The 51,951-nt window shown below is 62.0% G+C and carries 51 protein-coding genes (1 of these 51 cut by a window edge); 13 read left to right on the top strand and 38 right to left on the bottom strand.

Annotation, left to right across the window (positions count from 1 at the left end; genetic code table 11):
- The 9 genes from U1A24_RS10305 to U1A24_RS10265 all read right to left on the bottom strand — a co-directional run.
- A partial coding sequence (locus U1A24_RS10305; RefSeq protein ID WP_322321888.1) for an HdeA/HdeB family chaperone occupies positions 1-232 on the bottom strand: 232 nt, incomplete at its 3' end.
- A 323-nt stretch (positions 233-555) separates the two neighbouring features.
- The gene (gene dxs / locus U1A24_RS10300) at positions 556-2,469 is read right to left on the bottom strand and encodes a 1-deoxy-D-xylulose-5-phosphate synthase (RefSeq protein ID WP_322321887.1); all 1,914 of its coding nucleotides are present in this window, start codon (positions 2,467-2,469) and stop codon (positions 556-558) included.
- A gap of 7 nt (positions 2,470-2,476) precedes the next feature.
- On the bottom strand, positions 2,477-3,346 hold the full coding sequence (locus U1A24_RS10295; RefSeq protein WP_322321886.1) for a farnesyl diphosphate synthase: 870 nt from the start codon (positions 3,344-3,346) through the stop codon (positions 2,477-2,479).
- Positions 3,343-3,582: an exodeoxyribonuclease VII small subunit gene (locus U1A24_RS10290; protein WP_322321885.1), complete on the bottom strand. Its 240-nt coding sequence runs from the start codon at positions 3,580-3,582 to the stop codon at positions 3,343-3,345. The genes U1A24_RS10295 and U1A24_RS10290 overlap by 4 nt, the downstream gene beginning before the upstream one ends.
- Entirely contained in the window at positions 3,579-4,505 is a 927-nt protein-coding gene (locus U1A24_RS10285; RefSeq protein ID WP_416173483.1) for a histone deacetylase family protein, read from the bottom strand. Before U1A24_RS10285 ends, U1A24_RS10290 begins: the two co-directional genes overlap by 4 nt.
- A gap of 164 nt (positions 4,506-4,669) precedes the next feature.
- On the bottom strand, positions 4,670-4,966 hold the full coding sequence (locus U1A24_RS10280) for a PRC-barrel domain-containing protein (RefSeq protein ID WP_322321884.1): 297 nt from the start codon (positions 4,964-4,966) through the stop codon (positions 4,670-4,672).
- Positions 4,967-5,268: 302 nt separating this feature from the next.
- Entirely contained in the window at positions 5,269-5,760 is a 492-nt protein-coding gene (locus tag U1A24_RS10275) for a hypothetical protein (RefSeq protein WP_322321883.1), read from the bottom strand.
- 68 nt (positions 5,761-5,828) lie between these two features.
- Positions 5,829-6,530, bottom strand: coding sequence for a response regulator (locus tag U1A24_RS10270; protein WP_322321882.1), 702 nt, complete (start codon positions 6,528-6,530; stop codon positions 5,829-5,831).
- On the bottom strand, positions 6,527-7,027 hold the full coding sequence (locus tag U1A24_RS10265) for a MarR family winged helix-turn-helix transcriptional regulator (protein ID WP_322321881.1): 501 nt from the start codon (positions 7,025-7,027) through the stop codon (positions 6,527-6,529). The genes U1A24_RS10270 and U1A24_RS10265 overlap by 4 nt, the downstream gene beginning before the upstream one ends.
- Before the next feature lie 138 nt (positions 7,028-7,165).
- Here U1A24_RS10265 and U1A24_RS10260 point away from each other — a divergent pair, with 138 nt between their 5' ends.
- Positions 7,166-8,032 (top strand): branched-chain amino acid aminotransferase, encoded by an 867-nt coding sequence (locus tag U1A24_RS10260; RefSeq protein ID WP_322321880.1) that lies wholly within the window; start codon positions 7,166-7,168, stop codon positions 8,030-8,032.
- A gap of 383 nt (positions 8,033-8,415) precedes the next feature.
- Here the strand turns inward: U1A24_RS10260 and U1A24_RS10255 are convergent, their stop codons facing one another.
- Together U1A24_RS10255 and U1A24_RS10250 are read right to left on the bottom strand one after the other, a co-directional pair.
- Positions 8,416-9,093 carry a hypothetical protein gene (locus tag U1A24_RS10255; RefSeq protein ID WP_322321879.1) on the bottom strand — a complete coding sequence of 226 codons (678 nt, stop codon included), beginning with the start codon at positions 9,091-9,093 and terminating at the stop codon, positions 8,416-8,418.
- A gap of 329 nt (positions 9,094-9,422) precedes the next feature.
- The gene (locus U1A24_RS10250) at positions 9,423-9,608 is read right to left on the bottom strand and encodes a hypothetical protein (RefSeq protein WP_322321878.1); all 186 of its coding nucleotides are present in this window, start codon (positions 9,606-9,608) and stop codon (positions 9,423-9,425) included.
- 362 nt (positions 9,609-9,970) lie between these two features.
- On the opposite strand from U1A24_RS10250, the gene U1A24_RS10245 reads away from it, so the two are divergent.
- Entirely contained in the window at positions 9,971-10,675 is a 705-nt protein-coding gene (locus U1A24_RS10245) for a peptidoglycan-binding domain-containing protein (protein ID WP_322321877.1), read from the top strand.
- Here U1A24_RS10245 and U1A24_RS10240 read toward each other — a convergent pair.
- From U1A24_RS10240 to U1A24_RS10230, 3 genes are read right to left on the bottom strand one after another with little or no spacing between them, the layout of a single operon-like run.
- Complete coding sequence (locus U1A24_RS10240) at positions 10,672-11,106, bottom strand: DUF1294 domain-containing protein (protein WP_322321876.1); 435 nt, start codon at positions 11,104-11,106, stop codon at positions 10,672-10,674. The two genes, U1A24_RS10245 and U1A24_RS10240, sit on opposite strands and share 4 nt — an antisense overlap.
- Before the next feature lie 39 nt (positions 11,107-11,145).
- Positions 11,146-11,910, bottom strand: coding sequence for an SDR family oxidoreductase (locus tag U1A24_RS10235; RefSeq protein WP_322321875.1), 765 nt, complete (start codon positions 11,908-11,910; stop codon positions 11,146-11,148).
- Between the two features lie 57 nt (positions 11,911-11,967).
- Positions 11,968-12,396, bottom strand: a complete 429-nt coding sequence (locus tag U1A24_RS10230; protein ID WP_322321874.1) for an organic hydroperoxide resistance protein — start codon at positions 12,394-12,396, stop codon at positions 11,968-11,970.
- Between the two features lie 169 nt (positions 12,397-12,565).
- On the opposite strand from U1A24_RS10230, the gene U1A24_RS10225 reads away from it, so the two are divergent.
- Positions 12,566-13,003, top strand: coding sequence for a MarR family winged helix-turn-helix transcriptional regulator (locus U1A24_RS10225; protein ID WP_322321873.1), 438 nt, complete (start codon positions 12,566-12,568; stop codon positions 13,001-13,003).
- Between the two features lie 58 nt (positions 13,004-13,061).
- Here U1A24_RS10225 and U1A24_RS10220 read toward each other — a convergent pair whose 3' ends face one another.
- The 4 genes from U1A24_RS10220 to hutI all read right to left on the bottom strand — a co-directional run bounded on the left by U1A24_RS10220 (position 13,062) and on the right by hutI (position 17,972).
- A complete protein-coding gene (locus tag U1A24_RS10220) occupies positions 13,062-13,343 on the bottom strand; it encodes a hypothetical protein (RefSeq protein WP_322321872.1) in 282 nt (93 codons plus the stop codon).
- 210 nt (positions 13,344-13,553) lie between these two features.
- A complete protein-coding gene (gene hutU, locus U1A24_RS10215) occupies positions 13,554-15,251 on the bottom strand; it encodes a urocanate hydratase (RefSeq protein WP_322321871.1) in 1,698 nt (565 codons plus the stop codon).
- Between the two features lie 13 nt (positions 15,252-15,264).
- Positions 15,265-16,797, bottom strand: a complete 1,533-nt coding sequence (hutH, locus tag U1A24_RS10210) for a histidine ammonia-lyase (protein ID WP_322321870.1) — start codon at positions 16,795-16,797, stop codon at positions 15,265-15,267.
- Positions 16,794-17,972, bottom strand: coding sequence for an imidazolonepropionase (gene hutI / locus U1A24_RS10205; RefSeq protein ID WP_322321892.1), 1,179 nt, complete (start codon positions 17,970-17,972; stop codon positions 16,794-16,796). Before hutI ends, hutH begins: the two co-directional genes overlap by 4 nt.
- Positions 17,973-18,098: 126 nt before the next feature.
- Here hutI and U1A24_RS10200 point away from each other — a divergent pair, with 126 nt between their 5' ends.
- Both U1A24_RS10200 and U1A24_RS10195 read left to right on the top strand, forming a co-directional pair.
- Positions 18,099-19,457 carry a formimidoylglutamate deiminase gene (locus tag U1A24_RS10200; protein ID WP_322321869.1) on the top strand — a complete coding sequence of 453 codons (1,359 nt, stop codon included), beginning with the start codon at positions 18,099-18,101 and terminating at the stop codon, positions 19,455-19,457.
- Positions 19,458-19,476: 19 nt separating this feature from the next.
- Complete coding sequence (locus tag U1A24_RS10195; protein WP_322321868.1) at positions 19,477-20,172, top strand: GntR family transcriptional regulator; 696 nt, start codon at positions 19,477-19,479, stop codon at positions 20,170-20,172.
- A gap of 5 nt (positions 20,173-20,177) precedes the next feature.
- Here U1A24_RS10195 and U1A24_RS10190 read toward each other — a convergent pair whose 3' ends face one another.
- Positions 20,178-20,891 carry a GntR family transcriptional regulator gene (locus U1A24_RS10190; protein ID WP_322321867.1) on the bottom strand — a complete coding sequence of 238 codons (714 nt, stop codon included), beginning with the start codon at positions 20,889-20,891 and terminating at the stop codon, positions 20,178-20,180.
- 159 nt (positions 20,892-21,050) lie between these two features.
- Here U1A24_RS10190 and U1A24_RS10185 point away from each other — a divergent pair, with 159 nt between their 5' ends.
- Genes U1A24_RS10185 through U1A24_RS10160 form a run of 6 tightly spaced genes read left to right on the top strand, consistent with a single transcriptional unit; the run spans position 21,051 to position 26,507 of the window.
- Positions 21,051-21,935: a dihydrodipicolinate synthase family protein gene (locus U1A24_RS10185; RefSeq protein WP_322321866.1), complete on the top strand. Its 885-nt coding sequence runs from the start codon at positions 21,051-21,053 to the stop codon at positions 21,933-21,935.
- A 3-nt stretch (positions 21,936-21,938) separates the two neighbouring features.
- Positions 21,939-23,171: an FAD-dependent oxidoreductase gene (locus U1A24_RS10180; RefSeq protein ID WP_322321865.1), complete on the top strand. Its 1,233-nt coding sequence runs from the start codon at positions 21,939-21,941 to the stop codon at positions 23,169-23,171.
- Between the two features lie 10 nt (positions 23,172-23,181).
- Positions 23,182-24,213 carry a proline racemase family protein gene (locus tag U1A24_RS10175; RefSeq protein ID WP_322321864.1) on the top strand — a complete coding sequence of 344 codons (1,032 nt, stop codon included), beginning with the start codon at positions 23,182-23,184 and terminating at the stop codon, positions 24,211-24,213.
- Positions 24,210-24,977, top strand: coding sequence for an SDR family NAD(P)-dependent oxidoreductase (locus U1A24_RS10170; protein WP_322321863.1), 768 nt, complete (start codon positions 24,210-24,212; stop codon positions 24,975-24,977). Before U1A24_RS10175 ends, U1A24_RS10170 begins: the two co-directional genes overlap by 4 nt.
- 9 nt (positions 24,978-24,986) lie before the next feature.
- Positions 24,987-25,739, top strand: a complete 753-nt coding sequence (locus tag U1A24_RS10165; protein ID WP_322321862.1) for an SDR family NAD(P)-dependent oxidoreductase — start codon at positions 24,987-24,989, stop codon at positions 25,737-25,739.
- 9 nt (positions 25,740-25,748) lie between these two features.
- Positions 25,749-26,507, top strand: coding sequence for a pyrroline-5-carboxylate reductase (locus tag U1A24_RS10160; RefSeq protein WP_322321861.1), 759 nt, complete (start codon positions 25,749-25,751; stop codon positions 26,505-26,507).
- A 228-nt stretch (positions 26,508-26,735) separates the two neighbouring features.
- On the opposite strand, the gene U1A24_RS10155 is transcribed toward U1A24_RS10160, so the two are convergent.
- From U1A24_RS10155 to U1A24_RS10095, 13 genes are all read right to left on the bottom strand, one after another.
- On the bottom strand, positions 26,736-27,485 hold the full coding sequence (locus U1A24_RS10155) for an SDR family oxidoreductase (RefSeq protein WP_322321860.1): 750 nt from the start codon (positions 27,483-27,485) through the stop codon (positions 26,736-26,738).
- A gap of 1 nt (position 27,486) precedes the next feature.
- The gene (locus tag U1A24_RS10150) at positions 27,487-28,203 is read right to left on the bottom strand and encodes an SDR family oxidoreductase (protein ID WP_322321859.1); all 717 of its coding nucleotides are present in this window, start codon (positions 28,201-28,203) and stop codon (positions 27,487-27,489) included.
- A 9-nt stretch (positions 28,204-28,212) separates the two neighbouring features.
- Entirely contained in the window at positions 28,213-29,124 is a 912-nt protein-coding gene (locus tag U1A24_RS10145; protein WP_322321858.1) for a LysR substrate-binding domain-containing protein, read from the bottom strand.
- Between the two features lie 99 nt (positions 29,125-29,223).
- Complete coding sequence (locus U1A24_RS10140; RefSeq protein WP_322321857.1) at positions 29,224-30,429, bottom strand: FAD-binding oxidoreductase; 1,206 nt, start codon at positions 30,427-30,429, stop codon at positions 29,224-29,226.
- Positions 30,426-31,244: an NAD(P)-dependent oxidoreductase gene (locus U1A24_RS10135; protein WP_322321856.1), complete on the bottom strand. Its 819-nt coding sequence runs from the start codon at positions 31,242-31,244 to the stop codon at positions 30,426-30,428. The genes U1A24_RS10140 and U1A24_RS10135 overlap by 4 nt, the downstream gene beginning before the upstream one ends.
- Positions 31,241-32,449 (bottom strand): pyridoxal phosphate-dependent aminotransferase, encoded by a 1,209-nt coding sequence (locus U1A24_RS10130; protein ID WP_322321855.1) that lies wholly within the window; start codon positions 32,447-32,449, stop codon positions 31,241-31,243. The genes U1A24_RS10135 and U1A24_RS10130 overlap by 4 nt, the downstream gene beginning before the upstream one ends.
- Positions 32,446-34,080: a hydantoinase B/oxoprolinase family protein gene (locus U1A24_RS10125; protein ID WP_322321854.1), complete on the bottom strand. Its 1,635-nt coding sequence runs from the start codon at positions 34,078-34,080 to the stop codon at positions 32,446-32,448. The genes U1A24_RS10130 and U1A24_RS10125 overlap by 4 nt, the downstream gene beginning before the upstream one ends.
- Positions 34,073-36,175, bottom strand: a complete 2,103-nt coding sequence (locus U1A24_RS10120; RefSeq protein ID WP_322321853.1) for a hydantoinase/oxoprolinase family protein — start codon at positions 36,173-36,175, stop codon at positions 34,073-34,075. Before U1A24_RS10120 ends, U1A24_RS10125 begins: the two co-directional genes overlap by 8 nt.
- Positions 36,172-37,830 (bottom strand): thiamine pyrophosphate-dependent enzyme, encoded by a 1,659-nt coding sequence (locus tag U1A24_RS10115; RefSeq protein WP_322321852.1) that lies wholly within the window; start codon positions 37,828-37,830, stop codon positions 36,172-36,174. The genes U1A24_RS10120 and U1A24_RS10115 overlap by 4 nt, the downstream gene beginning before the upstream one ends.
- A gap of 239 nt (positions 37,831-38,069) precedes the next feature.
- Positions 38,070-38,411 (bottom strand): DUF779 domain-containing protein, encoded by a 342-nt coding sequence (locus U1A24_RS10110; protein ID WP_322321851.1) that lies wholly within the window; start codon positions 38,409-38,411, stop codon positions 38,070-38,072.
- 66 nt (positions 38,412-38,477) lie between these two features.
- Positions 38,478-39,995 (bottom strand): aldehyde dehydrogenase, encoded by a 1,518-nt coding sequence (gene adh, locus U1A24_RS10105; RefSeq protein ID WP_322321850.1) that lies wholly within the window; start codon positions 39,993-39,995, stop codon positions 38,478-38,480.
- A gap of 151 nt (positions 39,996-40,146) precedes the next feature.
- Complete coding sequence (locus U1A24_RS10100) at positions 40,147-41,094, bottom strand: GAF domain-containing protein (RefSeq protein ID WP_322321849.1); 948 nt, start codon at positions 41,092-41,094, stop codon at positions 40,147-40,149.
- Between the two features lie 281 nt (positions 41,095-41,375).
- Entirely contained in the window at positions 41,376-42,803 is a 1,428-nt protein-coding gene (locus U1A24_RS10095) for an RtcB family protein (RefSeq protein WP_322321848.1), read from the bottom strand.
- Between the two features lie 268 nt (positions 42,804-43,071).
- Here U1A24_RS10095 and U1A24_RS10090 point away from each other — a divergent pair, with 268 nt between their 5' ends.
- Positions 43,072-44,643 (top strand): RNA repair transcriptional activator RtcR family protein, encoded by a 1,572-nt coding sequence (locus U1A24_RS10090; protein WP_322321847.1) that lies wholly within the window; start codon positions 43,072-43,074, stop codon positions 44,641-44,643.
- Here the strand turns inward: U1A24_RS10090 and U1A24_RS10085 are convergent.
- The 6 genes from U1A24_RS10085 to U1A24_RS10060 form a co-directional block, all read right to left on the bottom strand.
- Entirely contained in the window at positions 44,640-45,776 is a 1,137-nt protein-coding gene (locus tag U1A24_RS10085) for an OpgC domain-containing protein (RefSeq protein WP_322321846.1), read from the bottom strand. The genes U1A24_RS10090 and U1A24_RS10085 overlap by 4 nt on opposite strands.
- Complete coding sequence (gene mdoH / locus U1A24_RS10080) at positions 45,769-47,559, bottom strand: glucans biosynthesis glucosyltransferase MdoH (protein WP_322321845.1); 1,791 nt, start codon at positions 47,557-47,559, stop codon at positions 45,769-45,771. Before mdoH ends, U1A24_RS10085 begins: the two co-directional genes overlap by 8 nt.
- Before the next feature lie 4 nt (positions 47,560-47,563).
- Entirely contained in the window at positions 47,564-47,752 is a 189-nt protein-coding gene (locus U1A24_RS10075) for a hypothetical protein (RefSeq protein ID WP_322321844.1), read from the bottom strand.
- Complete coding sequence (locus U1A24_RS10070; protein WP_322321843.1) at positions 47,749-49,365, bottom strand: glucan biosynthesis protein G; 1,617 nt, start codon at positions 49,363-49,365, stop codon at positions 47,749-47,751. The genes U1A24_RS10075 and U1A24_RS10070 overlap by 4 nt, the downstream gene beginning before the upstream one ends.
- A 350-nt stretch (positions 49,366-49,715) precedes the next feature.
- Positions 49,716-50,678: a hypothetical protein gene (locus tag U1A24_RS10065; protein WP_322321842.1), complete on the bottom strand. Its 963-nt coding sequence runs from the start codon at positions 50,676-50,678 to the stop codon at positions 49,716-49,718.
- Positions 50,660-51,304, bottom strand: a complete 645-nt coding sequence (locus U1A24_RS10060) for a DUF1007 family protein (protein ID WP_322321841.1) — start codon at positions 51,302-51,304, stop codon at positions 50,660-50,662. Before U1A24_RS10060 ends, U1A24_RS10065 begins: the two co-directional genes overlap by 19 nt.
- Positions 51,305-51,479: 175 nt before the next feature.
- Between U1A24_RS10060 and U1A24_RS10055 the strand changes: the two genes are divergently transcribed.
- Positions 51,480-51,951 carry the 5' portion of a GNAT family protein gene (locus U1A24_RS10055; RefSeq protein WP_322321840.1) on the top strand. The gene runs 212 nt beyond the window's last position, so 472 of the gene's 684 nt are visible here — the first part of the coding sequence; the start codon lies at positions 51,480-51,482; its stop codon lies off the right edge, out of view.

Below are 51,951 nucleotides of genomic sequence, written 5' to 3'. Positions count from 1 at the left end.
AGGCTTTGCAGGCCTCGGCCGCGACCGTGGTCATTTCTTCGTCCGTCAGGGCCGAATATCTCGCATCGTCCTTCAGCGACTCTTTCACGGCGATGCCAACGGTTGTCATGTTCTGCGCATCCAGCAGCGAGAAATCGTTGCAAGTGACGGTCGACGGATCGACCTTAACGTCCTCGGCGAAAGCCGGAGCGGCAAGCAGAGCAACGGCTGCAAAAGCAATGGAAAGTTTCATGGTGTGGTCCTCCTCTAGCGCCCGGCATTGATGCGGGCTTGTTAGAGGTAGGCGCTATGGATGGGCAAAGGAGTCCAACAGGCTGGGTTCACGCAGCCGTGTAGGGGGTGCAGGCGAAGTTGCGCTGGCGGAATCCAGCCTCTGCGCAGAAACGCGCCCACCCCATTCAAAGGCAATGAATCCACGGCTTTTCCGCGTTTCGGATCGCAACTTAACGGGAACAGGCGCGTTAACACTTCCGGTTTGGAAAACGTTTTCTCGTTTGCCAATGGGAAGGTTGCTTTCGCCGCAATAGCTGCGCAGCGATTTCAGCGGATCACCCGCTACGCGCGCTTGCCCACCACAGCCACGCCCAAGACTTCCAGCACTTTCGCCTCGATATGGGCGGCATCCATGCCGGCGCTGCGATACATCGCTTCGGGGGAGGCGTGGTCGATGAAAGTGTCGGGCAGCACCATCGAGCGGAATTTCAGGCCGTGATCGAAGATCGCCTCATCGGCCAGCAGTTGGGCGACATGGCTGCCGAAGCCGCCGATGGCACCTTCTTCGATGGTGATCAGGGCTTCGTGAGTGCGGGCCAGATTGAGGATCAGATCGCGGTCCAAAGGTTTGGCGAAGCGGGCGTCGGCTATGGTGGGGGTCAGGCCCTTGGCTGCAAGGCTTTCGGCGGCTTTTTGCACTTCGCTTAGGCGGGTACCGAAGGACAAAAGGGCGACGCGGCTGCCTTGCTGGATCAAGCGGCCTTTGCCGATTTCAAGGGGGATGCCTTTGGCGGGCATTTCCACCCCGGTGCCTTCGCCGCGCGGGTAGCGGAAGGCGATGGGGCCGGAATTATGGGCGGCAGCGGTGGCAACCATGTGGACGAGTTCGGCCTCATCTGCGGCGGCCATCACCACGAAACCGGGGAGGTTGGCGAGGAAAGCGATGTCAAAACTGCCTGCATGGGTGGCACCGTCTGCGCCGACAAGGCCCGCGCGGTCGATGGCGAAGCGGACGGGCAGGCGTTGGATGGCGACGTCATGCACCACCTGATCGTAGCCGCGTTGCAGGAAGGTGGAATAGATCGTGCAGAACGGCTTCATCCCACCCGCAGCGAGGCCTGCCGAGAAGGTGACGGCGTGTTGTTCGGCAATGCCGACGTCAAACGTGCGTTTGGGGAAACGGGCGGCGAACAGATCAAGCCCAGTGCCATCGGGCATCGCGGCGGTGATGGCGACGATTTTGTCATCGGATTCGGCTTCGCGGATCAGAGCCTGAGCGAAGGTTTTGGTGTAGCTGGGGGCGTTGGAGGCGGCTTTTTGCTGCACGCCGGTCAGCACGTCGAATTTGCCGGTGGCGTGGCCTTTGTCGCGGGCAGCCTCGGCGGGGGCGTAGCCTTTGCCTTTTTTGGTCAAAACGTGGATCAGCATCGGGCCGGTGGCGCGGGCTTGGGCAGTTCTGAGCACGGGCAGCAGTTGGTCAAGGTCGTGACCGTCAATGGGGCCGACGTAGGAAAAGCCGAGTTCTTCGAACAAGGTGCCGCCCACGGCCATGCCTTTCAGCATTTCCTTGGCCCGGCGCGCACCTTCCTGAAACGGCTCGGGCAGCAGCGACACCATGCCTTTGGCGGCAGATTTCAGATCCTGAAACGGCTCGCCCGCATACATCCGGGAAAGGTAGGCTGACAGCGCGCCAACTGGCGGGGCGATGGACATTTCGTTGTCGTTCAGGATGACGAACAGGCGTTTTTTCAGATGGCCCGCGTTGTTCATCGCCTCAAACGCCATGCCTGCGGACATGGAGCCATCACCGATCACCGCAACAGCGTCGCCGGGATCGCCGCCGAGGTTTGCAGCCATCGCAAAGCCAAGCGCGGCGGAAATCGAGGTGGACGAATGCGCAGCACCAAACGGATCATAGGGGGATTCGCTGCGTTTGGTGAAACCCGACAGGCCATTTTCGGTGCGCAGGGTGCGGATGCGGTCGCGCCGCCCAGTGAGGATTTTATGCGGATAGCATTGGTGGCCGACATCCCAGATGATCTTGTCGCGCGGGGCGTGGAAGATGGCGTGCAGCGCAACGGTCAACTCGACCACGCCAAGGCCCGCGCCAAGGTGGCCGCCAGTGACCGAAACCGCCGAGATGGTTTCGGCGCGCAACTCGTCAGCGAGTTGTTTGAGCTCGCGGTCTGACAGCGATTTCATATCCGAGGGCAGCTTGACCCGATCAAGCAGCGGGGTGTTGGGTTTGTCAGCCATAGGTGCCTCAGCTTTCCCGCGTGATGGTGAAACGGGCGCAGTCGATCAGGTTTTGCGCGGATGCGCCGTAGGGAGCAAGGTGGTCACAGGCCTCTGATACCAAAGATTTGGCGCGGGCGCGTGCGGCATCAAGCCCCAGCAGGGAAACGAAGGTGGCTTTGCCAGCGGCTGCGTCTTTTTGCAGGCGTTTTCCGGCAATGGCGGCATCGCCTGTAACGTCGAGAATGTCATCGGCGATCTGGAAGGCAAGGCCAAGGGCGGTGGCATAGGCGCGCAGGGGGCGAGGGTTCTGTTCGGCCAGAATCGCGCCTGCCTCGGTCGCAAAGCGGATCAGCGCGCCGGTTTTGCCCGCTTGCAGCGCGGTGATTTCGTCAAGGGTCAGCGGGGTCGTGGCGGATTCTGCGGCGATGTCGAGCGCTTGGCCCAACACCATGCCCTGCGCGCCGGAGGCTTTGGCGAGGCCCGCGATCAGTTTCAGGCGGATCTCGGGCGTGCCAAGTGCCGGGTCTGTCAGCAGATCAAAGGCGAGGGTTTGCAGGGCATCGCCGGCAAGGATGGCGGTGGCATCATCCCATTTGACATGCACGGTGGGCTGGCCGCGACGCAGGCTGTCATTATCCATCGCGGGCAGGTCGTCATGCACCAGCGAATAGGCGTGCAGGCATTCCACAGCGGTGGCGGCCGCAATCGAGGTTGCGGGGGCAATGCCCAGCATGCGGGCGGATTCCAGTGTCAGAAACCCGCGCAGGCGTTTGCCCCCGGCGCAGGCATAGCGCATGGCGTGGATCACCGGTTGATCGGGAAGGTCAGCAAACGCTTGGTCGATGCGGGTCTGGATCAGCCCGGCATCGGCGGCGAGATATGCGGGAAAGCTCACATCCCCTCCACCGGGGTGGTGCCGACGGCGCGGCCTTCGGCGGCGCGGATCAGCTCGACTTTTTCCTCGGCGGATTTCAGTTTGGCGGCACAATGGGCCTTCAGGGCGGCCCCGCGTTCATACAGCGCAATGGATTGTTCCAGCGCGACTTCGCCACGCTCCAACTGGGTGACCACGGATTCGAGGGCGGCCATCGCCTCTTCAAATGACATATCTGCCACGGCTTTGTCGGTCATCGCCCGCGCTCCTGCAAAACACCCACATGTGCGGCAACCGAAGCGGTCAGCGCGGGCAGATCATAACCGCCCTCAAGGCAGGATACCACCCGGCCCGCGCAAAGGCTTTCCGCCAAATCACAAATCCGCCGGGTGAGCCAGGCGTAGTCTTCGGTCTGCCACTCAAGACCTGCAAGCGGGTCGTCTGCATGGGCGTCAAAGCCTGCCGAAATCAGGATCAGATCGGGCTTCCACGCGGCGATGCGGGGGAAGATCAGGCGTTCATAAGCTTCACGCATCGGGCCGGAGCCAGTGGCTTCGGACAGCGGGACGTTGAGGATTTGGCCATGCGCGCCCTTCTCGGACGGACTGCCCGTGCCGGGATACAGCGGCATCTGGTGGCTGGAGCAGAACAGCGCGCGGGGCTCGTGCCACAGCAGATCTTGCGTGCCGTTGCCGTGATGCACGTCGAAATCGACGATCGCGACGCGGGCAAGGTTGTGCTGATGCAGCGCGCGCAGGGCCGCGATGGCCACCGTTCCAAAGATGCAAAACCCCATCGCAGTCTCGGATTCCGCATGGTGACCGGGGGGACGTGCGGCGAGGAAGGCGTTGCGCGCCTCACCCGCAAGGACGGCATCAACGGCAGCACAGGCACCACCAACCGCATGCAAAGCCGCGGTGACAGAGCCGGGCGAAAGATAAGTGTCAGCGTCAAGCTGCGCCCAACCAGCGGCAGGCACGGCGGCGCGCACCCGGGCCAGATAGCGGGCAGGATGCGCGCGCAGAATATCGGCATCATCGGCCAGCGGCGCGTTGCGGTGGATCAGATCAAGACCCTTCAGCCCCGCCTGCACGGCAGCATAGCGGGCGACCTGCTCGGGATGGCCGGGGGGCATCAGGTGGTTTTCGGACTGTGGTGAGTGAAGGATCAGCGTTGTCACAAGATCGGCCTTTTGCACTTTGGCCGGAATGGTAATGCAGCTGGATCGAAACCGGAACCACGGATTGCGGCTGATTTCGACAACAAAACCCGGACTCACATGCGGCGAGCCCGGGTTTTCAATGGTAGAGACTACTGCGTCAGAAGCGGTCAGACCTGATGCGATCAGTGGTGATGCTCTGGCAGGTCTTTCAGCTGCTCTTTCGTCCAAGAGGTGACGCCGTGGATGTTGCCATCCTCGTCCCGCATCAAATTGATCTGGTCGACGCTGACCAACACGGGCTTTGAGCCTATGCCCAGAAATCCACCGACATCAAGCACCACGTCGGTCACGGCACCTGCGCCATGAACATGCGAAATGGTGCCGATTTTGGTATCATCCGCGCCATATACCGGCGCATCTTCCAAAACCGCCGTGTTGAATTCGGTGCGGTTCAGCGGGGTATGTTTGCTGTGGTCCATCTTGTCCTCCAAGGTTATGGGCGCAAAACTGTGAAAACGCCGCCCGCAAACGGGGCAGAAGCTCGACTGCCATTGCGTTGGCCAAGGTGGGAAATCGGGAAAACCACCCTGTTCTTCATGCCGTTGCGCCCGATTGACATGCAGGCGGCGCTTTCATGACAAAAACCCGCGACGTTCGCGACGGTTCCGCCTACGGGCTGCGATGGCTTGGCTGAGCGAAAATACGCCGAAAACAGGACGGTTTCTGGCTGGTTGGGCAGGCCAGTGTGGTCGAGCGGAATCACCGCCCGACCCTGCAGGGTTTAGCCTTGCACTTCCTGGCAGGCGATGGTTTCGGCAATCGCCTCATCCGTGCCGGACAGATCAATCGACATCACATCAGCGCCTTCGCTTTGCAGCGTCATGGTGTTTTTCGCGGCGAGGTCGGTCAGGAAATCAACACTGTCGAAGGTAACCATGACGCCCGGCAGATCATCAAGATGCAGACCCGTGGCACTGCCGTCATATTTTTCGTCATCCAGCATGAAGCTGATCGGGTATTCGGTGTCGTCGGTGATCTCACCCCAAGCGGTGTTGGCGGCGATCACATAGCCATTGCCTGCGGTGCGGTCAAAACCGATGCGGACATGGGAGCCGTCTTCAAAATCCGACGACAGCAGGCAACCGTTGCCCAAAGTCGGATCAACCTCTACCGCCCAACCGCCCGCCTCGGAATAGGGCACAAGGTCTTGCGCGAAGGCGGTGGTGGACAGCAGAGCAAAGCCGCAGGCGGCTGCGCATTTCAGCAGGGTCATGGTCTCTCCCAAAGATTGTTATTTGGCCAAACTGGCAGGAAATTATTAAGGAACCGTCGCCAGAAGCGTCAGTCGGTTTGCAACATGTAGCCTTCACCGCGCACCGTTTGCAGATAGCGCGGGGATTTCGGATCGTCCTCGATCTTGCGACGCAGACGGGTGATTTGCACATCAACCGCACGTTCCTGACCTGCGCTGTCTTCGCGCGGCATGTCGCCCACCAGTTTATCGCGCGACATCGGCGTGCCCGGTTGCGCCGAGAATATCCGCATCAAGGCGGCCTCTGTTGAGGTCAGCCGGATCAGATCCTGACCGCGCCACAGCTCGCCGCGATCCATATCATAGCGCACCGGACCCATGTGCAGCACTTTCGGCGCGGGGCTGGAGGCTTTGGCGGCAGGCACACGGCGCAGGATGGCGTTGATGCGCAGCAGCAGTTCTTTCGGCTCGAACGGCTTGATCAGATAATCGTCGGCGCCGGCTTCAAAGCCTTCGATGCGGTTGTTGGTCTCGCCCTTGGCGGTCAACAGCAGGATCGGCACGGTCAGGTTTTGGCGCAAGGCACGGGTGAGGCTGATGCCGTCTTCGCCGGGCATCATCACATCCAGCACCAGCATGTCAAAATCAAGCCCCGCCAGCAGGCGGCGGGCTTGGGCTGCGTCGCGCGCGGTCGATACGAGGAACCCGTTGCGGATCAGGAATTTCTGCAACAGGCCACGGATGCGCTCGTCGTCGTCCACGACCAGCAGGTGAGCGGGTAATTCGGTCATGTGCTGCCCTCTTTCAGGCCTTGATACTGTCGGCGTTGCTCGGCGTCCATCATTGCCTCAAGCACAGTGCGAAAGCCTTGCACGGCGCTGGGGCCTGCGGCGCGGTAGGCGGCGCGCATTCTGGCCCGTTGGGCATCCGACAAGGCGCGTTCAAGGCTGTGGCCCTTGTCGGTGAGGTAAAGGTGCCGCTCGCGTTTGTCCTGTTTGCCGATACGGGCCTCAACAAGACCATCTTCGAACAGGGTGCGCAGCACGCGGTTCAGCGATTGCTTGGTGACGCCGAGGATGGTCAGCAGATTGCCCACGGTGGTGCCCGGAGAGCGGTTGATGAAATGCACGGCGCGGTGATGGGCGCGGCCATAGTCCATGTCTTCAAGGATGCGGTCGGGGTCAGCCGTGAAGCCGCGATAGGCGAAGAACATCGCCTCGATGCCCTTGCGCAGGTTCTCATCGGTCAGGAACAGCAGGCTTTCGCCGCCGGTGCTTTGTTCGGCCATTGGGTATCCTCCGCCCCACAAGATACGTCAGCCTTGTTGACATTCCAAGACATAAGGTTTAGCGGATTCGTGATTTCGCGCAATATTATGTCCGTTTTGGACCTATACAGCGCAATATTCGCAAATATGGAGGCTGCGATGGCTGGGTATGACGATCGGGACGGATTCATCTGGATGGATGGCAAGCTGGTGGAATGGCGTTCGGCCAATGTGCATATCCTGACCCATGCGCTGCATTATGCGTCGTCGGTGTTTGAAGGTGAGCGCTGCTATAACGGCAAGATTTTCAAATCGGTGCAGCATTCGGAGCGGCTGCGGAAATCCGGCGCGCTGTTGGATATGGACCTGCCCTATTCGGTGGCCGAGATTGAGGCGGCGAAAGAGGCCACGCTGAAGGCCAATGGGTTGACCGATGCCTATGTGCGGGCCTTGGCTTGGCGTGGCGCCGGTGAGGATATGGGCGTGGCGTCGAAGAAAAACCCGATCCGCATGGCGGTGGCGGTGTGGTCTTGGGGCAATTACTACGGCGACGCCAAGACCAAGGGGGCGAAGCTGGACATCGCCAAGTGGAAGCGGCCCTCGCCTGAAACCATCCCGCATGAAGCCAAGGCGGCGGGGCTTTATATGATCTGCACGATGTCGAAACATGCCGCCGAGGCGAAGGGCTGTTCGGATGCGATGATGTTCGACTATCGCGGTTATGTGGCCGAGGCGACGGGGGCGAATATCTTCTTTGTGAAGGATGGTGAGGTTCACACGCCGCTGCCGGACGCGTTCCTGAACGGCATCACCCGGCAGACGGTGATCGGGATGCTGCGCGATCAGGGGATTGTGGTGCATGAGCGGCACATTCTGCCCGCCGAGTTGGAGGGGTTCCAGCAGTGCTGGCTGACCGGGACAGCGGCGGAGGTTACCCCGGTTGGGCAGATTGGCGAGTATAACTTTGAGGTCGGGGCGCTGACTTTGGGGATCTCGGATCAGTATGAAAAGCTGGTGCGGGCCTGAGGGTTTAGGCTTCCGGTTTTGGAGAGAATGAGGAAGGTCCCAACTCGGGACCTTTTTTATATGTTTGGAGTCATGGGGTTAGGGGTAAGGTTTTAAGAGTTTGTTAAGGATTAGGTGGAATTGGGGTTTCGACAGCCGCTGTTTGGGCCAAATTTATCAACCTAGATGAACGTCTGTTTTGAGCCGATTCTGTTGAAAAACTCGCGGCCTCGCTCGAAGGCTGCAGATCATTAGAAAACTATCCCGCAGAATGGCCTATCTGAAAACGTCGTATGCCTAGAGGTCCTTTGCGAGAGAAAAGTTCCAAGTTTTCGACACGGTTTTTGTTAGGCGGAGTTTTTCAACACAATCAGCCCAAAGCGAACAAACTTGCATATGCGAGTTCAGTCGATTCGAGCAACAAAATCCAAGATATGCTTGGAAGATTTTGCCGCGTTTGCTTGTAGTAGAAAATGCGGGCCCTCAATCACAATAGCCGTATTTAGAGGACGGTCAAAATCTGATGCCATTCTTGAAGGGATCAATCTATCACTTCTTGCAGTCAAATAAATGGTTGGAACCTCAATGCTGCCAAGCTGCTTAACGACATTGACCTCAAGAACTTCTCGTAGTCGTCCTGCAATTGTCGATGCCGGAACCGCCTTCATCACTTGCCTGAACCTCTTCGTAAATTCCGGTGTCGCCCACCTGCCCATTAGGAAAGGTTGAGCCAGTCGCATCAGTAGGCGCGACTTAAATGGAGCTATATCAATAAGGTAAGTAAGAAATTTTGGCACCTTTATCGGTGTCTTTGCAAAGGTCGCAACAAATACCACGCCTCGAAGTCCTATTGGTTTTTGGGAGGCGATCATGACAGCGAGCGGACCAGAAAAAGACTCTGCGACGATGATGTATTCGGAAGCAGGTAAAACCTCTTCCACTTTCGTTTTGAGGTCTTGGTAAGAAATCATGTCTGGCGCGTATTGAGCGGCGGTCACTTCATGCTCAGACGCGAGCATTTCTACGACTTCGGAAAGGAGTTTCCCCGTGCCATCTAGACCCGGCAAGATCAGTATCTTCATGCGTGAATACTAGCGTTCTGAAGTCTCAACCGCCAGTCTTATCGAATGTCCGTTCCGTCCCGCTTAGCCGCCATTCGGCATATCGTGCGTTTAGCCTAAACGGGATTTCAGATCTATCGGCTCTTGCCCGGAATCAAGGCGCTTTAGCGCCGCCGGGCCGCGCCCGACCTCCCGCCGGGAGGGCGCGTTTGCTATGGTTGCCAGCAGAAAATCTGCGGGAGGGGTTGAGGGATAAAGCGCCTAGAACGGGCGTGGGCGCGTCCTCCCGAGGTCGGGCGCGGCCCTGTGTTATGCGTCGTCGGGAAGCGGCTTTGGCGGCGGGGGCTTGTTCAGGCCTGCTCGCCGCGCTCGATGCGCAGGTAGTGTTGCAGGCGGGGGTTGTCGTCGCTGCGCGATTGCGGGCGTTGGTGCAGGGTGCGCGGGGCTGTGGACGACAGGCTGCGCTCGACGCGCAGGAAGTGCTGCAAACGGCCACCATCGGATGTGGGGCGGTGATCGGCGAGGTGTTTGGTCATCTTGGCCTCCTGTTGCGCTGGCTGTTGTTTTGAGTTTGGGGCTTTGAGTCGGGCGAGGGTAGCACGGATCGGCGGGGCACCCTAGCGGTTGAGCGCAGCGGGTGCGGGGATTGGCCGATGGCGGTTCTGGAAGGGTGCGCTTGGGGGTGAGGTCGGATGCCTCCGGCTAACCGGAAGGGAAGTCCATTCCGGTCTGAGTATTTTTGTCAGTCTGAAAGCTGGGGCGGTGGCGCGCGAGGCCGTTCGGGAGAGCTGAAAAATCTGCTTGGCGCGGGCAAAAGCTGTGCTAGCCTTTGCGCAGTTTGACGGCAGTTTTTTCCTAGCTTTCTTTGATCTTTGACCTTCGATTTTGGAGCAATCTGATGATTACTTTGCGCAGGGGCAGCCTTGACCCGCATGTCGTTTTCTTACAGCGGATGTTGAACAACGCTTTGGTGCATGACCGCACGATTGCGGTGCTGGAGGAGGATGGCGATTTTGGCCGTCTGACCGACGCGGCGCTGCGGCGGTTTCAAAGCACCTATACCGGGCCGGTCGGGCGGCTGGTGCCGGATGGCATTGCGGGGCCGCTCAGCTGGCGGGCGCTGGGGCTGGTGACCGAGTTGGTGCATCCGCTGCCAGTGATCGGGCAGAATACCGCGATGAGTTGCTGGGTGGTGTCGGGGGGATTGGCCTCGGGGCGGATGACCAGTGCGATACCGGGGCAAGCGCAGTTTGATCCGGTGACGCCGGATGGTGGCGGCGGTGGCTTGCCGCCGAATATGGCCAATCTGGAGTTGTATGCGATCTCTTTGGGGATGCGGCTGGTGCGCAATCCTCCGGCGGAGATTGAGGGGCTGGAGCCGTATTTGCAGCGCGGTCCGCTGATCATGTGCGGCAGATGGGTGACGGGCGGCGCGCATGCGGTGGTGATCAGCGGCTATTACTCCGGGCCGGTGGCGTTTACCCGGATGATCCGGGTGAACAACTCGCTTCCCGTCGGGCGCGGTGCGCTGGAGGTGACGGATTATCCGGGGATGCAGTTGGGCGGCAATTTCATCAACGCCTTTGCGCTGATCGTGCGTTAGGGGGCGTCGCTGCCGGGACCGAAGCGGCGCGGCAGGGCGGGGGCCTCGGTTGTTGTGCTGGAGCCGAGCAGGCCTTGCGCCGTGGTGGTGACGTGGGTGGAGACTTTGTCCCATGTCAGGTCGGATTGCAGGAGGATGGCGGTGGCGATCAGGCCGGGGATCACCAGCACCGACAGGTTCAACAGGATGCCGAACGGCTGTTTGCGGGTTTTGTGGCGCAGGCGGTGTTGGGCGAGCTTTGCCCCAATCCAGCCGCCCAAGGTGGCGAGGATCAACAGGCTGCGCTCGGGGATGCGGCGTTCGGCGCGGATGGCACGAGATTTGTCGACGGCGAAGGCGGTATAGGCAAGGGCATTGGCCAGCAGGAGATAGCCTGCAAGGCAGAGCGCCGCGAAGGCGGTGGTGCCGGGGGTGATGAGGTCTGTGATCATGGCTTCGGTGTAGCGCGGGATCGTGGCAGATTTTCGGCGCTAGACCGCCGAAAACCCGCCATCGACGAAGAGTTGCGTGCCGGTGACGAATTCGGCGTCGTCGGAGGCGAGGTAGAGGGCGGCGCGGGCGATGTCTTCGGGTTGGCCGAAGCGGCCTTGGGCGGCTTTGATTGTTGAGTCGGAGGCATCGACGCCCAGCGCGGTGAGTTCTGCGACTTCGCGCAGGCCGTGTGGGGTTTCGATAAAGCCGGGGCAGACGGCGTTGCAGCGGATGCCTTTGTCGCGGAACTCGACCGCGATGGCGCGGGCGAACATGTGGCAGGCGCCTTTGGTGGCGTCGTAGAGGACTTCCATTGGGGTGGCGTAGACGGCGGAAATGCTGGAGGTGCAGACGATGGAGCCTTTGCCTTGCGCCAGCATCATCGGCAGCACGGCGCGGGTCATCAGGTACATGGATTTGACATTGACGTCGAACAGCATGTCCCAATCGGCTTCCTCGGTCTCAAGGAAGGGTTTGATGACGATGGTGCCAGCGTGGTTGAACAGCACGTTGACCGGGCCAAGCTGGGCTTTGACGGTGGCAACGGCGGCGTCGACTTGATCTTTGCGCGACACATCGGCGGTGGCGAAACAGGCGCGGTGGCCTCGTTGCACGAGGTCAAAGGCGAGGGCTTGGCCTGCGTCGACATTGCGGTCGATGATGCCCACCGCAGCGCCTTCAGCGGCGAACAGGCGGGCGGCAGCGGCGCCGATGCCAGTGGCCCCGCCCGAGATGATAGCCACTTTGCCTTTTAGCCGATCCATATGTGCCCCCTGCCCTGTTGGCCGCAGCCTAGCAGGGCAAGGGGCGCTTTCAAGCGGTTAGACAAGCGTGGTGGTCACGTCGACATTGCCTTTGATCGCATTCGAGTAGGGGCAGATGAAATGGCCACGGTCGACGATTTTCTGCGCGACATCGCGGTCAAGGCCGGGCAGCGCGACGGCAAGGGTGACTTGAATGCCAAAGCCGCCTTCGGCGCGCGGGCCGATGCCGACGGTCGAGGTGACAGTGGCGTTATCCGGCACGATGCCGAGTTTCTCGCTGCTGGCTGCGAAACGCATCGCGCCAAGGTAGCAGGCGGCATAGCCCACGGCGAACAACTGCTCGGGGTTATTGCCTGCACCGTTGCCGCCCATTTCTTTCGGCACGGCCAAAGTGACCGCCAGCGCGCCGTCTGTGGTGGCGGATTTGCCATCACGGCCACCGCCGGTTGCGGTGGCTTCGGTGGAGTAGACTACTTTCGTCGGCATGATGTATCCTTTGCGATTAAATCGTGTACGATGTATTTAGCCTGAGTCGGCAGCTGCGTCAAGCCCTTCAGGCTAGCGCGCCTTTGATAATGCTTTTGTGTCGATCTGGTTCCCGCGCAGCTTGCGACTTAATCGCGCACGATATACTTTGAGGCAAAGGAGTCCTGCCATGGAAACCAAACCCGCCCTGCCGATCTCGGAGATGATCTGCTTCTCGCTGTATTCGGCGACCCATGCGATGCAGCACGCCTATAAGCCGCTGCTGGAGGCTTTGGGGCTAACTTATCCGCAATATCTGGCGCTGGTGGCGCTGTGGGACGAGGACGGTCAGACGGTTGGCCAGTTGGGACAGGCGTTGCAGTTGGAGAGCAACACGCTGACGCCGTTGCTGAAACGGCTGGAGGCGCAGGGGCTGGTGGCCCGTGCGCGCGATGCCAAGGATGAGCGGCAGGTGCGGGTGACGTTGACCGAGGCGGGGCGCGATATGCAAGCGAGGGCTGCGACGATACCGGGGTGTATTCTGGAGAAATCGGGCATGACGCTGGCGGCACTGACGGCGCTGCGCGATCAGGTCAGCGCGCTGCGGGACCAGCTGCGGGCGGAATAAGCTGGCGGGTTGGGTCAGCAGGGAACCGCCGCGCGGGTGCGGCGGTTCAGGCTTTTGCTTACGGTGCTGGCTGCGCGGGGGTGGCCGGAGCGGGCACTTCACCGCCTTGCGGGATGATTGCGCCCTCACCCGGGGCTGGGGTCACTGGCGCTGCCGAGGTTGGGGCCTCTTGCACCTGACCTTGCGGGTCTTGCGGCGCGGGTGGATCGGATTGCGAGGATTCTTCAAACAGCCAAAAGACGATCAGCCCGACGCCAAAAACTGCGGCCAGTGCCATGCCGATCAGCGGGCCACGGTGGCGGCGCGCCTGTTTCTCGATGTTTGTGTTTGGAGCGGACATCGGGTTTCCCTTCTGATGAACCTGTGCAGAAGGGCAACGCGGCAGAGGACGGATCGTTCCCAAACTTCGGGAATGGGGGTTTCACACCCCCACGCGGCTTTGTGCCAAAGCCGCTTCCCCCGTGGGATATTTGCGCGCAGAGGATGATAATTTTAGATTAATTTGAAGGACCGGAGGTTGGGGCATCCGGTCCTTCAGTGCATGTTTATTTTAGTTGCCCAAGATCGTTGGCAGGCGCAGGCCCTGCTCTTTGGCGCAGTCAATCGCGGTTTCATAGCCCGCGTCGGCGTGACGCCAGACGCCGGAAGCGGGGTCATTCCACAGCACGCGCTCCAGCCGTTTCGCGGCATCATCGGTGCCATCGGCGACGATGACCACGCCGGAATGCTGCGAGAAGCCCATGCCGACGCCGCCGCCGTGATGCAGGGACACCCATGTCGCCCCCGAGGCGGTGTTGACGAGGGCGTTCAGCAGCGGCCAATCCGACACCGCATCGGAACCGTCCATCATGCTTTCGGTTTCCCGGTTGGGCGAGGCGACGGAGCCTGAATCGAGGTGATCTCGGCCAATGACGATGGGGGCTTTGAGCTCGCCCGATTTCACCATCTCATTGAACATCAGGCCCGCACGGTGACGATCCCCCAGACCGATCCAGCAGATGCGGGCGGGAAGGCCTTGGAAGGCGATGCGGTCGGCGGCCATATCGAGCCAGCGGTGCAGGTGGGCGTTTTCCGGGAACAGTTTCTTCATCGCAGCGTCGGTTTTGCGGATATCTTCCGGGTCGCCGGACAGCGCCACCCAGCGGAATGGGCCGATGCCTTTGCAGAACAAGGGGCGGATATAGGCGGGGACAAAACCGGGGAAGGCGAAGGCGTTTTCCAAGCCTTCTTCGAGGGCGACTTGCCGGATGTTGTTGCCGTAATCCAAGGTTGGCACGCCTGCGTTCCAGAAATCGACCATCGCTGCAACATGGGTGCGCATCGAGGCGCGGGCGGCTTTTTGCACCGCCGCTGGGTCGGTTTCTTGTTTCGCGCGCCATTCCGCAACGGTCCAGCCTTGCGGCAGATAGCCGTGCAGCGGATCGTGCGCCGAGGTTTGGTCGGTGACGATATCGGGGCGGGCGGTGCCTGCCTTCATGCGGCGGACCAGTTCGGGGAAGATGTCGGCGGCATTGCCCAGAAGACCGACCGATTTGGCTTCACCCTTGGCGGTCCATTCCGCGATCATCGCGAGGGCTTCGTCGAGGGTATGCGCTTTGGCGTCGACGTAGCGGGTGCGCAGGCGGAAATCGATGCGGGTTTCGTCGCATTCGACGGCGAGGCAGCAGGCTCCGGCCATCACAGCGGCGAGGGGCTGTGCGCCGCCCATGCCGCCCAAGCCGCCGGTGAGGATCCATTTGCCTTTCAGAGAGCCGTTGTAGTGCTGACGACCGGCTTCGGCGAAGGTTTCATAGGTGCCTTGCACGATGCCTTGGGTGCCGATGTAGATCCACGAGCCCGCGGTCATCTGGCCGTACATCATCAGGCCCTTTTTATCGAGCGCGTTGAAATGGTCCCATGTCGCCCAATGCGGCACGAGGTTGGAGTTGGCGATCAGCACGCGCGGGGCGTCTTTGTGGGTGCGGACCACGGCGACGGGGCGGCCGGATTGCACCACCAAGGTCTCATCATCTTCCAGCGTTTTCAGGGTGGCGACGATGCGGTCAAAATCGCCCCAGGTGCGGGTGGCGCGGCCGATACCACCATAGACCACCAGCTCATGCGGGTTCTCGGCGACGTCGGGATGCAGGTTGTTCATCAGCATCCGCATCGCGGCTTCGGTTTGCCATGATTTCGCGGTGATCTCGGTGCCGGTGGCCGGGTAGATGTCGCGCAGGTTGTGGCGGGAGTTGTCGAGCGGTTTGTTCATTTGCGGCCTCGGGTTACAAGGTGGGAAGGGTGAGGGTGGAGGCTTTGGCAAGTGCTCCGGTGGCGATCAGGTCGGCGGCGGCGGCAAGGTCGGGGGCCATGTAGCGATCATCGCCCATGGTGGCGACGTCTTTGCGCAGGCGGGCGACGACGGCTTGCAGCGGGGTGGAAGTTTGCAGGGGGGCGCGGAAATCGACGCCTTGCGCGGCGCAGATGGCTTCCACGCCGAGGATGACGTTGAGGTTTTGCACCATCTTGCCAAGCCGGACGGCACCGTGGGCGGCCATGCTGACGTGGTCTTCCTGGTTGGCGGAAGTGGGGGTGCTGTCGGTCACGCAGGGCATGGCGATGTGTTTGTTTTCACTCATCAAGGCGGCGGTGGTGACTTCGGCGATCATCAGGCCGGAGTTCAGGCCGGGGCGCGGGGTCAGGAACGGCGGCAGGTTGAATGACAAGACCGGATCGACCATCAGGGCGACGCGGCGTTGGGCGATGGCACCGATTTCGGCGAGGGCCAGCGCGATCATATCGGCGGCAAAGCCCACGGGTTCGGCGTGGAAGTTGCCGCCCGAGACGATGAGGCCTGCCTCGGTCAGCACCAGCGGGTTGTCGGTGGCGGCGTTGGCTTCGATCTCCAAGGTGGTGGCGGCTTGGCGCAGCACGTCCATCGCGGCACCCGTCACCTGCGGTTGGCAGCGGATGCAATAGGGGTCTTGCACGCGGGCGTCGTCGGTCATGTGGCTTTCGCGGATTTCCGAACCGGCCAGTAGGGCGCGCATGAAGGCGGCGGCTTCGATCTGGCCTGCGTGACCGCGCAGGGTGTGGATTTCAGGTTGCAGGGGTGCTGTAGAACCCATGATGGCGTCGGTGGACAGCGCCGAAGTGACCAGTGCGGATTGCGCGGCGTTCCAGCCGTCGAACAGGCCCGCGAGGGCGAAGGCGGTGGAGAATTGCGTGCCGTTGATGAAGGCGAGGCCTTCTTTCGGGCCGAGTTGGATGGGGCTTAGGCCAGCGGCGGCGAGGGCTTTTGCCCCCGGCAGGATCTGGCCTTGGTATTCGGCCTCGCCTTCGCCGATGATCACAGCGGTCATATGGGCCAATGGGGCGAGGTCGCCGGATGCGCCGACGGAGCCTTGGGCGGGGATTTGCGGGGTGACGCCTGCGGCCAGCATGGATTCGAGGAGTTCGACGAATTCCCAGCGGATGCCGGAGGCTCCGCGCCCGAAGGACAGCAGTTTCAAGACCATCAACAGGCGGGCGTGGCGGCGGGGGATGGCTTCGCCGACGCCGCAGCAATGCGACAGGATCAGGTTGCGTTGCAGGGTGGCGGTATCTTCGGGGGCGATGCGCATACTGGCGAGTTTGCCGAAACCGGTGTTGACGCCGTAGACTGGCGCGTCGCCCGCGGCGGCGGCTTTGATGGCGGCGGCGGCGCGCTCGATGCCGGGTTTGGCGGCGCGGTCAAGGGTGACGGGCAATTCTTCGCGATAGATGCGGACCAGTTGTTCGAGGGTGGTTTGGCCGGGAGTGAGGGTCAGTGCGGTCAAAGCGCGCCTCCGATGATGCGTTGATGAAGGGGATTGAAGCCGATGCGATAGGCGAGTTCGGCGGGGTGTTGGGCGTTCCAGATGGCGAGGTCGGCGGTCTGACCGGGGGCTAGAGTGCCGTGGGTGGGTAGGTTCAGCGCGCGGGCGGCATGGGTTGTGGCTCCGGCGAAGGCTTCGGCGGGGGTCATGCGGAACAGGGTGCAGGCCATGTTCATCGCGAGGAGCAGGGAGGACATGGGGGAGGAGCCGGGGTTCATGTCGGTGGCGACGGCCATCGGGACGTTGTGTTTTCTGAGCAGCGCGATGGGCGGGGCTTGGGTTTCACGCAGGGTGTAGAATGCGCCGGGCAGGATCACGGCGACGGTGCCAGATTTTGCCATGGCGATGACTCCGGCTTCGTCGAGATATTCCAGATGGTCGGCGGAGAGGGCATTGAAGCGGGCGGCGAGAGCTGCGCCGCCGAGGTTGGAGAGTTGCTCGGCGTGGAGTTTTACCGGGATGTTCAGGGTTTTTGCGACGGTGAACAGGCGCTCGATCTGGGCGGGAGAGAAGGCGATGCCTTCGCAGAAACCATCCACCGCATCAACCAAGCCTTCGCCATGCGCGGCGTGCAGGGCGGGGATGGCGACTTCGTCGATATAGGCGTCGGCGCAGTCTTTGTACTCCGGCGGGATGGCGTGGGCGGCGAGGTAGCTGGTTTTGACGGTGATGTTGCGCAGGGTGGCGATTTCACGCGCGGCGCGCAGCATCCGCAGTTCGGTGTCTTGGTTCAGGCCGTAACCGGATTTGATCTCAATCACCGCGACGCCCTCGGCGATCATGGCGTCTACGAATGGCAGGGCTTGGGCGACCAGATCGGCTTGCGAGGCGATGCGGGTGGCTTTGACGGTGGAGATGATGCCGCCGCCGGCGCGGGCGACTTCTTCGTAGCTGGCCCCTTGCAGGCGCATCTCGAACTCGGTGGCGCGGTTGCCGCCGTGGACGACGTGGGTGTGGCAGTCGATCAGGGCGGGGGTGATCAGGCGACCCCCCATGTCTTTTTGCGGCAGGGCGGCGTGTTCGGCGGGGAGGTCGGTGCGCTTGCCGATCCATGCGATTCGACCCCCGGCCAGCACCACAGCGGCGTCCTGGATCAGGCCGTAGGGGTCTGATTTTTCCTGCCCAGATGCCAACATCGTGGCGGCTTGCAGGCCAATCAGGGTGATCGGAGAAGGATGCACGGGATGCCTCGTCAAAAGCTATTGCCTCCACGCTGTTTATGCGAGTATGTTTATTATGTCTACACATAAGGAGTCGCCGCCGTGATTTTTGCCACCCGCGCTTTGCTGCCCCAAGGTTGGGCAGAGAATGTCAGGATCACCGTGGCGGAGGGGCATATCAGCGCCATCACCGTTGGGGCTAAGGCGCAGATGGGCGATGTGGTTGTGTCGGCGCTGCTGCCCGCGCTGGCGAACCTGCACAGCCATGCGTTTCAGCGCGCGATGGCGGGGATGACGGAGCATCGGATTGCGGGGCGGGATAGTTTCTGGACGTGGCGCGATCTGATGTATCGGTTTCTGGACCGTCTGACGCCCGAGCAGATGCAGGCGATTGCGGCGCTGGTGTTCATGGAGATGCAGGAGGCGGGCTACGCCTCGGTCGGTGAGTTCCACTATGTACATCACCAGCCGGGGGGGGCGGTTTATGCGGATATTGCCGAGTTGTCGGGGCGGATTTTTGCGGCGGCAGAGCTGACCGGGATTGGGCTGACGCATTTGCCCGTGCTTTATACTTATGGCGGGGCGGGCGAGCAGCCGCTGGCGGCGGGGCAGTTGCGGTTTGGCAATGATGTGGACCGCTTTGCGCGGCTGGTAGAGGCGGCGCGGGGCGCGGCGCGGGCTTTGCCAAGCGATACGCGGGTGGGGATTGCACCGCATTCTTTAAGGGCTACGAATCCGGGAGATTTGCTGCGGGCTTTGCCGATTGCCGCCGGAAATCCGGTGCATATTCATGTGGCGGAACAGCCGAAAGAAGTCGCGGACATCTCGGCTTGGCTGGGGGCGCGTCCGGTGGAATGGCTGTTGGCGAACACGCCAATTGGTGCGGATTGGTGCGCCATTCATGCGACGCATATGACGGCGGATGAGACGTTGCGGCTGGCAAAAAGTGGCGCAGTGGCGGGGCTTTGCCCGATCACCGAGGCGAATTTGGGCGATGGGCCGTTCAATGGGCCGGGGTGGTTGGCGGCTGGCGGGGCGTTTGGGATTGGCTCGGACAGCAATGTGCGGATTTCACTGACCGAGGAATTGCGGACCTTGGAGTATAGCCAACGACTGCGCGACATTGCGCGTAATGTGATGGTTGTGGGCGAAGGCTCGGTCGGGGCGGCGATTTATCTGGGGGCGGCCAAGGGGGGGGCGCAGGCTTTGGGGCGGAAATCCGGGGCGATTGCGGTGGGGATGCTGGCGGATCTGACGGCGATTGATCTGGCGCATCCGACGCTCTGTGCGTTGCGCAACGATCAGATTCTGGATGGGCTGGCGTTTGCGGCGCATGACGGCGTGGTGACGGATCTGTGGTCAGCGGGGCGGCATCAGGTGCGCGGTGGGCGGCATGTGCAGCGCGACCAGATCATCGCGGGCTGGCGGGTGGCTGTGCAGGGGCTGGTGGACGCGTTATAGCGCGGTCGAGGAGAACCCGATGACAGAGACCACAACCTTCCGCGAGGTGATGGCCGAGATTGTGCAGCGCATCACCGAAGGGCCTTGGGGGCCGGGCACTTTGCTGCCCGGTGAGGTGGAACTGGCGGAAGAATTCGGCTGCTCGCGCACCACGATGAACCGGGCTTTGCGCGAGGTGTCAGAGCTGGGGTTTCTCGACCGCAAGCGCAAGGCGGGGACTCGGGTGCGGATGGCGCCGATCCGGCAAGCCCGGTTTGAAATGCCGGTGGTGCGGGCCGAGATTGAGAAAACCGGGGCGGTCTATCGCTATGCTTTGGTCAGCCGCGAGGTTGTGGCGGCCCCGGATTGGCTGCGGGCGCGGATGGGGCTGAAGGCGCGGGCCCGCGTGGTGCATCTGCTGTGTTTGCATTTCTCCGATGGGGTGGCGTTTCAGCTGGAGGATCGCTGGATCAATGCCAGCGCGCTGCCACAGGCGTTGGAGCAGGATTTCTCGGAAGCTGGGCCGAACGAATGGCTGGTGGCCACGGTGCCGTTTTCCGAAGTGGAGATCAGCTTTCTGGCGGCGGCGGCGGATGCTGTGATGGTGCAACATCTCGATCACGCCTTGGGCGATCCGGTGTTTTGTGTCGAGCGCGCGACGTGGTGGCAGAACGCCGCTGTGACGCTGGTGACGCTGGCGCATCGGCGCGACTATCGGATGACGACGCGGTATTGAGCCGATCAGATTGGTTGCGGCGTGCCAAGTGGCATCGGAGCCGAATAGTTTTCCTGCATATAGGTGATGAAATTATCGCGGTATTGCCGGGTATGCGCCGCCGCCAAGGCATCGGCGCGGGCAACGTCACGCGCGCGGATAGCTTCCAGCATTTCGACATGCTCATCGGTCAACAGATAACCGTCATGGGTTCGTTCAATATATTGAAAATGCAGATGAAGCATGCGGCGGCCCTGATCCAGCAGGCGTTCGTAGAAGGCGGTCAGATAGGGGTTCTTGCCTGCATCGGCCACGGCCATGTGGAACAGTTTGTTGGCCTCGGACATTGCCAGATGCTTGCCGGTTTTCACCGCTGCGACAAATTCCTTCTGGCGCTGGGTGATGGCTTTCAGATCGGCCTCGGTGCGCAATTCGGCGGCCAAACGGGTGTTCATCCGCTGCGCGATATCCAGCGCTTCGATGTATTTCGGAAAGCTGGTCACATCAATCGGCGCGACGATGGTCGATCGGTTGGCCAGCATCACCACCAAATCTTCACCCGCCAAGCGGATCAGCGCCTCGCGCACCGGCGAGCGTGACATAGTGAACCGCTCGGCCAATGAGGTTTCATCCAGCAACGCACCGGGCCGCAGCGCCAGCGAGAGGATTTCATCGCGGATCGTCTCGTAGGCGAATTTCGCGCCGGTGCCCTTGGCGCGTTTGATCTCGGTTTCGTCCATCGTGGGGCCTTTGGTGGCTGATTGCTTCAGCGATACCGTTTGAACGGCTTTGTGTCGACATGGAATATTTTCAATTTGACGTGTCGGCACGCTGTCGCCATGATTTGCGCTAACGCTGCGCCTGTCGTGCGGCCGCGATTCGTTTGCAAAGGATGTCTCATGTTGAAACTGTCTGGCGTCATGCCCGCCTTGGTCACGCCGTTTGATGCGGCGGGCCAGATCGACTTTGCCGCGTTCAAGACCCATTTGCAGGGGTTGCGCACGGCGGGGGTGACCGGCTGGGTGCCCTGCGGGTCGTCGGGCGAATATAACCTGATGAGCGATGCCGAACGCGAAAGCGTGCTGCGTTTCGTCAAGGAATTCGCCAAGCCGGAGGAGACGCTGATTGCAGGCACCAACGCGCCGCATACCGCCGGGGTGATCGCCAATACCAAGCGGGCCAAAGAGATCGGCTATGACACGGTGCTGCTCGCGACGCCGTTCTACACCAAGCCGACGCAGGCCGAGTTGATCAAGCATTTCAGCGCAGTACTGGATGCGGTCGATGTGAACATCGTGCTGTATAGCTACCCCGACAAGGATGGCGTGGAGCTGGGCTGGGAGGTGCTGGACGCTTTGGCCGACCATCCGCGGGTGATCGGGATCAAGGAAAGCTCGGGATCTTTGCAGCGGGCGATTGGCATTGCGACGCGCTATGCCGGGCGGATTCAGCTGGTGTCTGGGTCGGATGATATCGCGCTGGATTTCATGTTCTGGGGCGCAGATTCGTGGATTTGTGGGCCTGCGAACTGCATGGCGCAGGCGGTTTGCGATCTGGACCGGACCTATCGCGCGGGCGATTTGGTAAAGGCGAAGGCGCAGATGGCGACGCTGTACACCGCGATGAATATTCTGGAATCGGGCAAGTTTGTGCAGAAGCTGAAATATGGCTGCGAATTGCAGGGGGTTCCGGTGGGCGAATGCCGGATGCCTTTGGGGCCGCTGACCGACGCCGAAAAGGCAGATTTCGCGGCGGCGATGCAGCCGATTATCGACTGGAAATAGGCGATGGTCACGGTTGTTATCGGCGCGGGAATCATTGGCACCGCTATTGCGCATGATCTGCAAAAGCGCGGGCGTGCGGTGGTTCTGATCGACCGCGATGCGCCGGGCAAGGGTGCGTCTTTCGGCAATATGGCCTCGATTGCGGTGACGGAGTTCATGCCTGCCTCGCGGCCTTCGGTGTGGCGGCAAATACCGGGTTGGATGCTGGACCCGGAAGGGCCGGTGCGTGTGCGCCCCGGTTATATGCCGCGTTTGGTGCCGTGGTTCTTGCGGTTTATCGCGGCGTCGCGGCCCTCGAAACTTCGGGCGCTGGAGGCGCAGGGGGCGGCTTTGTGTGGGCGGGCGTTGGGCGATACACTGGCGCTGTTGCGTGAGACCGGGCTTGAGGATCAGATTTCGGAAGCGGGCTGTCTGTCGCTGTATACCGACGCGGCAGAGTTCCGGGCCGACCGTGAGCATATCGAGATTCTGCAGCGGTTTGGCTTTGCGCATGAGGTCTTGGATGGTGCTGCTGCGCGGGCGCTGGAGCCTGCACTGTCGGACAAGATCGGCATGGCGGTGCGGTTCCCCGACAACCGATCCATGAAAGACCCCTACAAGCTGGTGCTGGCCTTGGCAGACCGCTTCCGCGCTTTGGGCGGGCAGATCGTGCAATGCGCTGTGGTGGGGTTTGCGCGCAGCGACAAGATCACCGCTGTCAGGCTGACAGATGGCCGCGAGATTGCGGCGGATGCGGTGGTGATCTGCGCCGGGGCTTATTCGGCGGGGCTGTCGAAGCTGCTGGATGAACCGATCCCGCTGGAAACCGAGCGCGGCTATCACACGCAGATCATGGCCCCCGGCATTGAAATGCAGCATTCGATCATCTGGCCCGCGCGGGCGTTCATGGTGACGCCGACGGCGGGCGGCATCCGGGTGGGCGGCACGGTCGAGATGGCGGGGCTGGAGGCTGCGCCGGATTATCGGCGGGCGAAGGTGACGGTGCGGCGGGCGCAGGTGGCGTTGCCGGGGCTGCGCTGCGCGGAGTTCACCGAATGGATGGGGCACCGCCCTGCCCTGCCCGATACCGTGCCGATCCTGTCAGCCTCGGCCAAGACCAAAGGCGTGTTTTACGCCACCGGGCACGGCCATTTGGGGCTGACTTATGCCGCGACCACCGCCAAGCTGATGGGCGATCTGATTACGGGGGCCACGCCCGCACTAGAGCTGCACCCTTACCGCGTTAACCGTTTCTGAAAGGCTTCTCATGCAGTTTGAAACCACGCTTGATCTGCTGCTTGTCCATGCGCAGGGCGAAATTGGCAAGGTGATCATCGGCGGCGCACCGGAAATTCCGGGCGCGACCATTCTTGAGAAGATGAACCATATCAACACGGTGGATGACAGCCTGCGCCGCTTTGTGACGTTTGAGCCGCGCGCGGGTGTGGCGATGAGCACCAATCTGCTGCTGCCGCCCACCCGCCCGGATGCCGATGCAGCGTTCATCGTGCTGCAACCGGATCGGGCGCATCCGATGTCGGGGTCGAACTGCATCTGCGTGGTCACTGCTTTGCTGGAATCGGGGCGGGTGGCGATGGTGGAGCCGGAAACATTGGTGCGGCTGGACACGGCAGCGGGGCTGATTGTGGCGCGGGCGGCTTGCAAGGATGGGCGCTGTGTGTCGGTCAGTCTGGATAACGTGCCCGCCTTTGTGCTGGCCTTGGATGCCGAGGTGCGGACCACGGGTTTCGGCGTAATCCGCGCCGATATTGGCTTTGGTGGCGTGTTCTATGCTCTGGTCGATGTCGATCAGATCGGGCTTACGATCGTGCCCGAAAACGCCCGCGCTTTGGCTGAGGCGGGGATTGCGATCAAGGCCGATCTGAAGGGGCAGATTGAGATCAGCCACCCGGATATTCCGGGCTTGGATGATGTCGCCTATGTGATGTTTCGCAGTCGCGAGGCGGATGGCAGCATCCGCACTTGCACCACGCTCAAACCGGGGCGGGTAGATCGCTCGCCCTGCGGCACCGGGTCTTCGGCGAATTTGGCGGTGATGTTTGCGCGGGGCGAGGTCGCGGTGGGCGATGCCCGGATTTCCCGTTCGATCATTGGCGGCACGTTCACGGCGGAAGCGATGGGTGAGGCGGTGGTGGGCAATATGCGCGCGGTGCTGCCGCGCATCACCGGGACGGGCTGGATTTATGGACGCGAGCAGTTGCGGATCAGCGCGGATGATCCGTTTGCGCGCGGCTTTGCGCTGTCGGATACTTGGGGCTCGCAGGTGGGCGAGCTATGAGTTTGGCCCCGAAGCCTTTGGCTGGCCGCAATGTTCTGGTGACGGGGGCGACCGGGGCGATTGGGCAAGCGATTTGCGTGGCTTTGGCCGCCGAAGGGGCCAAGGTGGTGATCCACTACGGGCGCAATCGGGCTGCTGCCGAAGCGCTGTTGGCGCAGATCGGGGATGCGGGCTGGTGCGTGGGGGCGGATTTGGCGACACCTGAGGGCGCGACGGCGCTTTGGGCTGAGGCCGAGGCTTTGGCGGGGCATTTGCACGGGTTGGTGAACAACGCGGGGATACGTTCGGAAGTTGCGGTGGATGCACCACTGGCCGAGTGGCAGGCGGTGTGGGAGCGCGAGTTTCGGGTGAACTTCCTGTCTGCCGCCGATCTGACCCGCGCCGCGATCCTGCATTTTCGGGCGCAGGGCGGCGGGCGGATCATCAATATCGCCAGCCGGGCCGGGCAGCGCGGCTATTTCTCTGACGCGATGGCTTACGGCGCTGCGAAAGCCGCGCTGATCAATCTGACGAAATCGGTGGCGCAAAGTCATGGCGCCGAGGGGATCACGGCGGTTGCGATTGCTCCGGGCTGGGTGCGCACCGAAATGGCCGAGGCGTTTATCGCGCAGCATGGCGCGGCGGCGGCTTTAGGCGGCATTCCGATTGGCGCGATGGCCGAGGCGGCTGAAATTGGCGAGTTGGTGGCTTTTGCTTTGCGGCCAAGTCAGGCGTCGCTGAATGGCGCGGTGCTGGATGTGAACGGCGGCAGTTATTTGCGTTAGGGGGACGGGATGCGGTTTGACGGTAAAGTGGTGGTGGTGACCGGGGCGGCGGGCGGCATTGGCTCGGCGATTTGCCAGCGGTTTGCGTCTGAAGGCGCGCGTGTGGTGGTGACGGATGTGAACGCCGAGGGGGCGGAGGTGGCGGCGGCGGATATCCGGGGCACGGGCGGGCAGGCGCGCAGTTTTGCCGCCGATATTGCCACGGCTGAAGGCTGTCGCGCGGTGATTGCCGATGTGATGGCGCAGGAGGGGCGGATTGATGTGTTGTGCAACAATGCAGGCGTCAATCGCAGGGGTAATCTGCTTTCGCTGACGCCGGAGGATTGGGATTTATCCTTTGCGATCAACATTGATGCGATGTTTCATCTATGCCAAGCCGCCCTGCCGCATATGATCGCGCATGGGGGTGGGGCGATTGTGAACACCGCTTCACAATGGGGCCTGCACCCCGCGCCGAACCACATCGCCTATAATGTCACCAAGGCGGCGGTGGCGAGTTTCACCCAGAACCTTGCCCGCGATTATGCGCCGCAGAACATCCGGGTCAACGCGGTATGTCCGGGGGAAATTCACACGCCGATGCTGGAGGCCGGGGTGAAACGCTCGGGTCGCAGCATTGCCGATCTGGATAAGATGGTGCCTTATGGCCGGATTGGCAGGCCGGATGAGGTTGCAGCCTTGGTGGCGTTTCTGGCCTCGGATGAGGCGGCGTTCATGTGCGGGTCTTTGGTGGAAATCACCGGAGCGCAGGCAGTTTATTAAGGGGATATCATGCGGTTAGGCTTTATCGGCAGCGGCACGATCACGGCGCATATGGTGCGGGGGCTGAAGGGCTCAAGCTTGGCGGACTGGCCGATTGTGGTCTCACCGCGCAATCCAGACGTTGCGTCGGAACTGGCTTTATTGTCGGGGGTGACGGTGGCGGCAAGCAATCAGGCAGTGGTGGAAGCTTGCGATCTGCTGATCCTCGCTGTGCGTCCGCAGGTGGCCGAGGCGGTGATTGCACCGCTGGTGATCCCGGCGGAGCGTCCGGTGATCAGCCTGATCGCGGGGCTGCATATTGGCACGATTGCCGGGTGGACGGGGGCTGTGGATATCGCCCGCGCGATCCCGCTGCCGTTTGTGGAACGGCACGAAGGGGTGACCCCGGTGTTCCCGCCGCAAGCGCAGGCGATGCAGATCTTCGCCGCCTTGGGCACCGCTTTGCCGGTCGATGATCTGGCGGCTTACGACGCCTATGCGGCGGGAAGTGCGCTGATGGGCAGCTATTTTGGTCTGCTGGAAACCGCCTGCGCTTGGATGGTGGCGCAGGGTCTGACCGAGACGGATGCAAGCGCCTATTTGCGCGGATTGTTCGGCAGCTTGGGCGATGTTCTGCGCGAAAAGCCTGCCTCGTTTGAACAGTTGCGCGAGGATCATTCAACCAAAGGCGGGCTGAATGAAATGATTTTTCAACGCTTCGTGCAGGGTGGCGGCGGGAAGGCAATGGAGGCCGCTTTGACCGCGGCCTTTCGCCGTGTGCAGGGATAGGTTGGACCGTCAGGATATGGCCCGAACCGAAAGAAAACGCTCCGGCGGAGCGTTTTCCGGTTCGTTGCTCATAAGGCCGAAGGCCGCTGAGCAAGTGGCGTTGGGCAGCAGATCATTCGTTTGAAAATCGGGGCGCGCCTGACTGGGCGGGCGCGATATCGCGCCTGCCAAGGGGCAGGCAGGCGCGGCCCGATTTGTCACCGGACAAATCGGGCAAGGCGACAAAGATCAGGCGTAGATATAACCGCCCGAGACGATGATGTTTTCCCCGGTCATATAAGTGTTGCGCGGGCCACCGGCCATCAGCACCCATTCGGCCATTTCCGCAGGCTCGCCGCCACGGCCCAAGGGGCTGGCTTTGGCGAGTTCACCAAGGAAGCCGAGTTCGCGGGCGCGCTCGGTAGCCATGCCAGCGGGGGCGACAGAATTCACGAGGATGCCATCGGGGGCGACCTCTTGCGCCATGCTTTTGGTGAGGCTGACCACCGCCGCTTTGGTCGCGGCATAGTGGGCGTTCTGCGGATGAGCTTTGAAGGCATCGACCGAGGTGATGTTGACGATGCGGCCCCGGATATGGCCGATCGGGTCTTGGGTGCGCATCTGTCGGATTGCGGCGACCATCATGTGATAGGTGCCTTTGACATTGATCGCGTTGGAGGCATCCCAATCGGCATCACTGATTTCCAGAATCGGCTTGCGCGGATAGATCGCGGCGGAGTTGATCAGGGTATCGACGCGGCCCAAGGCGCTTGCCACCGACGTGAAGGCGGCGTGTGCAGCGTCCGCAGTGCGAATGTCACAGGCGGCGAAGGCGTGCGGCAGACCTGCGGCGATTGCCGGGGCGAGGGCGGCTTCGGCTGCGCTGGCGTTCAGGTCGATGATGCCGAGGGCGGAGGCACCTTCGGCCACTGCCATTTCAGCCAAAAGCGCGCCAAGGCCTGCGCCGCCGCCGACGATCACGACTGATAAGCCATTCATATTACGCCTCTTTCTTTGGGGTTCCAGTGGCGCCCCCCTGATAGGTGGGAAGAATATCAAACCGCGCGACATCGACCGATTGCGGCAAGGCGAGCACGGCCAGCAGCATCGCCGCCACGTCTTCGGGCTGCACGGCGGCATTGCCTGCATACATCGCAGCACGGGTCTCGGCGGGCAACAGGGCGCTGTAAAGCCCGGTCTCCACCCGCCCCGCGACGATTTCGGTGACGCGGACATTGTGCGGCGCCATGTCCAGCCGCAGCGCTTGGGCGAAGCCGGCGATGGCCGCTTTGGTGGCGCAATAGACCGCGAGATTGGCGAAGGGGGCGTGGCCCGCCGTCGATCCGGTGAAGAAGATATGGCCGTGGCCGCGCGCGCGCATTCCGGGGGCTATGGCGCGGGTCAGGGTAAGAACGGCCCGCAGGTTGGTGTTGATCGCTTGATCCATGTCGGCGGGGTCAGCGTCGCAGAAATTGCCCAAGGGCGGCATCATGCCTGCGTTGTTCACCAGAATATCGGGGGTAAGGTCGGCCAAGGTGGCCAAGCTTGCGGCATCGGTGAGATCAATCTGGCGGGTTTGCAGGCCTAACGCGGCCAGATCGGCAAGCGCGCTGGCGTTGCGGCCCAAAGCCACCACCTGACGCCCCGCGTCGTGCAAGGCCAGTGCAATCGCGCGGCCAATGCCGCTGGTCGCACCTGTCACCACTGCCTGCGCCATGCAACCTCCTTAAACAACGGGCAAAGCCCAGTTTTCACGCGCCACCCAATCGCAGAACGCCGCGATGGGCTTCACGCGGCGATGCGCTTTCGGCAGCACCAGATAGAACCCCGGTATCTGCGCCTCTGGCATCCCCGCCATCACATCCAGCCCAAACGGCGCCACCAGTTTGCCCGAGGCGAGGTCTTCTTCCGCATCAATGGTCGACAGCAGGCCAACCCCCAGCCCCGCCAAAGTCGCCCGCCGCATGGTGGCGGCATCCTGAAACCGCAGCGCATCGGGGGCATGGTTTCCGGTAACGCCCAGATGCCGCAACACCGGCACCCAGAGATCGGCCAGCACCGAATGCAGCAAGGGCACCTCTAGCAGATCAGCGGGCGCGTTCAGGCGGGCGGCGAGGGTCGGCGTGCAGCAGACCACTTTGATGTCGCGCAGCAACAGGGTTTGCTCGTGGTTGGTCCAGCTGCCAAAGCCCCATTGGATTGCGACATCGACATCATCGGCAACGAAATCCGGCAGTTCGACCATCGTGGTCAGCCGCAGGTCAGCCCCCGGCATGATCTCACGGAACCGCGCCAGCCGATCCAGCAGGAAACGGGTGGCGAAATACGGGCTGGCGTTGACGTTGATGCGGTTGCGCTGGCCGAGTTTGGTGACGCGGCGCACGCCTTCGGCAAATTCATCGAACCCGGCCTGAATGTGATGGGCGAGCAGGATCGCCTGTTCGTTCGGTTCAATCGCGCGGCCTTTGCGGGCGAACAGTTCCAGCCCCAAACTGTCCTCCAGCAGTTTGATCTGCTGGCTGACGGCTTGCGGGGTGACGCTGAGTTCATCCGCCGCACCGCGAAAACTGCGGTGCCGCACCACGGTCTGAAACACCCGCAGGGCATTCAACGGCGGCAGGCGCAAGGGGCGATCCATCGGTTAGTCGATCCGTTTAAATTGAATCGGAAACCGCTGCCTCTCGCCAAGGCTCGAACGCGCTTTCCGATGTTTTTTGTTCTGCGTAAACGCATCGCCTTAGATCACCGCTTTCTCAAGGAAGGGACGGTTTTCGACAATGCGTTCATAGCCGACTTCGCTGAGATCCAGGGTGCGATAGCCGCCATAGATGATCAGTTCCGACACCGCACGGCCTGCGGCGGGGCCTTGCTGCAACCCGTGGCCGGAGAAGCCGTTGGCGAAGACGAAATTCTGCACCTGCGGGTGCCTGCCGACGATCAGGTTATGATCCAGCGTGTTGAAATCGTAGTGGCCCGCCCATTGGTTGACGACTTTGATCGCCTCAAACTGTTGGGCACGATTGGCGAGGGCTGGCCAGATGATGTCTTCAAACTCTTCATAGCGGGGTTCAAAATCGTCCCAATCCACTGCGGGGTCGGAGGCGGGGACGGCCCCTGTCAGGAAGAAGCGGCCTTCGGGGCGGCAGAACACGCCCGAGGGGTCGATCATCAGCGGCAAGCGGCCTTGGTTGACGGTGGCGCTGCCTTCGGGGGTTTTGGCGCAATCGAACACAAACAGGGTGCGTTTACGGGGTTCAACCGGAATATCCAAGCCCGCCATCCGTGCGGTGAGGGCCGCGCGGGGGCCAGAGGCGTTCACCACCGTGCCGGCCTGAATGGTAGCACCCGATTTCAACGTGACCGAGGTGACAGCGTCGCCCGTGCGCCCAATCGCCACAACTTCATCGCTGATCACATCTGCGCCCTGCGCGCGGGCCTTGTTGCGGAAACCCGACATGATGCCGGTGTTGTTGAACCAGCCTTCGCCAGACTGACCGTAGGAGGCGAGGCGAATGTCATCGACGTTCAGATGCGGGAAGGCGCGGGCCATCTGGTCTTGATCCCAAAGCACGGTGTCGGCCCCGCAAGTGCGCTGCACCTCGTGGCTTTCGCGCAGGATTTGTTCCTGCTCAGCCGTGCCTGCAAGATAGAGATAACCGCCGGAGTGGAAATTCAGGTCGGGCTTGTCGCCGCCGACCTGCATGGTCTCAGGGAAGTCCTTGATGAATTGATAGCCGAACTGGCTGATCTTCACGTTGATCGCGTTGGAAAACTGCGTGCGAATGGACGCCGCCGACAGCGAGGTGGAGGCTTTGGCGTAGGTCGGGTCACGCTCGACCACCAGAACCGAGCCGTTGAAATCCGGGTTCGCCGTCAGGAAATATGCCACCGCCGAGCCGATCACCGCCCCGCCCACGATCACCACGTCATACTGCGTTTTCATGTCTTTTCCTTATCGTCGGGGTGCCCCAGATCCACAAACCAGCCGCCCAAATGCCGCACCGCAGGCGCTTTCGGATCGGGCGGATCGCTGCGCGCCTCTACGCCTGCGCGGTAGGGTTCCGCGCTGTCTTTTGCCTGATAGCCGAGATGCGCCGCAAGGCGATTGTCCACCGGTTTCACCGTGTTGTCCGACAGCCCGAAGCTGATAGTGAAGCCGACACGCGGCGCGGTCAAAGCCGCCGTTACCAGCCGGACGCAATCGTCAAATGACTGGTATGACCACAACATCCGGCGATCCGCAGGCTCGGGGAACGACGAGAAGATCCGCAGGGCCGCGGTTTCAATCCCGAACTTGTCCCAGTAAAGCCGCCCCAAATCCTCGGCAAAGCACTTCGACAATCCATAAAGCCCATCCGGGCGATGCGGGGCGTTGGCGTCGATATGGGTTTCCAGATCGTGGTAGCCGATGGCATGGACGGAACTGGCGTAGATCACGCGTTTGATGCCATTCTTCCGCGCGCCTTCGTAGATGTGATAGCTGCCGCGGATATTGCCGTTCAGGATGGACTCCCAAGACCGTTCCATTGCGGTTCCACCAAAATGCACAATTGCATCAACGCCTTGAGTGAGGGACAGAATTGCGGCTTCATCGGCCAGATCGCAGATCACAGCGTCTTCATTGGGTTGAAGGTCTGTGATCTCAATCCTATCCGACAGCCGCAGACGTCGCGCCAAAGGGGCCAGACCCCGGCGCAATTCGCGGCCCAAGCGCCCCGCCGCGCCGGTGATCAGGATGGTGTCAAAGCGCGGGGTCATTTGGCCTCCAACGCCGCGACGGCGGCTTTGATGCGGGCAATGGCTTCGGTCAGCACCGTGTCGGATGTGGCGGTCGAGATGCGGAAGAACGGCGACAATCCGTAAGCCGCACCGGGGACAGCAGCGACGCGGCCTTCGGTCAGCAGGTACTGCGTGACGGCGGTGTCGTCGGTCAGCACCTCACCCTTGGGGGTGCGTTTGCCGATCAGGCCCGCGCAGCCGATATAGGCGTAGAACGCGCCTTCGGGCGGGGCGAGGCTCAGGCCGGGGATGGTGGCGACACCCGCCACAACCAGATCGCGACGGCGCGCGAAGGCGGTGCGGAACTGGGCGACGCAATCTTGCGGGCCGGTCAGGGCGGCGAGGGCCGCCGCCTGCATCGGGGCGGCAACGGAAGTGACGGATTGGCTTTGCACGGTGTTCATCGCCTTCAGCAACGGCGCTGGCCCCGCCGCATAACCGACGCGCCAGCCGGTCATCGCATAGGCTTTGGCGACGCCGTTGACGATCAGGCTGCGGTCGCGCAGCTCTGGGCAGGCCTGACCGAAGCTGACAAACTGCCGCCCGTCGAACAGGATATGTTCATAGATTTCATCGGACAGGATCAGCACTTGGGGGTGCTTTGCCAGCACCGCGCCCAGCGCCTGCAATTCGGCCAAGGTATACACCGCGCCCGAAGGATTGCCCGGCATGTTCAGAAACAGCCATTTCGTGCGCGGCGTGATCGCTGCCTCCAGCACGTCAGGCGTCAGGCGAAAACCATTTTCAGCCGGGCAAGCGGGCATCACCGGGGTGCCGCCGAGCAGCTTCACCATCTCGGGGTAAGACACGAAATACGGCGTCGGCAAGATCGCCTCGTCGCCCGCGTTCAGCGTCGCCATCAGGGCGTTGAAAATGATCTGCTTGGCGCCATTGGCGACCACAATCTCATCCGCCGTATAGTCCAGGCCATTCTCGCGCTTGAACTTTGCCGCCACCGCTGCGCGCAAGGCGAGGGTGCCTGCCGAGGCGGTATACAGGGTTTCGCCCGCAGCAGCCGCCTTGAACGCGGCCTCCACCACATGCGCGGGCGTTGGGAAATCCGGCTCGCCAAGCCCAAGGTCGATCACATCGACACCTTGCGCCCGCAGGGCCTTGGCGGCCATCGACACCGCCATTGAGGCCGAGGGTTTCACCACCGCCAACCGATCCGCAACATAGCTCATGGCTTCTTCCCCAAACTTTCGCCCGTCACATAGCCCTTCACGGCATCATCCTCCCGCAGCGCAGCGCTGCGCGCGCTCGGCGCACCGTATCCGCCGCCGCCGGGGAGGTGAAGGATCAACCGACGCCCCGCAGGCACATGCTGCCAGCCTTTCGGCTTCAACACCGTGCCATCGTCCAGCGCCACGATCCCCGCAGCCCCTGCCCCACCGCCATCGCGCCCCGCTGCCGGGTGATTGACCCGATCAAACATCGCCGAGAAGTCAAACTCATGCCCCGGCGCGGGCTCAATCTCGATGATTTGCCCCAGACCGCCGCGATATTCGCCATCACCGCCCGAGTCTGGCCGCAACTCCTTGCGCCAGACGACAATCGGCCCGGTATGTTCCGTCGCCTCAATCGGCATCGTCATCACGCCTGACGGAAAGGCGGTGGCCGACAGCCCATCAAGACCGGGCCGCGCGCCCATGCCGCCCGAGTTGAACATCAGAATCTCGGCGCGCTTGCCTTTGGCTCCTGCAACCGGACGGACCGACATATGGATATTCCACAGCGCCGCAGCACCCTCGGCCAGCACCTGCCCCGGCAAGGCTTTCGCTAAAGCCCCCAGCACCAGATCCGGCACCATATGGCCAATGACGTGCCGCACCGCGACCGGCGCAGGACGCGCCGCGTTCAGGATATTTTCCGGTGACGAGATGGTGAACAAAGCCAGCGAGGCCCAGTTGTTCGGAATATCCGGGGCAATCACGCATTTCAACGCATAGCAGGCGTAGGCCTTGGTGTAGATGATCGGCACGTTGATGCCGTAGCGGCTGGCTGGATCGCTGCCCGCAAAATCGACGTTGACCTGATCGCCTTTGATCTCGACTTGCGCCGCCAGTTTGACCGGGGCGTCGTAGCCATCGGTGAGGAGTTCATTCGACCATGCGCCTTGTGGCAAGGCTCGGATACGCTGCAGCGTCGCGGCATGGGTGCGGGTGAAGATGAAATCGCCCAAGGCATCCAGCGACGTCAGCCCGATTTCCTGCATCATCGCCACAAGGCGGCGGTGGCCGACATCATTGCAGGCGGCAAGGGAGTAGAAATCGCCGACCACCTGATTGGGCTCACGCACATTGGCGCGCAGCAGCCGCACCAGATCAGCATTCACCACGCCGCGATCGGCGAATTTCATGATCGGGATCTGGATGCCTTCTTCGTAAACCGACTTCGCATCCGCGCCAAAGCCGCGGCCACCGACATCGACCACATGCGCGGTGCAAGCGAAGAAACCGACCAGATCATCACCCAGAAATGAGGGCGAAACCATCGTGATATCATGCAGATGGCCGGTGCCCTTCCACGGGTCATTCGTCACATAAGTATCGCCCGCGAACATATTCTCGCGGCCAATCTCGGCGATGAAATGCAGCACCGCTTCGGCCATCGTGTTGACATGCCCCGGCGTGCCCGTCACCGCCTGCGCCAGCATCCGCCCCTCTGGGTCAAACACTCCCGCCGACAGATCGCCCGCCTCGCGCACTGATGTCGAAAACGCCGTGCGCAACAGGGTCAGCGCTTGTTCCTCGACCACCGAAATCAGCCGGTTCCACATCACCTGCATGCGGATATCCTGGGTCTGATCACGCATCGCGGCCCCCTTTGCGGATCAACAGCAGGCTGCCATCGCTTTGCACCACCACATCGAAAGGGGCGGTGACCACAGTAGAGGTCTCACGTTCGATGATCACCGCCGGGCCTTCCACCCGCGCGCCGGGGTGCAGGTCATTACGGTCGATGATGGCGGTATCTATGAACTCACCCCGAGACGGGTCGAACACCGGACGTGAGAGCTTGTGCCCAACCTCCGCCCCGCCCGAGGTGAGTGCGATCTGGTCAGGTTTGGCGCGCTGATCCTGCGCCTTCACCGACCAAGTGACGATTTCAATCTCCAACCCATCCAGACCCTCAATCGCCCGGCCAAAGAACCGCGCATAGTTTTCGCAGAAATTGCTGCGCAGCATGTCGGCATCAGCATCGGTGAAATCCCGGTCCGGCAGCGTCACGGGTATCTCCCATCCCTGCCCGACATAGCGCATGAAGGCGGTGATTTCGCACTGGATCGGGGCGTCGGTGCCTGCCCGCACAAACCCCTCTGCCGTGGCCTTCAACCCGCCGAGCAGCCCATTCACCGCCCCCGCCTTGAACGCCGCCAACCGCAGGATATGCGAGGCCAAAGCCTCATAGCCAAACGGCGCTTTCAGAAAGCCAATCGCCGAACCAACGCCTGCGCCAACCGGGATCAGGCAACGGTCGATCCCCAGCTTTTCGCACAGACGGGCGGCATGCAGCGGCGCCGCGCCGCCAAAAGCGATCATCACATTGTCCGAGATATTCTTGCCGTTCTCGACCGCATGCACCCGTGCGGCATTGGCCATATTCTCATCGACCACCTCGCAGATGCCAAAGGCCGCAGCCTCGGCCCCCAAGCCCAGCTTCCCGCCGACATCGCGCAGAATAGCCGCCTCTGCCGCCGCAGTCGAAAGCCGGATCGCCCCGCCTGCGAAGTTTTCGGCATCCAGCTTGCCCAACACCAGATCGGCATCGGTGATCGCCGGATGCAGGCCACCGCGCTGATAGCAGGCTGGTCCCGGCTCTGACCCCGCCGATTCCGGCCCGGTTTGTATCCGCCCCATCGCATCGACCCAAGCCAGCGAGCCGCCGCCCGCGCCGATCTCAATCATCTCGATCACCGGGATCGAAATCGGCATTCCCGAGCCTTTGGCAAAGCGATACGTCCGCGCCACCTCAAAGCTGCGCGCGGTTTTTGGGGCGTAATCTTCGATCAGGCAAATCTTCGCCGTGGTGCCGCCCATGTCATAGCTGACCACCTTTTCCAGCCCGAACCTTTGCGCCACATCGGCGGCGAAAATCGCCCCGCCCGCGGGCCCGCTTTCGACCAGCCGCACCGGGAATTCGGACGCGGTTTCCACCGAGATCAAACCGCCCCCCGAGTGGATCATAAACACCGGGCAAGTCGCACCCAATGCCTTCAACCGCGCCTGCAACCGGGTCAGGTAGTCGGCCATTTGCGGGCGGACATAGGCATTGGCGCAGACGGTGTTGAACCGCTCAAACTCCCGCATCTGCGGTGAGACTTCGGCGGAAATCGAGATCGGCACCGCCACCTTCGCGGCAACAATCTCCCGCGCGCGCCTCTCATGCGCGGGGTTCATGTAGGAATGAATAAAGCCAATCGCTACGGCACCGAAGCCCTGCGCGGCGATCTGACCGGCGAGCGTTTCAAGACCCGCCTCATCCAGCGCCGCCAGTTCCTGCCCCTGCGCCCCGATCCGGCCTTTGACCGCGAAACGATGCTCGCGTGGGATCAAAGGCTTGGGCAGTTGCATGTTCAGATCATACTGCGCAAAACGATTTTCCGTCCGCATTTCAATGACATCACGGAAGCCTTCGGTGGTGACAAACGCCGTTTTCGCGCCCCTGCGTTCGATCAACGCATTGGTCGCCAAAGTGGTGCCGTGGATCACGATATCCAGATCGGCCAAGCCAATCCCGGCCTCGGCCAGCACCACATCAATGCCGTCCAAAATCGCCTGCTCGGGCGCCGCGTAGTTGGTCAGCACCTTGGTCGAGAACATCCGGCCCCGACATTCCAGCGCAATATCGGTGAAGGTGCCGCCGATATCCGCGCCGAGTCTGATTGGGGGGCGGATCGGCGCACTCATGCCTTTGCCGCCTGCGCTGCCGCCCGCATCTGGCTAAGGGTTTGACGTGGGGTGATGGCTTCGGGCGAGACGTTCAGATCCAGCACGGCACCGGTGCCCGAGGCCAAGGCCCGCGCGAAGGCGGCGGCGAAATCTTCGGTGCGCTCCACCCGTTCGGCATGGAAACCGTAGGCCCGCGCGAGGGCAGAAAAGTCGGGGTTTACCATGGTCGTGCCGGATACGCGCGCCGGATAGTGACGTTCCTGATGCGCCCGAATGGTGCCGTAAATGCCGTTGTTGACGATCAGAATGATCGGCTGCGCACCGGCTTGGGCGGCGGTGGCGAGTTCCTGACAGTTCATCTGGAAATCGCCATCACCCGCAAAGCACACCACTGTCCGCGCCGGAAAGGCCACCTTGGCGGCAATCGCCGCAGGCACGCCATAGCCCATCGCGCCCGATTGCGGGGCGAGCAGGCGGGCATTTTTTCCGAATTTGAAAAACTTATTCGGCCAGACAGTGAAGTTGCCCGCACCATTAGTCAGGATCACATCTTCGGGCAGAATATCGCGCAGATGAGCTGTCACCGCGACCATATCCACAGGCGAAGGTTGGGCGGGCGCGACAAAGCTGGCCTCATAGGCGGCGCGGGCGTTGCTGCGCCAATCGGCCCATGCACCCTGCACCGGGGTCAAGGCTTGGGCGAAGGCGTTGGGGCCGGAGTGTATGCCTAAAATCGGCTGATAAATCTTGCCAATCTCACGATCCGAGCCATGCACATGCACCAGTTTCTGCGCAGCAATCGGCACGGAAAGCAGGGTGTAGCCGTCGGTTGTCATCTCACCAAACCGCACGTTGATGGCAAGGATCACATCGGCTTCGAGGATCAGGGATTTGGCGTGGGGCAGCATGCCGACACCCGCCTCCCCTGTGAACACCGGCGAGAAGTTGTCGAACTGGTCCTGAAAGCGGAATGCCGCCAGCACTGGAATATCCGACGCTTCGGCAAAATGCTGCAAGGCGTTGCGGCCCGCATCGGTCCAGTTTGTGCCGCCCATCAGGATCAACGGGCGCTGTGCGTTTGCCAGCAGCGACAGGGCTTCTGCGATGGTTTCGGTGGTCGGCGCGGCTTCCGTGATCTTTGCGGCCTTGGTCAGCGGCGGGGTGTCGGTGAGGCTAGTCAGCATATCCTCAGGCAAAGCAATCACCACGGGGCCGGGGCGGCCTGTGGTGGCCGTCACCCAAGCGCGGGCGAGGATTTCGGGGATACGCTCCACCCGGTCAATCTCGACCGCCCATTTCGCCATGGTGCCGAACACCGCGCGGTAGTCGAGTTCTTGAAACGCTTCGCGCCCCTTCATATCGGTGCCGACCTGGCCAACAAACAGGATCATCGGCGATGAATCCTGCATCGCGGTATGCACGCCGATCGCAGCATTGGTCGCCCCCGGCCCGCGGGTGACCATGCAGATACCGGGGCTTCCGGTCAGCTTGCCATAGGCCGAGGCCATGAATGCAGCGCCACCCTCATTGCGGCAAAGCACGAAATCAAGCTGGCCTTGCGTGTCGTGTAGGGCATCGAGCACCGCGAGATAACTTTCCCCCGGCACACCGAAAGCCTTGGTCGCGCCCAAAGCCACCAAAGAGGCCACCAACACCTGCCCTCCGTTTTGCATCGCCCGTCACCCCTGATAGCTTCGGGCTATCCTGCGCTGGCGCGACAGGAAGTGAAACGAAGAAGTGTAAGCGATTGACAAGTTTTACTTGTCAATCTGGATGGACCGCAAGGCGAAGCCGCATGGTTGGAACGGGCGGTTCCAACCGCAGAAATCCTTAACGAATCCCTATCAAGAGATGATAACCATCTGACTTAAAACAGATAAAGTCGGTCCCACGTTGGGACCACCCAGCCGTTTCAAATCGCACAAATCTCGGATCGCGTCAAAAACCGCTGTTCCCGCCCGTTATCCAAGCTGAACATTCCCCCGCGACCTTTGACGACATCAATGATCAGATCGGTGTGCTTCCAGACCTCATACTGGCTGCCCGAGATATAGAACGGCATCCCACCAATCTCACCCAGCTTCACATCCATATCCCCCAGCAGGAAATCCCCGACAGGGTAGCACATCGGCGACGAGCCATCACAGCATCCGCCGGATTGGTGAAACATCACCGGGCCATGATCGGCGACGATTTCCGCGAGCAACTGCAAAGCCGCCGGGGTGGCAGTCACTTTATCCAAAACTTCGGTCATGCAAGCCTCCATAGGGTAGCGGGCGCGAAGAAAACTCCGCGCCCGGCCAATCTTACAATCGGCGTCTTAGAAGAAGCCTAGCTTTTTCGGCGAGTAGCTTACCAGCATGTTCTTGGTCTGCTGATAGTGATCCAGCATCATCTTGTGGTTTTCACGCCCAATGCCCGACTGTTTATAACCGCCAAACGCCGCATGGGCGGGATAGGCGTGGTAGCAGTTGGTCCAGACCCGACCCGCCTGAATGGCGCGACCGAAGCGGTAGGATGTGTTGGCCGAACGGCTCCATACGCCAGCGCCCAGACCGTAGAGGGTGTCATTGGCAATCGAAAGCGCCTCGTCATCGTCCTTGAAGGTGGTGACCGAAACCACAGGGCCAAAGATTTCTTCTTGGAACACCCGCATCTTGTTGTTGCCCTTGAACACGGTCGGCTGCATGTAGAAACCGCCCGCGAGGCCGCCCTGCATGTCACGCCGCGCGCCGCCTGCCAGAACCTGCGCACCCTCTTGGCGGCCAATATCCATGTAGGACAGGATTTTATCCAACTGCTCGGACGAAGCCTGCGCGCCGATCATCGTGGTGGGGTCGAGTGGATCACCCGCGGTGATGGCGGCGACCCGTTTCAGGGCTTTTTCCATGAATTGATCGTAGATCGACTCGTGGATCAACGCGCGCGACGGGCAGGTGCAAACCTCGCCTTGGTTCAGCGCGAACATCACGAAGCCTTCGATGGCCTTGTCGAAGTAATCGTCATCCTCGGCGCAGACATCTTTGAAGAAGATGTTCGGGGATTTGCCGCCGAGTTCCAGCGTCACCGGGATCAGGTTCTGGCTGGCGTATTGCATGATCAGGCGGCCGGTGGTGGTCTCACCCGTGAAAGCGATCTTGGCGATGCGGTTGCTGGAAGCCAGCGGTTTGCCGGCCTCAAGCCCGAAGCCGTTGACGATGTTCAACACGCCGGGTGGCAGCAGGTCTGCTATCAGTTCGGCGAAGACGAGGATTGAGGCCGGGGTTTGCTCGGCAGGTTTCAGAACGACGCAGTTGCCTGCGGCGAGGGCGGGCGCGAGTTTCCACACCGCCATCAACAGCGGGAAGTTCCACGGGATGATCTGGCCGACGACGCCGAGGGGTTCGTGGAAGTGGTAGGCGACGGTGTCATGGTCGATTTCCGACAGGCTGCCTTCCTGGGCACGGATCGCCCCTGCGAAATAGCGGAAGTGGTCGATGGCCAAGGGCAGGTCGGCGTGGGTGGTTTCACGGATTGGCTTGCCGTTATCCCAAGTTTCGGCGAGGGCGAGCAGGCCAAGGTTTTGTTCCATCACATCGGCGATCTTGTTCAGGATCACCGCGCGGGTCGCCACCGAAGAATTGCCCCAAGCGGTCTTGGCGGCATGGGCGGCGTCTAGTGCTGCCTCAATATCCACCGCTTCGGAGCGGGCGATTTTGCAGATCACTTCACCGGTGATCGGCGAGGTGTTGTCGAAGGTGCGGCCGGATTGGGCAGGCACCCATTTGCCACCGATAAAGTTGCCATAGGTCGCCTTGAACGGCGATTTAGACGTGCGGAAATGCTCCACCATATTCATAGCTAGTCCTCCCAGACTGTGTGGCCGCCTCCTCGCGGCACTGAGATCAGGCTGCGCTTTAGGGGGGCGTCTGTCAGCAGGGGGGAAGGGGATGCTGGCGGAAGTTGTCGCAGGGTTGCGACAGGTCACGGCAAAACTTGCATCAAGGCTGTCAGATCAGGCGCGGGCCAAGCTTGCGATGGAAGGTCGCGCGGCTGATGCCGAGGTCGCGGGCGGCGGCGGAGACGTTGCCGCCTGCACGAGCCAAGGCGCGCATGAGGACGGCGCGCTCGCCGTCTTCCAGCGTCTCATGCTCGAAATGGCCCAGCACGTCGGCGGCGGGGCGGGGTTGGCGGGTGAGATCGCCGGTCAGGCCCAGATGGTGCCGGGCGGCGCGGGTGGCGCCGATCACCAGATCATCATGATCGACGGCAAGCAGGCCACCCGAGGCGCGGTCGCCCGGCACCAGCACCATGCGGGCGGTGGGATAGGCGTCGCGGAAGGCTTGGGCTTCGATCTTCTGGGCGGTCTCGGTCACGGCTTGCACGATCAGGGTCATGAAACCTTCGGTCAGGTCGTTGCGGGCCGAAGAGACATCCAGCACCCCGGCGAGTTTGCCTTGCGGGCCATAGATGGGGGCGCTCATGCAGCTGAGGATAGTGTTGCGGGTGAAGAAATGTTGATCGCGGTGGATGGTCACGACACGTTCCTCGACCAGACAGGTGCCGATGCCGTTGGTGCCTTGTTCGGCTTCGGACCAGCGGGTGCCGGGCCATAGGCCCCAATCCGAGAACACCGGATCATCGACGGCTGCCCCGCGGCGTTCCAGCGGGATACCGTCAAGGTCGGCGAGAAGGACGCAGCAGCCGACGGCTCCTACAGCTTGGAACAGGCGGTCGAGGTTGGGAGAGGCGGCGCGGATCAGCGGGTTCATGCGATCACGGGCGGCGGCGAGTTCTTGTGCGGTCATGCGGTCGGGGTGGCTGGGTTTGGTCGGGTCCAGCCCGTGCAGGCGGGCGGAACGGCTCCAAGAGGCGACCACGGGGGAACGGGCGGCCTCACCACGGGCGAGCGCGGTCTCGATGGTTGTCAGGTGATTTTCGGTCGCGCGCGGGCTCATCGGGGACACTCCGGCAGGGGAGGCTGGGCAGGCAGGAGTATGTCGCACGGCGGGATTAATTCAAGTGCGGTGCAAGGGCGCAGGTGTGTCCACGCGTGGCGCTTTTCGGGGGCTATTGATTTCAATGAGTTACAGATCGCAGGTAAGGATCTGTTAAGGTTTGCCCGCAGTATGCTTGCGCAAAGTGAGCCAATCAAGCGTGGTGCGGCCTGTCACATGTCAGAATACGCCCGGCGTGTTGGGCGTATTCTGCTGTTGTTTGGGTGGCAAACCCCGTCCGATCAGCGACGGGTCCGCTTGCCTGTGCGCCAGAACGGCGCGACGTCACCGGCCATGAGGCAGCCGTAGGGGTCGATGTAGTCCTCGATCTCGGCCAGACCGTAGTCTTTGATCTGCCGCACCACCGCATCCGCCCGCTTGTAGCTGGAGGGCAGCTCCGATGGGTCGATGCCACCCGCATGAAAGCGAATGTCGAGACCGTTGGTTTCGGCCTTCAGCATCGCCTCGGCCGTCATGCCACCCATCCGACGCTTGTGTTCGGTGCGCGAGAAGTTGCGCCCTGCCCCGTGCGGACTGAAACCCAAAGCGTGCGGCGCATCGCTGCCCTTCACGATCAGAACCGGCTCGGCCATATTCAACGGGATCAGCGTCAAGCCATTGGCATCCGCCGCATAGCCGCCCCAAGCCGGAGTTGCCCCCTTGCCGTGGTAATAGAGGCCACCGCGTTCGAACACGAAGTTATGCTCGTTCCAGAACCGATCCGACAGCGTGAAGCGGGCCTTTTCCACCACGGCCTGATGCAGCGCGTTGTGGTTGGCTTTGGTCCAGCGGCGGATCAGTTGCAGGGCGTCCCAATAGGCGCGGCCATCTTCGCTATCCGCCGGTATCCAGGCGTTTTGCTTCAATGTCGCGGGCGACAGGATGCGACGATAGTTTTCCGCAACCTCCATCCCGGCCCGATACAGCATCGCCCCCGGCCCGCGTGAGCCGTGATGCGTCACGATGGCAGTGCGCCCGGTTTTGCGCGAGCGACCAACGAACAGAAAGTGGTTGCCGTCGCCTTGGGTGCCCATATGCGACTGTGCCACTTGCAGCATTTTGGCGCTGTTCAGGAACGGGTTGGCACGAAACGCATCCAGCAAATCCAGCGAGACACTGAAGCGCTGACCATTGTCACGCCCGCCGGGGCCAAAGTGTGTCACCGCTGTTGCGGCATCCAGCACCTTGGCCGGATCAGCCATGCCCATATCGCTGATCATCACCGAACAGCAGATGTCCGCCGAATGCATTCCCGGATGGATCGCATTGCGCGCGGCCACCACGCCACCGACCGGAATGGTGCCCAAGGGGCCCGCCGGACAGGCATCGGGCATGATCGCACCCGCCACAATGGTGGGGGTCTGCATCAGCACGCGCATGGTTTCGGTCACATCGGCGACGTTTTTCACCTCATCCGCATCTTCGGCGGTGATGTTGCTGTGAAAGTGCAGGCCCGATTGCAGCGGCAAAGCAGGGGGAGGTGGCGGCGGCAGTTCAGCGTCCAGCATCGACCGGATGGCGATTGGCGTCAGGCCTTGGGCTTGGGCGGTTTCGGCCATGCGTAGAAGATCAGGAAAGCTGCGACCGGGGCGATGGCCCCAGCTGATCAGGTCTGCGCCGGTGATTTTATCAGTGCTGGTTATGTCGGTGCTGATTGCGTCGTTGGTCATCATTTTTACTCATCAATAGAGGCGTTGAAAGCGGTGGGCGGTTGCGCGTTTCGGCAACCGCCCGTTTTTCGGGTTGCACGGATTTGCAGACCCTTTGTTCATCCCCTTGTTTTCGTAGGGCTTTTTTGCCAGATCTCAGCCAGACAAAGAAGCTTTTCGCAAAAATGGCCGAACGCGTTGATCACAAACAGAAATTCGCGAAATTTCGGAAACTGCTTTGCAAAAATCATATCCGTTGGTATCAGAAATTATCTGAAGGGATAAGTTTATGCGGAATGTGGTGATTGGCTTCCTTGGCACCCAGCTGGATATAGGGCGGAATCGCGGCTGGCGACCCTCGGTTGAGTTGACGCGGCACGCGGATTTCGCGGTGGATCGGTTCGAGTTGATCCATGACCAGCGGCATGTCGGGCTGGCGCGGCAGGTGATGAAAGCCATCGCGGCGGTGTCACCTGACACCGAGGTGCGGCTGGTGCAGATCGACATGCGCGATCCGTGGGATTTTCAGGAGGTCTACGGCAAGCTGTTCGATTTCGCCAAGGACTACGGCTTTGACGAGGATCGCGAGCGCTATCATGTGCATCTGACCACGGGCACGCATGTGGCGCAGATTTGCTGGTTTTTGCTGACCGAAAGCCGCCATATCCCGGCGAAACTACTGCAAACCGGGCCGCCGCGCGGCGATGCGCTGCCGCATGGCTCGATTGATATCATTGATCTTGACCTGTCGCGCTATGACGCGCTGCAACAGCGGTTTGATGCGGTCAGCCGCGAGTCGGTGTCTTTGCTGAAGGGCGGGATTGAAAGCGAAACGCCTGTGTTCAACGCGATGATTGAGCGGCTGGAGTTTGTGGCCTCGCATTCGGATGCGCCCTTGCTGCTGTTGGGCGAGGCGGGCAGCGGCAAAAGCCGGTTGGCGCAGCAGATTTACGAGTTGAAGCTGCAACGGCGGCGGGTGAAGGGACGGTTGGTGCAGGTGAATGCGGCGGGTTTGCGCGGACCGCAGGGCATGGTGGCGCTGATCGGGCAGCGGCGCTCGGTGATGGGGATCGCGGGGACCGAGCGCGCGGGGCTGTTGCGCGAGGCGGACGGCGGGGTGTTGTTTCTGGAGGGCATTGAGGCGCTGGAGCCGGATGCGCAGGCGCTGTTGGTGCAGGTGCTGGAGGGTGGGCGGTATTATCCGCTGGGGTCGGACAGTGAGGTGAGCAGCCGGTTTCATCTGATCGCCTCGGCTGCGGTCGATCTGGCGGTTTTGGTGGCAGAAGGGCGGCTGCGGGCGGATCTGTTTGCGCTGCTGCATCAGTGGAGCTTCCGCTTGCCGCCATTGCGGGCGCGACGGGACGATATGGCGGCGCATCTGGCGCATCAGCGCGGTCTGGCCGAGCGGGCCTTGGGGCGGAGCGTTGGCTTCAATGCCGATGCCAGCGCGCGCTATCTGCGGTTTGCGCGCGACCCCGGCACGATATGGGCGGGGAACCTGCGTGATCTGGCGGCCTCGGTGCAGCGGCTGTGCACTTTGGCCGAGCGCGGGCGGGTGACGCTGGCGATGGTCGAGGAGGAGATCGCGGTGCTTACAGCACAGTGGCAAGGCGTGGTGCGGGATGGCGACATGGCGCTGCTGGCCGAGGTGGTGGCGCGGCCCGAGGGGTTGGATGAGTTTGACCGCGCGCAACTGGCCGCGGTGATCCGGGCCTGTCGGGAAACCCCGAACCTGAGCGCGGCGGGGCGGCGGCTGTTCGCGGCCTCGCGCGCGGAAAAGGCCAGTCAGAATGATGCGGACCGGCTGCGGAAATATCTGGCGCGGTTTGGGCTGGAGTGGGCGGCGGTGCAGGGTGGTTAGGCTGCGGCCCTGCTTTGCAGCTGGCGCTTCTGGCTGTCGCGCAGCCATGCCACGGCGTAGAGGATCGCAAGGCCACCGATGATCAGGGCGGTGTCGAGCAAGATCGAAGGCGGGTTCATCGCTTTGGTAACTTGGGCGACATAGGCCAGCACGGTGCTGGTGGCGAAGACCGGCAGCGAGTGTTGGCCCAGCAGGATCAGGGCTGAGACTTTCGGGCTGTTGGCGATGGTTTTCAGGGCGGGCAAGGTGCTGAGGGCATAGGCGAGCGCCAGAATATGCAGCAGGCGCGGTAAGAATTCATAGCTTTTGTCGAACGAGGTCAGGATCGACGGGAAATAGGCGTATTCGTGCAGCAGCCACAGGCCGTGGCCGCCCCAGCTGGCGACGAAAGGCACGCGCAGCCAGATCAGCGCAAAGACCAGGAACGCCCATGACAGACACACCGCCCATGTCCGCACCGGCAGCCAGCGCTGGCCCTGACGCATCGCAAGGCCGGTCAGAATCCCTGCGACAAACAGCACCTGCCATGACAGCGGGTTGAAAAACCAGCCATTGTGCAGCGGCCATGTCGGCAGGGTGGTGCGGGTGAAACCCGCGATGAACCAGAGCAGCAAAGAGCCCACCATCAGCCCACGCGGCCAGCGCACGGCCAAGGCCAGCAGGCCGGGGGCGACCAGCATCAGCACGATGTAAAGCGGCAGGATATCGGCATAGGCGAATTGGTGGCCAAGTGTCGCCAGCGGGGCGAGAAACATCTGCGGATCAGAGAGCGCACGGGCGATGTTGCGCTTGACCGCCATCGCAGCCACGGCGGGATCGTGTTGTGCCCATGCGAACAGCGCAAGGATACAGAGCGTGACCAGCACATGCACCCACCACAGCGTAAGCGCGCGCCGCCACGGCCGCAGCGCGGTTTGCAGGGTGGCTCCACGCAGAAACACCGCGCCATAGGCCAAGCCGGTGGCCATGCCCGACATCAGCACGAAACCTTCCGCACCATCGGAAAAGCCGAAGTTGCGCGAGGTCAGATGCTCCCAGATCGTGCCGGGAATATGGTTGATGAAGATCATCACCAGCGCGAGACCGCGCAACAGGTCAATCCGGTAATCCCGGACGCGCGCGGGTTCAGCCAAGCTTGGCCTCCGCCACCATTGTGGCCGTTGGGGCAGGTGTCGAAATCGCCCAAGCGGCCAGCACGGCGTCATGGCGGGCCAGAATCGGCGGGATCTTGGTATCTTCCGGCACCGGGAAGGCGTGCGGGCTTGCGTTGCGCGAGGTCCACCAGATCAACAGCGGCGCAATCATCATCGGCAGCGCCACCGGCATCAGCCACAGCGTCAGCACCGGGGCCATCAGATGAATGGCGATCATGCCTGCAAGGCCAAGGAAACTGATCCAGCGCCCGGCGGCCCAAGCCTCTGCAATATCCAATCCACCATCCCCCCGGTTGTTCGGCGGCCAGCCACCGTCTCGTCCCAGAAGAACCTGTAAAACCGAACGGCTCTGAAATGCCATCAGAATCGGTGCGATCACCGAGGAAAGCGCCAGTTCGGTCAAAACAGCGCGCAGCGATCCGCCGATGCCGCCAAAGCCACGCGCGCGTCCGGTGAAGATGGCATCCAGCGCCACCAGCAGTTTCGGCATCACCAGAAGCCCGAACACGCCGACCGCCAGACCAATTGCTTTCGGGGTCTGATCGTTGGGGAATACCGGGAAGGGCCAGTTGGCCTCGGGGAAATAATCGGGGATTTCAACCCAATAGACCGCAGCGATGGAAGCGGCTATGAAGGCCAGCCAGATCAGCGGGGCGATATAGGCGAAGATGCCTTGCACGAAGACAAAGCGGCTCCAGGGTTTCAGGCCGGGAGCACAGAGCAGTTTGGCGTGTTGCAGGTTGCCCTGACACCAGCGCCGATCGCGTTTGGCGTGGTCGATGATATTCTCGGGGCCTTCTTCATACGAGCCTTCAAGGTCGTCATCCAGCCGCACCAGCCAGCCAGCGCGGGCCAGCAGGGCGGCCTCGACGTAATCATGGCTCATGATATGGCCGCCGAACGGGGCGCGACCGGGAAGTTCGGGCAATCCGCAGCTTTCCGCCCAAGCGCGGATACGGACAATGGCGTTGTGGCCCCAGAACGGGCCGGTGCGGCCTTGAGTGGCGGCCAGACCGCGCGCGAAGATCGGCGAATGGAAGCCCGCAGCAAATTGCATGGCGCGGCCAAAGCGCGAGCGGCCCCCCACCACGCGCGGCAGGGTTTGCAGCAGGGCAAGTTTGGGCGCAGCTTCGATCCGGCGGATCATCTCGATGATGGTGTCGCCTTCCATCAGGCTGTCGGCATCAAGGATCACCGCGTAATCCCATGCCGCCCCCGAGGAGGTGATGAATTCTTCGATATTGCCGGCTTTGCGCCCGGTGTTCTTTTCGCGGCGGCGGTAGAACATGCGGCCTTCGCCGTGTTGGCGGGCCAGCAGGCGGGCGAACCAGTGCTGTTCTTGCAGGGCGATCTTGTCGTCACGGGTGTCCGACAGCACGGCGAAATCGACCTGCGCGCCCGAGTGGGTGGCGATGATCGAGGCATCCATCGCGGCGATGCGGGCGAAGGTGATGCGGGGATCTTCGTTGTAGACCGGCACGATGACCACGGTGCGGCCAGTGATCGGGCCGGTGATACGGGCAACCGGCGGGCGCTGGCGCGAGGTCAGGCCAAGCAGCGCTGTCGCAGCCCCCCAAGCCAGCCACCATGTCGACAGGAAAATCAGCGTGCTGCGCAAGACATCGAGAACGCCCACGCCATCGGCGGCACCATAGATCTGAAACACCATTCCTGCGGCAGCGGCAGCCAGAATGCTTGCCGCAATGGCCAGAGCGCGGGCGCCGCGCGTGTGGTCCCGCAATGGTGCGTCAGGTTGGGCCATGCGATCAGCCGAGTCGGCGCAAGCCCGGTGCTACAGCCCAAATCCAGCTGCGCACGGCGCGCAAAAGCCCGCCCTGCGGCAACGTCAGCACCTGTTTTGGCATCGCCAAAGGTGCCAGCGGCGGAGCCATCACATCGGCAACCCGGATTTGCTTCGTCACCGGTTCGGCAAGGATCGGACTGGTCACGTTCATGCACTCACCCATTGATAAAGCCAGTTTTCAGAAAGCTTACGACCATAACCCGTGATATGGGCTCCCAGTTCCACGGTGCTGCCCGGTGCGGCGGAAATATCCAGCACCAAACGCCAGAAATCGGTTCCGGGGATCTCGGACAGCGCCTGATGCGCGATTTCACCGCCCGCGATGGTCACCACGGCTTTGACTTCGGCATCAGCAGGCAGTGTGGCAAGCAGACCGCCCTCAAAATCCACCACGAACTTGCGGGTGCCATCGGAGTTTTCAACGCCAGAGACGCCGCCAACACCAGCGCGGGTTTCCTTGACAAAGGCAATATCCGCGAAAGGATCTGCCGCCAAAGCGCCCCAGCGCAGACGATAGGCGAACTCCATCATCGTGCCGGGCACGGGTTTGGCGTCGGGCACCCAGAAGGCGACGATGTTGTCGTTGACCTCAAGATCGCTGGGGATCTCGACCAGACGCACCGCACCTTTGCCCCAATCGCCCAAAGGCTCGACCAGCAGGGACGGGCGACGTTCGTAATGCGCGCCGGCGTCTTGATAGCTTTCAAAGTTGCGATCACGCTGCATCAGACCGAAAGCCTGCGGGCTGGTCTCGGCAAAGTAGGATTCCGAGAGGCGCGGCGGGTTGTTCAGCGGACGCCAGATATGATCGCCATCACCGCGATAGATCGCGAGGCCATCGCTGTCATGCACGTTGGGGCGATAGTCGTCGAACGTGGCGCGGTTCTTTTCCGAGAACAGGAACATCGAGGTCAGCGGCGCGATGCCGATCTGATCCACCGTGTTGCGGAAGAACAGACGCGCGGTCACGTCCATTTCGGTATCTGCGCCCGGACGGATCACAAAGCGATAAGCCCCGGTGCAGCTTTCGCTTTCCAGCGCGGCATAAACCACGACTTCGCGCGCGAAAGGCGCGGGGGTTTCCAGCCAGAATTTCGAGAAGCGCGGGAATTCTTCCGGTTTGCCAAGGCCGGTGTTGATCGCAAGACCACGGGCAGACAGGCCGTAGGCGTTGTCACGGCCCAGAGCGCGGAAATAGCTGGCACCAAGGAAGGCCACGACTTCATCGAACAGATCGGCGCGGTTGAGCGGCGCGTTCAGACGGAAGCCCGCCACACCCGGCAGCGGCTCGTGCTTGGGCACGCGGGCGGCGACACGGTCGTAATAGCGGAAATCATCGGTCGAGAACATCATCGGACGCGCGGTGCCGCCCTTGACTTCATAGGTCAGCACCGGCTCGGCAAACAGCCAGCCAAGGTGGAAGGCCTGCACGTTGAAACCAGCCTTCGGACCGGCCCAACGCGCGCGCTCGGGGTTGAACTGCACCGCCTGATAATCGTCGTAGGTGAAGCTTGAGAAGAAGCCTTCAACTTTGGTCGGGGCCTGATGCGGCGTGGTTGCCCGTTGCTGCATCGCAGCGGTCAGGATGTCAAAGCTGAACGGCTCTGCGTTCACGCCTTCCGGGGCCACGGCAGCGGGCGCTGCGGTGTCGGCCCAGGCGGCGCTGGACAGGCTTGTGCTGCATTGCAGCAATGCCGCCGATCCCAGCAAACCCAGGACAGAGCGGCGGTGGATGATCACAGACAAACCCGGCTGACCCGGCATATTCTCTCCTGCTCCCCGATTCGAGGAAAACTTAACGTAATTCGCAGGTTATCGGAAGTCGCGCCAGATGTCATGCTATGCAGCCAAAGCAACCCTGCCATGCCGCATTTGCAAAGGAACCTGGACGCGATGCCTAGACCCAATCATCGGTTCAGATGGGGGAGGATGCACAAAAGGTCAATTCCAGATGTGTTAGCGCCCTTCACAGGGCGGTGAGATGCGCGAGAAACTGCCGCATACAGGGGCAAATCGTGCTGCAACTGCATAAACGGCGATTTTGGCGGGAGATTTGGCGGTGGGAGTGGATGGTATTGTCGCCGGAGAATCGTGAAAGGCAGGGGCTGGCGGCGTTACAGAGTCTGCGTCAGCAGGGCCAAGGCGATGACGGTGATCAGGCTGCCTGCCAGCACTTCAACCCAAGGCAAGATTTGCGCCACACGGTTGAACGGCAGGTTGGCCAAAGCGCCTTCGCGCGCCCAGACCGCTATCGCCGCCACGCCGACCGTCACAACTGCCGTGCCAAGCCCCATCGCGAAAGCACCTGCGATGCCCGCCAGCGCAATGCCGAGCTGCCATGTCAGGATCAGCAGAAACAGCGCGCCAGAGCAGGGCCGCAACGCCACGCCAATGATCAGGGCGGCGCGGTCTTTCCAGCTGGTGGCGCGTTCGACTTCGGCAAGGCTGGGGCCGTGGGAATGGCCGCAGCCGCAATCGGCGTCGTGGTGATGGTGGTGGTGATCGGGATCATTGGCGTGGCTGTGGTCGTGGGCGTTTGGCACAGGTGCCGCCGCTTGCCGCCAGACTTTGCGCAAACCGCGGCCAGCCAGCCAGAGGCCCACTGCTGCGATTGCCAGTGTGCCGATGGGGGCCATCACATCTTGTGCGACATTTTGGGTGGCGTCGCGGGTCCAGCCCAAAGCCGCGACCCCGGCGTAGACCAAGGCCACCGCGACCAAGCTTTGCGCCAGACTGGCGGCGAGGGAAATGCTGGCCAGCGACCAGAACGCGACGCGGCGACCTACGCCGTAGCCGCCGATCAGCACCTTGCCATGCCCCGGCCCCGCGGCGTGTAGCACGCCGTAGCTGAAGCAGACTGCCAGCAGGGCGAAAAGCGCGCCGGGTTGGCCCTGTTTGATGGCGCGCACCCCGGCGGCGAGTTCAGTTTGGATGGCGCGTTGGGCCTCGATCACCCAGCGCTCCAATACCAAGAAGCCACCCGACAGCAAGAGCGCCAGCAGGATCAGCGCGAAGATTGCGCCGAGACTGAGCAGGGCACGTTTCAGGCCGGGCTGGCTTACGATGTGGACGCGCATGAAACTTCCATCGCTTCAGCGAAATCTGCCCCGAGTTCAGGGTAGGCGGCTTCGGCATCTTGTGGCAGGGCGGCGATGGCGGCATCAAGCTTGGCGCGGGCGGCATCGAGATCGGGCAGCACGGTGCGCGCGGTGCAGCCTGTGGCATTGTCCAGCGTGGTGCCAAGCTTGAGCGCGTAGCTGACGTAAAGCGTGGGGTCGTAGACTTGCACCAGCAGGGGTTGGGTGATCTCGATCGGCGTTGCGAAGCTGCGGTAGTGGGTTGAGACGATCTTGGCGTCGTTATAGGCGACACTCCAATCCGAAGGCCCGGAAAGCAGAAGGGGATGGCCTGCGCTGGAGGCATAAGTATCGCCGGGGTAACCTGCGTCCCAGTGCATATCAAAGCCGTTCAGTTGTGTGGTTTCTTCCGGGGTAAGGATGCCGTCGAAATCGGGATCAAGGCCCTTGTCGGTGATGATCTGCAACGAGGTCAGGTCATCATAGCTCCAGGTGATGCGAACGCCGGTGGCGCGGTGTTTGGCGTCGAAGATCAGCTCTAACCCGGTGTCGATGAAGACATGCGGATGGGCATGGGCGGTTTGCGCCCAAGACAATGCCGCGATTGCCAAAGCCAGCGCTTTCATCTTGCCCCCTTGCGATGCGCGCACACTAGCGCTGTGGCGCGCAAAGGCCAATCCCGAAGCCGTGAAGATAGCTGAACCTTGCCATTCTGGCCTGATCGGGATGTTGCCACTGGCCCTGTCTATCTGTGGGGGAACGCTTTAGCATTTGCGCTTGCCTTGCCGAAGGAATGTGACGATGGCCGAGAATATGCAGCATTGGACTCCGCGTCCGCGCCCGGAAGCGGTGCCGTTGGAGGGTCGCTATGTGCGGTTGGAAAAGCTGGAGGCGCGGCACGCTGAGGAGCTGTATGCAGCTTCGGCCATCCTGGATGCGGATGCGAAATTCACTTGGCTGCCCGAAAACCCGCCGGAAGATCTGAGCAGCTTTCGGGCATGGGTCGAGAAGGTTTCGGCCAGCACCGATCCGATTTATTTCGCCATCATCGACAAGGCCACGGGCAAGGTTGCCGGGCGGCAGACCTTGATGCGGATTGATGCGGCCAATGGGGCGGTGGAGATTGGCAATATCTATTGGGGGCCACTGATCGCGCGCAAGGCGGCGGCGACTGAGGCTTTGTTCCTGTTCGCGCAATATGCGTTTGATACGCTTGGCTATCGGCGGTTTGAGTGGAAGTGCAACAATGACAATGTGCCGTCGAAGAAAGCGG

It is taken from the genome of Cypionkella sp. (assembly GCF_034376685.1).
Classification (GTDB): domain Bacteria; phylum Pseudomonadota; class Alphaproteobacteria; order Rhodobacterales; family Rhodobacteraceae; genus Cypionkella.
The sequence above is the reverse complement of the archived record's forward strand: the minus strand, read 5'-3'. Positions and strand labels throughout refer to the sequence as shown.

What these genes read in the sequence shown, in the direction of transcription:
- dxs (WP_322321887.1), bottom strand. Translation starts at nt 2,469, where the DNA reads ATGGCTGACAAACCCAACACCCCGCTGCTTGATCGGGTCAAGCTGCCC.
- U1A24_RS10290 (WP_322321885.1), bottom strand. Translation starts at nt 3,582, where the DNA reads ATGACCGACAAAGCCGTGGCAGATATGTCATTTGAAGAGGCGATGGCC.
- U1A24_RS10280 (WP_322321884.1), bottom strand. Translation starts at nt 4,966, where the DNA reads ATGGACCACAGCAAACATACCCCGCTGAACCGCACCGAATTCAACACG.
- U1A24_RS10275 (WP_322321883.1), bottom strand. Translation starts at nt 5,760, where the DNA reads ATGACCCTGCTGAAATGCGCAGCCGCCTGCGGCTTTGCTCTGCTGTCC.
- U1A24_RS10270 (WP_322321882.1), bottom strand. Translation starts at nt 6,530, where the DNA reads ATGACCGAATTACCCGCTCACCTGCTGGTCGTGGACGACGACGAGCGC.
- U1A24_RS10265 (WP_322321881.1), bottom strand. Translation starts at nt 7,027, where the DNA reads ATGGCCGAACAAAGCACCGGCGGCGAAAGCCTGCTGTTCCTGACCGAT.
- U1A24_RS10260 (WP_322321880.1), top strand. Translation starts at nt 7,166, where the DNA reads ATGGCTGGGTATGACGATCGGGACGGATTCATCTGGATGGATGGCAAG.
- U1A24_RS10255 (WP_322321879.1), bottom strand. Translation starts at nt 9,093, where the DNA reads ATGAAGATACTGATCTTGCCGGGTCTAGATGGCACGGGGAAACTCCTT.
- U1A24_RS10250 (WP_322321878.1), bottom strand. Translation starts at nt 9,608, where the DNA reads ATGACCAAACACCTCGCCGATCACCGCCCCACATCCGATGGTGGCCGT.
- U1A24_RS10245 (WP_322321877.1), top strand. Translation starts at nt 9,971, where the DNA reads ATGATTACTTTGCGCAGGGGCAGCCTTGACCCGCATGTCGTTTTCTTA.
- U1A24_RS10240 (WP_322321876.1), bottom strand. Translation starts at nt 11,106, where the DNA reads ATGATCACAGACCTCATCACCCCCGGCACCACCGCCTTCGCGGCGCTC.
- U1A24_RS10235 (WP_322321875.1), bottom strand. Translation starts at nt 11,910, where the DNA reads ATGGATCGGCTAAAAGGCAAAGTGGCTATCATCTCGGGCGGGGCCACT.
- U1A24_RS10230 (WP_322321874.1), bottom strand. Translation starts at nt 12,396, where the DNA reads ATGCCGACGAAAGTAGTCTACTCCACCGAAGCCACCGCAACCGGCGGT.
- U1A24_RS10225 (WP_322321873.1), top strand. Translation starts at nt 12,566, where the DNA reads ATGGAAACCAAACCCGCCCTGCCGATCTCGGAGATGATCTGCTTCTCG.
- U1A24_RS10220 (WP_322321872.1), bottom strand. Translation starts at nt 13,343, where the DNA reads ATGTCCGCTCCAAACACAAACATCGAGAAACAGGCGCGCCGCCACCGT.
- hutU (WP_322321871.1), bottom strand. Translation starts at nt 15,251, where the DNA reads ATGAACAAACCGCTCGACAACTCCCGCCACAACCTGCGCGACATCTAC.
- hutI (WP_322321892.1), bottom strand. Translation starts at nt 17,972, where the DNA reads ATGTTGGCATCTGGGCAGGAAAAATCAGACCCCTACGGCCTGATCCAG.
- U1A24_RS10195 (WP_322321868.1), top strand. Translation starts at nt 19,477, where the DNA reads ATGACAGAGACCACAACCTTCCGCGAGGTGATGGCCGAGATTGTGCAG.
- U1A24_RS10190 (WP_322321867.1), bottom strand. Translation starts at nt 20,891, where the DNA reads ATGGACGAAACCGAGATCAAACGCGCCAAGGGCACCGGCGCGAAATTC.
- U1A24_RS10185 (WP_322321866.1), top strand. Translation starts at nt 21,051, where the DNA reads ATGTTGAAACTGTCTGGCGTCATGCCCGCCTTGGTCACGCCGTTTGAT.
- U1A24_RS10180 (WP_322321865.1), top strand. Translation starts at nt 21,939, where the DNA reads ATGGTCACGGTTGTTATCGGCGCGGGAATCATTGGCACCGCTATTGCG.
- U1A24_RS10175 (WP_322321864.1), top strand. Translation starts at nt 23,182, where the DNA reads ATGCAGTTTGAAACCACGCTTGATCTGCTGCTTGTCCATGCGCAGGGC.
- U1A24_RS10170 (WP_322321863.1), top strand. Translation starts at nt 24,210, where the DNA reads ATGAGTTTGGCCCCGAAGCCTTTGGCTGGCCGCAATGTTCTGGTGACG.
- U1A24_RS10165 (WP_322321862.1), top strand. Translation starts at nt 24,987, where the DNA reads ATGCGGTTTGACGGTAAAGTGGTGGTGGTGACCGGGGCGGCGGGCGGC.
- U1A24_RS10160 (WP_322321861.1), top strand. Translation starts at nt 25,749, where the DNA reads ATGCGGTTAGGCTTTATCGGCAGCGGCACGATCACGGCGCATATGGTG.
- U1A24_RS10155 (WP_322321860.1), bottom strand. Translation starts at nt 27,485, where the DNA reads ATGAATGGCTTATCAGTCGTGATCGTCGGCGGCGGCGCAGGCCTTGGC.
- U1A24_RS10150 (WP_322321859.1), bottom strand. Translation starts at nt 28,203, where the DNA reads ATGGCGCAGGCAGTGGTGACAGGTGCGACCAGCGGCATTGGCCGCGCG.
- U1A24_RS10145 (WP_322321858.1), bottom strand. Translation starts at nt 29,124, where the DNA reads ATGGATCGCCCCTTGCGCCTGCCGCCGTTGAATGCCCTGCGGGTGTTT.
- U1A24_RS10140 (WP_322321857.1), bottom strand. Translation starts at nt 30,429, where the DNA reads ATGAAAACGCAGTATGACGTGGTGATCGTGGGCGGGGCGGTGATCGGC.
- U1A24_RS10135 (WP_322321856.1), bottom strand. Translation starts at nt 31,244, where the DNA reads ATGACCCCGCGCTTTGACACCATCCTGATCACCGGCGCGGCGGGGCGC.
- U1A24_RS10130 (WP_322321855.1), bottom strand. Translation starts at nt 32,449, where the DNA reads ATGAGCTATGTTGCGGATCGGTTGGCGGTGGTGAAACCCTCGGCCTCA.
- U1A24_RS10125 (WP_322321854.1), bottom strand. Translation starts at nt 34,080, where the DNA reads ATGCGTGATCAGACCCAGGATATCCGCATGCAGGTGATGTGGAACCGG.
- U1A24_RS10120 (WP_322321853.1), bottom strand. Translation starts at nt 36,175, where the DNA reads ATGAGTGCGCCGATCCGCCCCCCAATCAGACTCGGCGCGGATATCGGC.
- U1A24_RS10115 (WP_322321852.1), bottom strand. Translation starts at nt 37,830, where the DNA reads ATGCAAAACGGAGGGCAGGTGTTGGTGGCCTCTTTGGTGGCTTTGGGC.
- U1A24_RS10110 (WP_322321851.1), bottom strand. Translation starts at nt 38,411, where the DNA reads ATGACCGAAGTTTTGGATAAAGTGACTGCCACCCCGGCGGCTTTGCAG.
- adh (WP_322321850.1), bottom strand. Translation starts at nt 39,995, where the DNA reads ATGAATATGGTGGAGCATTTCCGCACGTCTAAATCGCCGTTCAAGGCG.
- U1A24_RS10100 (WP_322321849.1), bottom strand. Translation starts at nt 41,094, where the DNA reads ATGAGCCCGCGCGCGACCGAAAATCACCTGACAACCATCGAGACCGCG.
- U1A24_RS10095 (WP_322321848.1), bottom strand. Translation starts at nt 42,803, where the DNA reads ATGACCAACGACGCAATCAGCACCGACATAACCAGCACTGATAAAATC.
- U1A24_RS10090 (WP_322321847.1), top strand. Translation starts at nt 43,072, where the DNA reads ATGCGGAATGTGGTGATTGGCTTCCTTGGCACCCAGCTGGATATAGGG.
- mdoH (WP_322321845.1), bottom strand. Translation starts at nt 47,559, where the DNA reads ATGGCCCAACCTGACGCACCATTGCGGGACCACACGCGCGGCGCCCGC.
- U1A24_RS10075 (WP_322321844.1), bottom strand. Translation starts at nt 47,752, where the DNA reads ATGAACGTGACCAGTCCGATCCTTGCCGAACCGGTGACGAAGCAAATC.
- U1A24_RS10070 (WP_322321843.1), bottom strand. Translation starts at nt 49,365, where the DNA reads ATGCCGGGTCAGCCGGGTTTGTCTGTGATCATCCACCGCCGCTCTGTC.
- U1A24_RS10065 (WP_322321842.1), bottom strand. Translation starts at nt 50,678, where the DNA reads ATGCGCGTCCACATCGTAAGCCAGCCCGGCCTGAAACGTGCCCTGCTC.
- U1A24_RS10060 (WP_322321841.1), bottom strand. Translation starts at nt 51,304, where the DNA reads ATGAAAGCGCTGGCTTTGGCAATCGCGGCATTGTCTTGGGCGCAAACC.